Origin of the sequence: Thalassovita taeanensis (genome assembly GCF_900110775.1) — a bacterium.
In the GTDB taxonomy this organism is placed as follows: Bacteria; Pseudomonadota; Alphaproteobacteria; order Rhodobacterales; family Rhodobacteraceae; genus Litorimicrobium; species Litorimicrobium taeanense.
This window is the reverse complement of the sequence record NZ_FOEP01000016.1, coordinates 1-56,692: the sequence shown is the minus strand read 5'-3', so window position 1 is coordinate 56,692 and position 56,692 is coordinate 1. Positions and strand designations below refer to the sequence as shown.

The 56,692-nt window shown below is 60.0% G+C and carries 57 protein-coding genes and 1 tRNA gene (1 of these 58 cut by a window edge); 33 read left to right on the top strand and 25 right to left on the bottom strand.

The features are described 5' to 3' along the window. The 7 genes from BSF79_RS16875 to BSF79_RS16845 all read right to left on the bottom strand — a co-directional run. Positions 1–209: the 5' portion of an ABC transporter substrate-binding protein gene (locus BSF79_RS16875; protein WP_090271005.1), read on the bottom strand. Its footprint begins 1,333 nt before the window's first position; the window shows 209 of its 1,542 coding nt (coding positions 1–209); it begins with the start codon at positions 207–209; its stop codon lies off the left edge, out of view. A 283-nt stretch (positions 210–492) separates the two neighbouring features. Then, on the bottom strand, positions 493–1,311 hold the full coding sequence (locus BSF79_RS16870) for a metallophosphoesterase (protein ID WP_090271004.1): 819 nt from the start codon (positions 1,309–1,311) through the stop codon (positions 493–495). A 69-nt stretch (positions 1,312–1,380) separates the two neighbouring features. Then, the gene (locus BSF79_RS16865; RefSeq protein ID WP_090271003.1) at positions 1,381–2,238 is read right to left on the bottom strand and encodes a carbohydrate ABC transporter permease; all 858 of its coding nucleotides are present in this window, start codon (positions 2,236–2,238) and stop codon (positions 1,381–1,383) included. Then, positions 2,225–3,112 carry a carbohydrate ABC transporter permease gene (locus BSF79_RS16860; RefSeq protein ID WP_217650093.1) on the bottom strand — a complete coding sequence of 296 codons (888 nt, stop codon included), beginning with the start codon at positions 3,110–3,112 and terminating at the stop codon, positions 2,225–2,227. The genes BSF79_RS16865 and BSF79_RS16860 overlap by 14 nt, the downstream gene beginning before the upstream one ends. Further along, positions 3,112–4,311 (bottom strand): ABC transporter ATP-binding protein, encoded by a 1,200-nt coding sequence (locus BSF79_RS16855; protein ID WP_090271002.1) that lies wholly within the window; start codon positions 4,309–4,311, stop codon positions 3,112–3,114. The genes BSF79_RS16860 and BSF79_RS16855 overlap by 1 nt, the downstream gene beginning before the upstream one ends. A 60-nt stretch (positions 4,312–4,371) precedes the next feature. Beyond that, on the bottom strand, positions 4,372–5,646 hold the full coding sequence (locus BSF79_RS16850; RefSeq protein WP_175545364.1) for an ABC transporter substrate-binding protein: 1,275 nt from the start codon (positions 5,644–5,646) through the stop codon (positions 4,372–4,374). 306 nt (positions 5,647–5,952) lie between these two features. Continuing rightward, on the bottom strand, positions 5,953–7,203 hold the full coding sequence (locus BSF79_RS16845) for an Hsp70 family protein (RefSeq protein WP_090271000.1): 1,251 nt from the start codon (positions 7,201–7,203) through the stop codon (positions 5,953–5,955). 252 nt (positions 7,204–7,455) lie between these two features. On the opposite strand from BSF79_RS16845, the gene BSF79_RS16840 reads away from it, so the two are divergent. The 3 genes from BSF79_RS16840 to BSF79_RS16830 all read left to right on the top strand — a co-directional run bounded on the left by BSF79_RS16840 (position 7,456) and on the right by BSF79_RS16830 (position 11,222). Next, entirely contained in the window at positions 7,456–9,189 is a 1,734-nt protein-coding gene (locus tag BSF79_RS16840) for an SLC13 family permease (RefSeq protein ID WP_342741892.1), read from the top strand. 178 nt (positions 9,190–9,367) lie between these two features. Beyond that, positions 9,368–10,594, top strand: coding sequence for a glutathionylspermidine synthase family protein (locus BSF79_RS16835; protein WP_090270998.1), 1,227 nt, complete (start codon positions 9,368–9,370; stop codon positions 10,592–10,594). Between the two features lie 46 nt (positions 10,595–10,640). Further along, on the top strand, positions 10,641–11,222 hold the full coding sequence (locus BSF79_RS16830) for a DUF1190 domain-containing protein (protein WP_090270997.1): 582 nt from the start codon (positions 10,641–10,643) through the stop codon (positions 11,220–11,222). Between the two features lie 338 nt (positions 11,223–11,560). Here the strand turns inward: BSF79_RS16830 and BSF79_RS16825 are convergent, their stop codons facing one another. Then, entirely contained in the window at positions 11,561–11,923 is a 363-nt protein-coding gene (locus BSF79_RS16825) for a hypothetical protein (RefSeq protein WP_090270996.1), read from the bottom strand. A 396-nt stretch (positions 11,924–12,319) separates the two neighbouring features. Between BSF79_RS16825 and BSF79_RS16820 the strand changes: the two genes are divergently transcribed. The 10 genes from BSF79_RS16820 (at position 12,320) to BSF79_RS16770 (ending at position 19,422) form a co-directional block, all read left to right on the top strand. Continuing rightward, positions 12,320–13,645, top strand: coding sequence for a tyrosine-type recombinase/integrase (locus BSF79_RS16820; RefSeq protein ID WP_090270995.1), 1,326 nt, complete (start codon positions 12,320–12,322; stop codon positions 13,643–13,645). Beyond that, positions 13,645–13,956: a hypothetical protein gene (locus BSF79_RS16815; RefSeq protein WP_090270994.1), complete on the top strand. Its 312-nt coding sequence runs from the start codon at positions 13,645–13,647 to the stop codon at positions 13,954–13,956. Before BSF79_RS16820 ends, BSF79_RS16815 begins: the two co-directional genes overlap by 1 nt. 103 nt (positions 13,957–14,059) lie before the next feature. Beyond that, positions 14,060–14,368: a helix-turn-helix transcriptional regulator gene (locus tag BSF79_RS16810; RefSeq protein WP_090270993.1), complete on the top strand. Its 309-nt coding sequence runs from the start codon at positions 14,060–14,062 to the stop codon at positions 14,366–14,368. A gap of 105 nt (positions 14,369–14,473) precedes the next feature. Next, positions 14,474–14,953, top strand: a complete 480-nt coding sequence (locus BSF79_RS16805; protein WP_090270992.1) for a hypothetical protein — start codon at positions 14,474–14,476, stop codon at positions 14,951–14,953. Next, positions 14,950–16,449, top strand: coding sequence for a helicase RepA family protein (locus BSF79_RS16800; RefSeq protein ID WP_090270991.1), 1,500 nt, complete (start codon positions 14,950–14,952; stop codon positions 16,447–16,449). The genes BSF79_RS16805 and BSF79_RS16800 overlap by 4 nt, the downstream gene beginning before the upstream one ends. A gap of 329 nt (positions 16,450–16,778) precedes the next feature. Next, positions 16,779–17,324 (top strand): hypothetical protein, encoded by a 546-nt coding sequence (locus BSF79_RS16795; protein WP_139246477.1) that lies wholly within the window; start codon positions 16,779–16,781, stop codon positions 17,322–17,324. A gap of 447 nt (positions 17,325–17,771) precedes the next feature. Continuing rightward, the gene (locus BSF79_RS19855; protein WP_175545363.1) at positions 17,772–17,921 is read left to right on the top strand and encodes a hypothetical protein; all 150 of its coding nucleotides are present in this window, start codon (positions 17,772–17,774) and stop codon (positions 17,919–17,921) included. Positions 17,922–17,929: 8 nt separating this feature from the next. Continuing rightward, on the top strand, positions 17,930–18,271 hold the full coding sequence (locus BSF79_RS16780; RefSeq protein ID WP_139246476.1) for a hypothetical protein: 342 nt from the start codon (positions 17,930–17,932) through the stop codon (positions 18,269–18,271). Positions 18,272–18,275: 4 nt separating this feature from the next. Next, complete coding sequence (locus tag BSF79_RS16775) at positions 18,276–18,986, top strand: hypothetical protein (RefSeq protein WP_139246475.1); 711 nt, start codon at positions 18,276–18,278, stop codon at positions 18,984–18,986. Between the two features lies 1 nt (position 18,987). Further along, positions 18,988–19,422: a hypothetical protein gene (locus BSF79_RS16770; RefSeq protein WP_090270985.1), complete on the top strand. Its 435-nt coding sequence runs from the start codon at positions 18,988–18,990 to the stop codon at positions 19,420–19,422. Between the two features lie 64 nt (positions 19,423–19,486). Here the strand turns inward: BSF79_RS16770 and BSF79_RS16765 are convergent, their stop codons facing one another. Continuing rightward, positions 19,487–19,933 (bottom strand): hypothetical protein, encoded by a 447-nt coding sequence (locus tag BSF79_RS16765; RefSeq protein WP_090270984.1) that lies wholly within the window; start codon positions 19,931–19,933, stop codon positions 19,487–19,489. 69 nt (positions 19,934–20,002) lie between these two features. Between BSF79_RS16765 and BSF79_RS20015 the strand changes: the two genes are divergently transcribed. Beyond that, on the top strand, positions 20,003–20,353 hold the full coding sequence (locus BSF79_RS20015; protein WP_139246474.1) for a hypothetical protein: 351 nt from the start codon (positions 20,003–20,005) through the stop codon (positions 20,351–20,353). A 115-nt stretch (positions 20,354–20,468) separates the two neighbouring features. On the opposite strand, the gene BSF79_RS16755 is transcribed toward BSF79_RS20015, so the two are convergent. From BSF79_RS16755 to BSF79_RS16735, 5 genes are all read right to left on the bottom strand, one after another. Continuing rightward, a tRNA-Glu gene (locus tag BSF79_RS16755) sits at positions 20,469–20,543 on the bottom strand. Positions 20,544–20,631: 88 nt separating this feature from the next. Then, positions 20,632–22,377 (bottom strand): single-stranded-DNA-specific exonuclease RecJ, encoded by a 1,746-nt coding sequence (gene recJ, locus BSF79_RS16750; protein WP_090270982.1) that lies wholly within the window; start codon positions 22,375–22,377, stop codon positions 20,632–20,634. A gap of 78 nt (positions 22,378–22,455) precedes the next feature. Then, the gene (locus BSF79_RS16745; RefSeq protein WP_090270981.1) at positions 22,456–23,154 is read right to left on the bottom strand and encodes a ceramidase domain-containing protein; all 699 of its coding nucleotides are present in this window, start codon (positions 23,152–23,154) and stop codon (positions 22,456–22,458) included. A 10-nt stretch (positions 23,155–23,164) separates the two neighbouring features. Then, the gene (locus BSF79_RS16740; protein ID WP_090270980.1) at positions 23,165–24,451 is read right to left on the bottom strand and encodes a homoserine dehydrogenase; all 1,287 of its coding nucleotides are present in this window, start codon (positions 24,449–24,451) and stop codon (positions 23,165–23,167) included. 135 nt (positions 24,452–24,586) lie between these two features. Continuing rightward, on the bottom strand, positions 24,587–24,844 hold the full coding sequence (locus BSF79_RS16735) for a hypothetical protein (RefSeq protein ID WP_139246473.1): 258 nt from the start codon (positions 24,842–24,844) through the stop codon (positions 24,587–24,589). Positions 24,845–24,947: 103 nt separating this feature from the next. On the opposite strand from BSF79_RS16735, the gene BSF79_RS16730 reads away from it, so the two are divergent. Next, the gene (locus BSF79_RS16730; RefSeq protein ID WP_090270978.1) at positions 24,948–25,535 is read left to right on the top strand and encodes a TetR/AcrR family transcriptional regulator; all 588 of its coding nucleotides are present in this window, start codon (positions 24,948–24,950) and stop codon (positions 25,533–25,535) included. A 142-nt stretch (positions 25,536–25,677) separates the two neighbouring features. Further along, positions 25,678–26,154, top strand: a complete 477-nt coding sequence (locus BSF79_RS16725) for a hypothetical protein (RefSeq protein ID WP_090271045.1) — start codon at positions 25,678–25,680, stop codon at positions 26,152–26,154. 89 nt (positions 26,155–26,243) lie between these two features. Here the strand turns inward: BSF79_RS16725 and BSF79_RS16720 are convergent, their stop codons facing one another. From BSF79_RS16720 to BSF79_RS16710, 3 genes are read right to left on the bottom strand one after another with little or no spacing between them, the layout of a single operon-like run. Beyond that, complete coding sequence (locus BSF79_RS16720; RefSeq protein WP_090270977.1) at positions 26,244–26,810, bottom strand: TadE/TadG family type IV pilus assembly protein; 567 nt, start codon at positions 26,808–26,810, stop codon at positions 26,244–26,246. A gap of 5 nt (positions 26,811–26,815) precedes the next feature. Beyond that, entirely contained in the window at positions 26,816–27,349 is a 534-nt protein-coding gene (locus tag BSF79_RS16715; RefSeq protein ID WP_090270976.1) for a TadE/TadG family type IV pilus assembly protein, read from the bottom strand. Further along, a complete protein-coding gene (locus BSF79_RS16710) occupies positions 27,346–28,938 on the bottom strand; it encodes a pilus assembly protein TadG-related protein (RefSeq protein WP_245776439.1) in 1,593 nt (530 codons plus the stop codon). Before BSF79_RS16710 ends, BSF79_RS16715 begins: the two co-directional genes overlap by 4 nt. A gap of 519 nt (positions 28,939–29,457) precedes the next feature. Between BSF79_RS16710 and BSF79_RS16705 the strand changes: the two genes are divergently transcribed. The 10 genes from BSF79_RS16705 to ribD all read left to right on the top strand — a co-directional run bounded on the left by BSF79_RS16705 (position 29,458) and on the right by ribD (position 41,659). Next, the gene (locus tag BSF79_RS16705) at positions 29,458–30,711 is read left to right on the top strand and encodes a sarcosine oxidase subunit beta family protein (RefSeq protein WP_090270974.1); all 1,254 of its coding nucleotides are present in this window, start codon (positions 29,458–29,460) and stop codon (positions 30,709–30,711) included. Positions 30,712–30,787: 76 nt separating this feature from the next. After that, complete coding sequence (locus tag BSF79_RS16700; protein WP_090270973.1) at positions 30,788–31,060, top strand: sarcosine oxidase subunit delta; 273 nt, start codon at positions 30,788–30,790, stop codon at positions 31,058–31,060. Further along, a complete protein-coding gene (locus BSF79_RS16695) occupies positions 31,057–33,987 on the top strand; it encodes a sarcosine oxidase subunit alpha family protein (RefSeq protein WP_090270972.1) in 2,931 nt (976 codons plus the stop codon). The genes BSF79_RS16700 and BSF79_RS16695 overlap by 4 nt, the downstream gene beginning before the upstream one ends. Then, positions 33,980–34,528, top strand: a complete 549-nt coding sequence (locus BSF79_RS16690; RefSeq protein WP_090270971.1) for a sarcosine oxidase subunit gamma — start codon at positions 33,980–33,982, stop codon at positions 34,526–34,528. The genes BSF79_RS16695 and BSF79_RS16690 overlap by 8 nt, the downstream gene beginning before the upstream one ends. Positions 34,529–34,760: 232 nt before the next feature. Further along, positions 34,761–35,069, top strand: coding sequence for a hypothetical protein (locus BSF79_RS16680; protein ID WP_090270969.1), 309 nt, complete (start codon positions 34,761–34,763; stop codon positions 35,067–35,069). 148 nt (positions 35,070–35,217) lie between these two features. Then, on the top strand, positions 35,218–37,200 hold the full coding sequence (gene dnaG / locus BSF79_RS16675; protein ID WP_090270968.1) for a DNA primase: 1,983 nt from the start codon (positions 35,218–35,220) through the stop codon (positions 37,198–37,200). Between the two features lie 135 nt (positions 37,201–37,335). Then, the gene (rpoD, locus tag BSF79_RS16670; protein WP_090270967.1) at positions 37,336–39,318 is read left to right on the top strand and encodes an RNA polymerase sigma factor RpoD; all 1,983 of its coding nucleotides are present in this window, start codon (positions 37,336–37,338) and stop codon (positions 39,316–39,318) included. A 171-nt stretch (positions 39,319–39,489) separates the two neighbouring features. Continuing rightward, complete coding sequence (locus tag BSF79_RS16665) at positions 39,490–39,933, top strand: hypothetical protein (RefSeq protein ID WP_090270966.1); 444 nt, start codon at positions 39,490–39,492, stop codon at positions 39,931–39,933. A gap of 158 nt (positions 39,934–40,091) precedes the next feature. Beyond that, a complete protein-coding gene (gene nrdR / locus BSF79_RS16660; protein ID WP_090270965.1) occupies positions 40,092–40,559 on the top strand; it encodes a transcriptional regulator NrdR in 468 nt (155 codons plus the stop codon). Next, positions 40,556–41,659: a bifunctional diaminohydroxyphosphoribosylaminopyrimidine deaminase/5-amino-6-(5-phosphoribosylamino)uracil reductase RibD gene (ribD, locus tag BSF79_RS16655; protein ID WP_090270964.1), complete on the top strand. Its 1,104-nt coding sequence runs from the start codon at positions 40,556–40,558 to the stop codon at positions 41,657–41,659. Before nrdR ends, ribD begins: the two co-directional genes overlap by 4 nt. A 74-nt stretch (positions 41,660–41,733) precedes the next feature. Here the strand turns inward: ribD and BSF79_RS16650 are convergent, their stop codons facing one another. The 3 genes from BSF79_RS16650 to BSF79_RS16640 form a co-directional block, all read right to left on the bottom strand. Further along, the gene (locus BSF79_RS16650) at positions 41,734–43,755 is read right to left on the bottom strand and encodes a capsular polysaccharide biosynthesis protein (protein ID WP_090270963.1); all 2,022 of its coding nucleotides are present in this window, start codon (positions 43,753–43,755) and stop codon (positions 41,734–41,736) included. 5 nt (positions 43,756–43,760) lie between these two features. Continuing rightward, positions 43,761–44,903: a polysaccharide biosynthesis/export family protein gene (locus BSF79_RS16645; RefSeq protein ID WP_090270962.1), complete on the bottom strand. Its 1,143-nt coding sequence runs from the start codon at positions 44,901–44,903 to the stop codon at positions 43,761–43,763. 97 nt (positions 44,904–45,000) lie between these two features. Then, positions 45,001–46,296, bottom strand: coding sequence for a capsule biosynthesis protein (locus tag BSF79_RS16640; protein ID WP_090270961.1), 1,296 nt, complete (start codon positions 46,294–46,296; stop codon positions 45,001–45,003). Between the two features lie 175 nt (positions 46,297–46,471). On the opposite strand from BSF79_RS16640, the gene BSF79_RS16635 reads away from it, so the two are divergent. The 5 genes from BSF79_RS16635 (at position 46,472) to nusB (ending at position 50,450) form a co-directional block, all read left to right on the top strand. Continuing rightward, positions 46,472–47,065 carry a riboflavin synthase gene (locus BSF79_RS16635; protein WP_090270960.1) on the top strand — a complete coding sequence of 198 codons (594 nt, stop codon included), beginning with the start codon at positions 46,472–46,474 and terminating at the stop codon, positions 47,063–47,065. Between the two features lie 154 nt (positions 47,066–47,219). Then, positions 47,220–48,185, top strand: coding sequence for an MBL fold metallo-hydrolase (locus tag BSF79_RS16630; protein ID WP_090270959.1), 966 nt, complete (start codon positions 47,220–47,222; stop codon positions 48,183–48,185). Between the two features lie 92 nt (positions 48,186–48,277). After that, positions 48,278–49,414 (top strand): 3,4-dihydroxy-2-butanone-4-phosphate synthase, encoded by a 1,137-nt coding sequence (gene ribB / locus BSF79_RS16625; RefSeq protein ID WP_090270958.1) that lies wholly within the window; start codon positions 48,278–48,280, stop codon positions 49,412–49,414. Beyond that, complete coding sequence (locus BSF79_RS16620; protein WP_090270957.1) at positions 49,414–49,965, top strand: 6,7-dimethyl-8-ribityllumazine synthase; 552 nt, start codon at positions 49,414–49,416, stop codon at positions 49,963–49,965. Before ribB ends, BSF79_RS16620 begins: the two co-directional genes overlap by 1 nt. Then, on the top strand, positions 49,962–50,450 hold the full coding sequence (nusB, locus tag BSF79_RS16615) for a transcription antitermination factor NusB (protein ID WP_090270956.1): 489 nt from the start codon (positions 49,962–49,964) through the stop codon (positions 50,448–50,450). Before BSF79_RS16620 ends, nusB begins: the two co-directional genes overlap by 4 nt. Before the next feature lie 22 nt (positions 50,451–50,472). On the opposite strand, the gene BSF79_RS16610 is transcribed toward nusB, so the two are convergent. Both BSF79_RS16610 and BSF79_RS16605 read right to left on the bottom strand, forming a co-directional pair. Then, on the bottom strand, positions 50,473–51,168 hold the full coding sequence (locus BSF79_RS16610) for an anti-sigma factor (protein ID WP_090270955.1): 696 nt from the start codon (positions 51,166–51,168) through the stop codon (positions 50,473–50,475). Beyond that, entirely contained in the window at positions 51,165–51,707 is a 543-nt protein-coding gene (locus BSF79_RS16605; protein ID WP_090270954.1) for a sigma-70 family RNA polymerase sigma factor, read from the bottom strand. The genes BSF79_RS16610 and BSF79_RS16605 overlap by 4 nt, the downstream gene beginning before the upstream one ends. Positions 51,708–52,126: 419 nt before the next feature. On the opposite strand from BSF79_RS16605, the gene BSF79_RS19845 reads away from it, so the two are divergent. Next, a complete protein-coding gene (locus BSF79_RS19845) occupies positions 52,127–52,279 on the top strand; it encodes a hypothetical protein (RefSeq protein WP_175545361.1) in 153 nt (50 codons plus the stop codon). Between the two features lie 82 nt (positions 52,280–52,361). Continuing rightward, complete coding sequence (locus BSF79_RS16600; protein WP_090270953.1) at positions 52,362–52,694, top strand: hypothetical protein; 333 nt, start codon at positions 52,362–52,364, stop codon at positions 52,692–52,694. A 190-nt stretch (positions 52,695–52,884) separates the two neighbouring features. Here the strand turns inward: BSF79_RS16600 and BSF79_RS16595 are convergent, their stop codons facing one another. From BSF79_RS16595 to BSF79_RS16585, 3 genes are all read right to left on the bottom strand, one after another. Further along, positions 52,885–54,429, bottom strand: coding sequence for an alanine/glycine:cation symporter family protein (locus tag BSF79_RS16595; RefSeq protein WP_090270952.1), 1,545 nt, complete (start codon positions 54,427–54,429; stop codon positions 52,885–52,887). Between the two features lie 14 nt (positions 54,430–54,443). Beyond that, positions 54,444–54,881 (bottom strand): universal stress protein, encoded by a 438-nt coding sequence (locus BSF79_RS16590; RefSeq protein WP_090271044.1) that lies wholly within the window; start codon positions 54,879–54,881, stop codon positions 54,444–54,446. Between the two features lie 1,212 nt (positions 54,882–56,093). Next, the gene (locus BSF79_RS16585; protein WP_090270951.1) at positions 56,094–56,336 is read right to left on the bottom strand and encodes a helix-turn-helix domain-containing protein; all 243 of its coding nucleotides are present in this window, start codon (positions 56,334–56,336) and stop codon (positions 56,094–56,096) included. Between the last annotated feature and the right edge of the window lie 356 nt (positions 56,337–56,692).

The following is a 56,692-nucleotide window of genomic DNA, read 5'->3' as shown; positions in this document are numbered from 1 at the left end:
TTGGGCACCAGCTTGCCGCCGTGGCGATAATCGACCTTCAGCAGCGTGTCATAGATCGAGAAAATGATCCGCTGGCTGACATTGGAATTCTCAAGGATCGGATCCAGGGTATCGGGGACCCTTTGAACCGCGACGGTCATATCAGCCGCCTGAACGGCAGGCACAGCAAGGCCGACCAACAGCAGAGCTGTTGCTAGTGTATTTTTCATGAGCTTGAATTTCCTTGGGACGATGAAGAGGAAGGGTGCAGCGGAAACTTGTCCTCATCAGGCTAGCGGGCTCTCGTGACAAGACCATGACCGTCGGCCTGCCTGTCCCATCAAAAAGGTCCTTTCCTTGCCGCGCCTAAACGGCGCCGAGAGAGCAGCCTTAAGGCTCAAGTGGGCATGGCGAGGTGGGCTGACCAATGTGTTGTGCCACTTTCGCCACTGTAATTTTTGCCCTGCTGCTCTCTGCGCTTGGGAAACCGGCTTTTCACTGCCACAGAGAGTTTTATTCACGCCAGCCGAACAGGTCTTGGGCCATGACCAGATGCCGGTCGAGGAAGTTTTCCATATGAACCACGGTGCTCTCGCTGTCTGCTAGGACGACCGCCAACTGGCCGGGGCCTTCGCGTCGGCGCACGGGGTTCGGAACGGGGCCGGAAAGTGTTTCCAGTGTGGGCTCGATGCTGTAATGCCCCCCGGCCAATGTGCAAAACGGTATGCCGCGATAGGTGCCCGAGGTTGTCATGTGAACATGCCCCGAGATCACCTGCCGGATGTCGGGATGGCGCGCCACAACCTCGGCGAAGGCCGCATTTTCGCGCAGGATGATGAAATCGGTCTGCACGTGGAATTTCGTGATATTGTGATGCAGAACGATGATGACCGGGCGGTCCACGGCCTCGTCCAGACGCGCCGCCAGCCACTCCAGCTGGCCTTGATCGATAAGGCCGGCGCCACCGGCATCCGGGTCGTGGCTGTCCAGAACAATCACCCGGTGATCGTTGCTGTCGATCACGTGGTTCACGTTGCCGGTGTCATCGGCCAGATCAGGAAAAACCTCCAGAAAGGTGGCGCGATCGTCGTGATTGCCCAGCGTCAGATAGGTTTTGGGTTTGAGCCCCGACAGGGTCTGCTGGAACCGCTGATAAGCGGCCTTTTCACCATGATCCGCCAGATCCCCCGCAAGGATGACAAAATCGGCATCGGCATGATTTTTGTTCACATAGTCAATGGACTGCTGGAACCTTTCGGTCGTGCAGAGCGCATGGGACAGCGTCCCCTCTGGCACAATATGCAGGTCGGAAAGCACGATGAATTTCAGCATGGGTCAGGGTCCAATATTATAGGATGAGCGAGAGTTGTAAGGTAGTTTCAGGGGCCAGACAGGGACAGATCATCCCTTGACCCCGGTCATGGTAATGCCGCGAATGAACAGGCGGCGCGCGAACAGGAAGGCGATGACCATCGGTGCTGTCACCACGGTGGCTGACGCGAATGTGCGGCCATAATCCGTGTCGAAATCCGATTGGTATTGCATCATCGACAGCGTCGCCGTCATCTTGTCCTGACTGGTGACGACAATCAGCGGCCAATACAGATCGTTCCAATGCGTCACGAAGCTGAACACCGAAAAAGCGGCGATCGCGGGCACAGCGGACGGCAAAATCAGGCGCAGGATGATCTCGATCTCGGAAAACCCATCGACGCGCGCCGCATCAATGATGCTGTCGGGAAAGCTGCGAAAGAATTGGCGGAACAGAAAGATCGCAAAGACCGATATGAAGAACGGGAACATCATTGCCAGATACGTATCCAGCAGGCTGGCCTGTACGATCCCCACGTAGATCGGGATCGAGGTCACGTTGATCGGGATCGTCAAAGACGCAATCACCGTGCCAAACAGGATTGTGCTGCCCCGAAACTTCAACTTGGCCAAGGCATAGGCGGCTGGAACGGCGGTGATCAGTTGCACGATCAAGATACCGACGCACACGATGAAGCTGTTCATCAGGAACATCAGATAAGGCTGATCGAACAGCACCTCGTAATAGTTTTCGAACCCTTTGAACGTGCGCGGGATGATCGAAAAGTCGGTATCATACACTTCGTCCGTGGGTTTCAGGCTGGAGGAGATCATCCAGACAAACGGAAACACCATCACCCAGGCCCCAAGGACCAGAAACAGCGTGCTGATCAGGTGACCAAACGAGCGGGGCGCAAAGCTGCGCAGGGTGGCTTTAATACTGGACATTGCGATCCACAAACAGCGCCTGGATCAGCGCAAAGACAAAGATGATGCCAAGGAAAACCAGCGAAAGCGCCGCCGAATATCCCATGTTGAAATACTCGAACCCCTCGAGGAACGTCAGATACAGAAAGACTTCGCTGGATCTGTCCGGCCCGCCTTGGGTCAGAATGGCGACGGTATCAAACAGCTTGAACGCCGTGATCGAACTGGTGACGGCGACGAACATCGACGTTGGCCCAAGCATGGGCCAGGTTACACGCAAGAACTTGTCCACCGGGTGGTCGGCCCCGTCGATGGCGGCGGCCTCGTACAAATTGACCGGAATTGCGGTAAGCCCCGCCAGAAACAGCACCATGTTGAAGCCAATCACGCTCCAAAGCGAAATCAGCGCCATGGACACCAGCACCAGATTTTCCGACCCCAGCCAGTTGAACGGACCCGCGCCAAGCGCTGCGGCCCAAAGGTTGATCACGCCTTGGTTGCTGTCCATCAACGCCGCCCAAACCAACGCCATCGCGGCCAGCGTGGACGTGACGGGCAGGAAATACAGAACCTCAAGGATCGAACGGAATTTTTTGCGTTCCTGAATGGCGATTGCAAGGATCAGGCTGATGATAAACGCGCCTGGCAAAAACAGCCCCGCATAGATCAGCGTGTTGCGCAGCGCGTTGCCAAAGGCCTCGTCCTCCAGCATCTGAGCGTAGTTTTGCAGCCCCACGAATTCATAGTAATCGCTGACCAGCGAATAGTCGGTAAAACTGATGCCGAACACCGTCACAATGGGCAGGATATAGATCAGCAAGATCAACAAAGTGGCGGGCAGAACCAGCAGATAAGCCAGCCGCGCCTGCGCGCGCTCCTTGGAGACGACGCGCATCACGACACCTCGCTCGTCGTGCGCATCATGCGTGGGGTTATATGCAACCGCCGTCCGCCCGCATCAAACACCAGCAATTGTGTTGGGTCGATTGTGACGTTCAGGCGCCGCGCCTTCGCCAGTTGATCGGTCAGCCCATAGTCTTTGGCTTTTTGCGCCCGAATACGCAGATCAATCTCGGGTTCAGCGTCAAGACGCCCGTGGATCAGAACTTCGGGACCCAGATCCTCGACCATGTGCTTATCGAATGGCAGGGTGATCACGACTGCGCCCGGTGGGTGCGATGACAGCCCCGACACGCCTTGCAGTGACAGCGCTTCGGGCCGCAACCCAATTTGCAAATCAGCATCTGCGCCCTCAAGGATCAGGCCCAGATTGGTGTCGCCCAGATGCAGACCTGTGGCGCGCGACTGGACCGGAAAAATATTGATCTGCGGCGAGCCGATGAAGCGGGCAACATCCACGGAGGCCGGATTTGTGTACAGAGAGTTCGGGGCGGCGACCTGCAAGATACTGCCTCCCTGCATCAACGCCACGCGGTCTGACATTGTCATCGCTTCGGTCTGATCGTGGGTCACATAGACAAACGTCAGCCCGGAACTGGCGTGCAACTCCGAGATTTCCCGGCGCACTTCGACACGCAGCTTGGCATCAAGGTTCGACAGCGGTTCGTCCATCAGGAAAATGCCCGGATTGCGTACCAGCGCGCGCCCCAGTGCAACGCGTTGGCGCTGCCCCCCTGACAGTTGCGCAGGCTTGCGCGCCAGCAGGTGGTCGATGCGCAACTGCTTGGCCACAGTGTCAATCTGGGCATCAATGTTGGGTTTGTGACGCCGGGCCGCAGGGGCCACACGGCGCACAAGCGGCAGCCGGGCATACATCGGCACCTGCGCCATGATAAGCGGCATCGCCATGTTTTCTGCCACGCTCATATGCGGATAAAGCGCATAGTCCTGAAACACCATCGCGATGTTTCGCTGCTTGGGGGCCAGATGCGTGACCGTCTGCCCCTGCATCAGAATTTCACCACTGCTCGGGGCCTCAAGGCCTGAAATTATCCGCAGCAGCGTTGATTTTCCGCATCCCGACTGGCCAACAAGCGACAGAAACTCGCCGTCTTCCACATCCAGCGTTATCGCCTTGAGAACCTCGGTGTCACCGAAGGACTTGCCAATATTTCTGAGGGTCAGTCTAGACATTTTGTACCTGTTCAAAAAAGAGCGGCAGGCGAGGGCAATCCCCCGCCTGCCAAAGCGCGATCAGCGCTTCATCAGTTTTTCTGCGATCTCGACCAGTTTGTCCGCACCCTCTTCAGGGGTGATTTTGCCGTCCATCACAGCGCGGATCGTGGACGCCTGATCACGCCAGATCTTTTCGGACTGTGTGCCAGGATAGCCCGACCATGGCCCCGCACGATCATATTGCTTGATCGGTGTCGCGTAATATGGGTGTGCGGCATAAAATGCGCCCATGTACTCGGTCTCGAGCGTACGCTTGTTCGTGGGCAGATAGCCGGTGATCTCGGCGGTGACTTGCTGACCACGCGGGCCGGTCAGGAACTTGATGTATTCCCACGCGGCAGCCTGTTTTTCCGGATCAGAGGCCGTGATGATCGCCGCGTTGCCACCTGTGGGCAGCTTGCCGTCGGCATCGTTCCACACGGTGAAGGGCGCAGAGCGAAGCTCAAACGCATCGCCGACACGCTCGGCCGCGCTGCGTGCGCCAGCGGGGGACAGACCCCACATGCCCATGCGGCCTTCGGTGAACGCGGTGAACTGGGTTTCGCGGTCCTGATCGGTGCGCGCGCCGCCCTCAACCACCAGACGGCGGGCCATTTTCATGGCTTCGACGTGATGGTTGTTCTCGTTGAATGCAATCGCCTGACCGTCGTCCGACATCATCCGGCCGCCTTGTTGCAGGATCAGGGTCTGAAAACCCCAGTCATCGCCGTTGATCAGCCACATGAACATCGGGTCGATATCGTCACCCAAAGCATCGATTTTCTGCGCCGCATCAAAGAACCCGTCCCAATCGGTCGGGAAGTTGTCGGGGTCCAGACCCGCCGCGCGGAAAAGATCGGCGTTATAGTACCACTGGATCACGGACGCGTTGAACGGCATGCCATATTGCACGCCGTCGACGCGGCCCAGCTCAAGCATTTGATCGGTGTAGTTCTTGCCTTTGAAATCAGCACCTTCGGCAGCGATCAACTCGTTCAGGTTGAGGATCTGGCCGCGCTCGGCCAGCGCACGCGCCAAGGACGGCAGCTGGTTATAGGCTTCGAACGCGCAATCGGGCAGGGTCTTGGTGGCCGAGCCGCGGAAGAGCCGCAGATGCGTGTCGCCATAGTTCTTGGCGGGGGCTGCATAAACGACTTCGATTTCGTCTTGCATCGCGTTGAATTCGGCCATCAGCGGTTCGTGCTGACGGGTCAGGTGACCGGCATTCGTCAGGCAGGTGATGGTTACCTTTGCCTCGGCAGCCATGACAGAACAGGCCAGAGCCAGAGCTGCCGCAGTTATTTTATATAGCATCATGTTTCTCCAACAAATATTGCTAGCGTGAGTTCCGAAACATGTGCGAATTGGATGCGACAGCATCGTAACAGTCGCCGCAGAATAGCGAGATGTCACAAAACTATATTATGGCGTTGAACCCCCGATGATGAGATGGCCACGCGCTGCACAGATTCTTCGCGCAAAGACCGGTGGTTTTACGGTCTTTGCGCAAGGCCTGAGAAATCTGCTCCGGATCAGCGCACTGCAGATGGCAGTTGGTTTTTACGGCTGCCGCCGCGCAGTATGCGCAAATCGGATGCCGGTCAGTCCCCAGTCGGTGCGCTAGCGTCGCCCGGACGCAAGTGCCAGCCCATCGGTAACCGCGGTGAACACTTCGGTGAAGGAATGTCGGGCGTTGGGGAATTGCTCTTTCATCGTGTTTGACACCATCGACATCAAGCTCGACCCGCCAACATAGATGACCCGGTCGACCTGTGCCGTATCAAGGCTGGCAAGTTGCAGCGTCTCTTGCACCCCGGTGCGCAACGCTTGGGCGTGCTCGGCAAGAATTCGGGTAAGGGCATCGGTCGGCAATGGGGCCGAAAGGTTCCGCTCGATCTGGTCCAGCGCAATAACGGACTGCTCCTTGCCGGTATTGGCCGCGATCTTGCCGCGCTCAACAGCAAAGGCCAACTCATGCCCAAGCTCGTCTTCCAATACGGTGACAAGCCGGTTCAGCTTCTCCGGTTCATAGGCCAGCCGCGCCAACTCCTCGGCCATGCGACGATGCTGAGCGGTATAGAGGAAGGGGATCTTCTCCCACGTGGCAAGATCGTTGAAGATCGCGCTGGGGACGGGCGACTCGCCCGGACCGATCGCCTTGCGCAATTGCGTGCCTTTGCCCAGCAGCGGCATCACCCGATCAATGTTGATTGCGCGGTCGAAATCGGTGCCACCGATGCGGATACCGTGATTGGCCAGGATCGTGACGCCCGCATTGCCCGACCGGAACAGCGAAAAGTCCGAGGTGCCGCCGCCGATATCGACGATCAACCCGATCTCACCCGACTGCTCCAGCGCGCCGCTGGCAATGGCGGCGGCTTCGGGTTCGGGCAAAAAATCAACCTCTTTGAAACCGGCCGCCAGATAACAGGCACGCAGATCGGCCTCGGCCTGTTCTTCACGCGGGTCATCAACGCCATGAAAGACCACCGGGCGGCCCGAAATGACCCGGTCGAAGGTCAGGCCGGTCTCGACCTCGGCCCGGATTTTGATCTGGCTCAGGAAGCGGGCGATGATGTCCACGAATGTCACACGCTCGTTCAGGATGTGGCGTTTCTCATGCATCAACGTTGTGCCCAGCACGCGCTTGAGCGCCCGCATGAACCGCCCATCAATGCCGTTCAGCAAGGCCTGATTGGCCGACTCTCCGATCAGGGTCTTGCGCGTGTCGTAGTCGAAAAAGAATGTCGTCGGCAGCGTGGTCTGGCCGGGGGCCATCTCGATCAGCCGAGGCTTGCCATCGCACAAATACCCCGCCGCTGAGTTGGAGGTGCCGAAGTCGATACCCAATACTTGGCTATGCGCCGCCATCTCAGACCTCTCCCGATATTATACGAAAGGCGCGTCTTTATGGACCCAAGGCACGGTCGTCAAGCGGCAACCGGAACCACCGGAACCTATGAGGCCCCATAAAGAAGGCGGGAAATACCTCTCGGCAACACACCTGCGACCGAGAGGATATGAAGCGCCCTGCGGAAAGTCCATATTCCAGCGCCACGGGAACTCCGCTAAGGTGCTGCTATGCAGAGTGAATTGACGCAAATTTTTGTCCTTCTGGGTGCCGTGTTCGTCCTTCTTGTCTGGGGCCGCATCCGATACGATCTGATCGCCTTCGGCGCCTTGATCATCGCGGCCACGCTTGGGCTGGTGCCGACCCATGATGTTTTTTCCGGGTTCGGGCATTCCGCTGTGGCCATCATCGCACTGGTCTTGATCGTCAGCCGGGGGTTGTCGTCATCCGGCGCGGTCGAGCTTGTTGCGTCGCGGCTGATCGACCCGGACCGGCCGCTTCCCTTACATATTGCTGTCGTGGCAGCTTTGGCCGCCGGATTGTCTGCGATCATCAACAATGTCGCCGCGTTGGCGCTTCTGATGCCGCTGGACCTTGAAGCCGCGAAAAAGGCCAAACGCGCGGCGGGGCAAACCCTGATGCCGCTTTCGTTTGCGACAATTCTTGGCGGTATGATCACGCTGATCGGAACACCGCCGAATATTGTGATCTCGGAATATCGTCAGGGCGTTATGGGCGCGCCGTTCGGCATGTTTGATTTTGCACCTGTCGGGCTGACCGTCGCCATCGCCGGGATTGCCTTCGTTTCCCTTTTCGGCTGGCGGCTTTTGCCATCGCGGACGTCGCTGTTGGACACCGAAAGAGAGGTCAGCAAAGGCCGATACGTCGCCGAACTTCGTATCGGAGAGCAGACACTGGCAGAGGACATGGTGGTCGAGGATCTTTATCCCAAAGCGAACGATGTCGACGTCCATATTCTGGGTCTGGTCCGTCGCGGCAAACGCATCCGCGGCCTCGCAAGACGAGAAGAGCTGCGCGCGGGTGACTTTCTGGTCGTCGAAGGCGAACCCAAATCGATCGAGGCCTTCATGGGGCAGGCGGGGCTTGATTTTGCAGGCTCGGAAAAACACGAAGGTGGCGTTGTGGCGCCGGGCCTGACCTTGGCAGAAGCCATCGTTCCAGACGGCGCGCGGATACAGGGCCGCACGTCGCGCAGCCTGAACCTGTTGCAGCACCGCTCCGTCACGCTTTTGGGTGTCGCGCGAAGCGGAAAGAGCTTTCAAGACCGGGTGCGTCTTCTTCCCATCCGTGCCGGCGACGTCCTTCTTTTGCTGGGAACGCCCGCCCGCGTGGCCGAAGCTATCGAGTGGCTTGGCGTGCTGCCGCTTGAAGGGCGGCAAACCGAAGTTGTCCAACGCAGCAAAGCGGGCCTGTCCATCGGGGTGTTTATGCTCGCGGTCGCTCTGGCTGTGCTTGGGCTTGTTCCATTGTCCGTGGCGCTCGGCGGCGCCGTGATCGGCTACGTCGCGCTGGGTCTTGTCAGTGGCCGCGAGGTATACGCATCGGTGGAATGGAAAGTCATCGTCCTGCTTGCCAGCCTGATCCCTCTGGCCGAGGCGTTCGAGCATTTCGGCGGGGCCGACTTGATCGCCAACCAGATCGTGAGCTTGACGGTCGACTACCCGGCATGGGTCTCGCTGGTTGCGCTGATGGTTGTGACGATGACGCTGTCAGACTTTTTGAACAATGTGGCGACGACGTTGATCGCTGCGCCAATCTCGATGTCAATCGCATCCGCGACCGGAACAAACCCCGACACCTACCTGATGACGGTTGCGGTGGCGGCGTCATGCGCCTTCCTCACCCCGATTGGACACAAGAACAACACCATCATTCTGGGTCCCGGTGGTTACCGCTTTGGCGATTATTGGCGTATCGGGCTTCCTCTGGAAATCCTCGTTGTCTGCGTCGCGGTCCCGACAATCCTCTTCGTCTGGCCGCTCTAGGGCTGTTCAACCCATGGCCTTCGCGGCCCCAAACCGGTCCGTTGCGGCGTGTTTCGCGTGAACTGCCTGCTGGGCGGAAACACTGCTGTCGTCGCTTTCGCCCAGCAAGCCGAAAACCAAGTCTGGTTTCCGCCCTCCAAACCGCCTAAATGATCCTCAAGATCCGAGGAGGAGCCAGATGCAGAAAATTGCCTTGCCCGAAAGGCCTCATTGGCGCGACCATGCCAAGGAGGTTGGCTTTACCTTCGCCGATATGCACGGCGCGCCCTATTGGGATGAAACCTCGGCCTATGCCTTCACGCTGGACCAGATCGAGACAGACCTCGAAGATCCCGCAACCGAGCTGCACGCCATGTGCCGCGAGGCGGTCGACCTGATCATCAAGAGCGAACCCCTGATGGAGCGCCTCGCGATCCCCGAGGCGCATCGCGATCTTGTCGCCGAAAGCTGGCGCCGCGGTGACCCCGAGATATATGGCCGCTTCGATTTTGCCTATGATGGTCACGGCCCGGCCAAGCTGTTGGAATATAACGCCGATACCCCGACCTCACTTTATGAAAGCGCCGCCTTTCAGTGGCAATGGTTCGAAGATCAGCTCGCCGCTGGCGTGCTTGCCGAGGGGAGCGATCAGTTCAACGGCATCCACGAGGCGCTCGTCGCGCGGTTTGGCGAGGTTTTCGAGCCCGAAAGCGATCTGCATTTTACCGCCGTTGGTGGCAGCCCCGAGGACTACGCAACTGTCGAGGCCATGGGCTGGGCTGCCCGCGAAGCCGGGCTTGGGGCGCATTACTGCGACCTCGACAAGATCGCGCTCAGCAAAGATGGCCAGTTTCTCGATGATGAAGACCGGGTCATGGGCGTCCTCTTCAAGCTTTACCCGTGGGAAGACCTGCTGCGTGATGACTACGCCGACCATATCGCCGGATCACGCTGCCTGTTTCTGGAACCGGCATGGAAGGCGCTCTTGTCCAACAAGGGGATCTTGCCGGTGCTCTGGCAGATGTTTGAGGGGCACCCCAACCTTTTGCCCGCGTTTTTCGAACACGACATCGGCGAAGCCATCGCCGGGCGCGGGGCCGCTGCCACGGATGTGGCCGGGGCGTTCGAGCGGGCCAGGGCGCAGCTTGCAGCAGGCCATGTGCGCAAACCGATCCTGTCGCGCGAAGGCGCATCGGTCACGATCATCAAAGATGGCGAAATCATCGAAGAAGCGCACAATACCGACTACGCTGAACATCCCCGCATCCTTCAGGCCTATGCGCCGCTGCCGCAGTTTGATGGCTTTCGCCCGGTCATTGGGGCGTGGATCGTGGGCGAGACCTGCGCAGGCATCGGCATGCGCGAAGATCGCTCTCGCATCACTCAGGATCTATCAAGGTTCAAACCGCACTATATTGTCGCATGACCTGCGCATATAAAGTTACACCCATTGACCAAGAGTTAGGATTGTCATGACCAAACGTTCCAGCCGGATCACCATCGCGATCGTTGGCGCCGCCGCTTTCACCCTTGCTGGATGCCGTGACGAACAGGTGGACGCACAAGCCTTTCCCGATCTGCAAAGCTGCACCAACGCGGCAACGCCCGGTGGGCTGTTCTCTGTCCAAGATTGTGAAGCCGCGTTCACCGAAGCCGAGGTTTTGCACGTCGAGGCCGCCCCCCGCTATGACAGCATTGCCGTCTGCGAAGAGCAGCACGGCGAAGGTGCCTGCGGTTCGGAAGCAACCGCAACACAAGGCGGGTCGGGCAGCATCTTCATGCCGCTCATGGCGGGCTACCTCATCGGGAATATGCTCGGCGGGCGCTCGGGCATGTCCGCGAGCCAACCGCTTTATAAAACCTCGGACGGGCGGTTTACCAATGCGGCACGCTCAAGCAGCTACTCCAGCAATGCCGGTGCCGCAAAGCTCAGCACGTCGCAATTCACCCGCCCCACGTCAACGCTCGGCAAGGCTCCTATGACCCGCGCCACAGCCATGTCACGCGGCGGCTTTGGCAAGTTCGGCAGCGGTCGCTCGGGCTTCGGCGGCTAGCCCCGGTTTACGTGCACCGACGCAGATGGGGCGTTTTTTACGTCCAGCCCTTGCCTTCGTCAAAGCCAACGCGAGGTTTGGCGAACCTATAGCCGTTCCACATAAACTTTGCCGCACCTACGACCTTTGGAAATTTGTAATCCATTGTCAGAAACTAGTTCATGTCGGCACATTCGGCGCACCAAATATGGTAAGCATCTCGTGCTTGGTTTAGGTTTAGTGGCTTGTCTTTGCCCTGAAATACGCCGGTCATCTTCGTAAGTTCGGCATAGCGCGGGTGCTGAATGCCGGACAGAAAATCTAGCACGTATTCTCTGGGCTTCTTTGGCCCCCAGCGATTATGCGAGACTGCGGCGCGATTGGGTCGGCGACCTCGTGGATTGGACCATCGAAGAAACGACCAGACGCGCTTGCCATGCCCGGCAGACCCCATGTTTCAAGGTCAACTTCTCTGTGCATATGAAACTTGAGTTCCCCGGAAATACCGGCATTCCAAGAAGAATCGCGTCACGTTTCTGCGTTTCGTTCTTGATCGTGCGAGGAACATTTGTGGTGACCATGTCGTGCACCATGATCTCTTGCTCGATACCACCCCAGTTGATCGTGTCCTTCCTTGGTCGGCAGACATGCTTCTTGATGGCAGAAAACTCCAAAATATTCGTGTCTATGAACACGTCGGCGACCGAGACAACTTTCGCCAATGCAACACTTTCTTATCTATGGTGTATCGCGCGAACCATCGCGCTTACGCACCGCGCATTGTGCAATGCTCAGAAATTAAGAAAGGCGGGAGTAGAAACTTTGATCACGTCTTTGCGAGCGTTCGCCGGGGGTTTTCAGGGCCGTTCTTCGCTCTTGGACCCATTGCACATTGCTTAGGCAGAGCGTGATGGCTGAAACTTTATTAGCAAAACCAATAGCTCTCGCAAGAAGAGTGGCAGCCCGTAGGGCTTCCGATAGTATGTCTGTCACCGTCTAGGGTTGTCTGAAATAACGATTGTTTCCAAATGCTTGCGGGATTGTGTCGTCTATCACTGTCTTGCCTTGTCTGTCTGAATCTGTCAAATTTCTGTAGTAGAAATTGAGTAGGACAGCACATGGCACGGGGTTCCGATCTTCTGGACGACAAGACGGTAAAGGCAAAAACGGCACCGGGGCACTACCGCGACGGTAGGGGGCTTTTTCTGCAAGTGTCGAAATGGGGCACGAAATCTTGGGTCTTCCGCTACACGAGTCGCGGCAAAGCGCGTGGCATGGGGCTTGGGTCGTATGAAGACGTTTCGTTGAAAGCCGCCCGTAACGAAGTTGACAAGCTTCGCGTCGCCGTAAGGGAAGGCCGCGACCCTGTTGAAGAACGCCGCGCATTGAACGCCGCGCCCGAAGTGCCGAACGTTACGACCTTCGCCGACGCCCTAGACGAATATATGAAGTCGGGAAAAATCCAGAAATTCCGCAGCGAAAAACACCGCAAGCAGTGGCGGGCAAGCTTGGACTTGCACGTTTGCCCGAAGATAGGTGCAAAGGATGTGGGCACCATCACGATTGACGACGTGAAAGGCGTTCTAAAACCCGTTTGGGCGACGAAGACCGATACGGCCCGACGTGTTCGCCAGCGATGCTCCAAGGTCTTTGATTGGGCGATTGACGAAGGTTGCCGCAAACACGACAACCCGGCTTCTATATCCGCGCTGGCAACGTGGATTGAAAACCAAGGCGAAGCCGAAACGCAAAATAGACCCGCAATTCAACAAGACGATTTGCCCACATGGTTTGCAGCCCTTGGCAAGCGGGAAGGCATGGCAGCACGGGCGTTAGAATTTGTCACATATTGCGCCAGCCGCAGCGGTGAAGTTCGGGGGGCAACATGGGGCGAAATCGACTTTCAGTCTAAGGTTTTCACAATCCCCGCAGCCCGAATGAAGGTCAAAAAGAACGGCGAACACCGGGTTCCGCTATCCGACGCCGCCGTTGCGTTGTTGAAGTCGCTTCCAAACTTCGAAGCCGATCACAGCAATCCAAACGCACTTATCTTCCCGGCCCCAAGAGGCGGCGAAATGTCCGACGCCACAATGTCGGCTGTTATGAAACGGATGCACGAAGCCAAGGTCAAGAAAGACGCAAAGGGTTGGATAGACGTTCGCCTGTCGATACCAGAAAACCCCGACGAAGAACCGCAGCCGCGCCCTGCTGTTCCGCATGGATTGCGTTCCACCTTCAAGGATTGGGCGGCAAAGCGCGGGTTCGACAATATTCAAAGTGAACTGGCCTTGGCGCATAATGTGGGCAACGAAGTCGAACGCCGTTATCGCCGCGACGACCTTGTTGAAGAACGTCGGGCAATGATGAATGCATTTGCCGCCTTCTGTCGCGGTGAAGAAGCCGAAGCGTCGAAAGTCGTTCCGCTGCGGGCAGGGGTTGCGTAATGCCGCGTTGGACCCCCGCACAAGTCGTCGTTGAAGACGTTCCCGAAGAAATCCTTAACCAACCACCGAACCAAGGTGGACGGCCCGAAGGTGCAAAGGACAAGGTTAAGACAGGCAAACGGAATAGATCGCGCCAAACCGAAAAAGCGAAGACCGTCACGAAAGCCGCAGAATGGCATGTTGCTTCCGCCGAAATGAATATCGAAGTCACGTTTCAAAAGTTTTTCGAAGAATATGCAGGCGGTCCCGCAGGTGATCGTCGCTATTTCAAATCGCAATTGATCGCGAAAATAGACGAAATTACGTCGTAAAATCAATCGTATAGGTTTTTTCTTCAACTTCGACTAGCTGCATTTCAACGGCTAGGTTCCTCACAAGTCAAGCAGACCCGCTTAGACATGTGAGGATAGCACCATGACAGCCCTGACCAATTCGACCGCCATTCCTGCGGAACCCCCCAAATTCAGCCCTGCGGCACTTGTGCCAAACGCCTTGCTGCGAACGCCCGACGTTTGCGCGGTAACAGGTATGGCCCGCCCAACGCTCTATGAGGCTATGGCGAAGGGCATCTTTCCGCGTCCGATCAAGCTTGGCGAAAAGTCGTCGGCTTGGGGCGCAGCGGAAGTGAACATGTGGTGTGCTTACCGTCTTGCTGGGAAAACGGAAGACCAACTGAAAACTTTAGTCATTGAGTTGACCGAAGCCCGCAAGCATTGCGCGTAGTGGCAGCCGAAACGGCTTCCGAAATATCCGCTAAATAATTGAAGTAAAACGGGAAATGTAATTCCCGAAATTGCTACTAAAAACGTATTACAGACAGGCCCGAAGATGCAAAACTATTCCCCCGACCATTGGCCGAACATTCCCGACGAAATCAAGGCTTGGCCGCAGTTCGTTCTTTGGCGCGAAGATCAAAAGCCCATGAAGTCGAAACCCGACAAGGTGCCGCTTGATTGGCGAACAGGGCAATTTGGAACTGCCCACAGTCCTGCCAATTGGTTGGCGTTCGATCAGGCTTGCAGCATGGCCCTGCAAAGGGGTGTGGGCATCGGTTTCGTGCTGACACCACATGACCCCTTCGCCTGTATCGACCTTGACGGCTGCATTGCCCCCGATGGCACATTAACGCCGCAGGCTCGTGAAATCGTTGAAGGCTTTCAGGGTTGGGTTGAATGCAGTCATAGCGGCAACGGGCTGCATATCTGGATCAAGGGCACCGTGCCCGACGGCGGTAAGCGCGGCAACGGTATCGAAGCCTATTCGGCAAAACGGTTCATTGCCATGTCAGGCCGGGGGTTTGCGTTATGACCGCGCTTCCCGATCATGGCTACCTTTCGTCCTTTATTGCCCATTATGGCGTTTCAGCCGCGACCAGTGGCGCAGCCGAAGCAGGCCGGGCGCAGTCGTTTTCGCGACCGCAAACGCGAAGCGACGAAGAAGTTCGTGCCGCATGTCGTTCTGCATCAAACGGCGCTAATTTCATCGCTCTTGAAGCGGGGAAGCACAAAGGGGTTTCCGCCGATCATGCCGACTTCGACCATTCCGGCGCGGATCAGGCTTTCACAAACTATGTTTACTTTCATAGCGGGAATTATGAGCAAACAAAGCGGATCGTGTTGGCTTCGAAACTTGGGCAACGCGAAAAGATGCAAAACCGCCCCGACTATCTCGAACGAACGTTAGACCGTGCCGCAGATCAGGAATTTGCCTTAGTCGATTACCCGAACTTGCAGGACAAGGTGGTCGTGCCAAACTCGCAACGATTTAAGTTACTGTCGGGTTCGGCCATTGACGCACTTGTTCCGATTGGTTGGCGCGTCAAATCGGTCTTCGTTGCCGAAGGGTTGGGGTCAATCGTCGGGCCAAGCAAATCGGGCAAATCTTTTCTCGCAACTTGCTTGGGCTGCGCCATTGCAGAAGGTCAGGGGTGGTTCGGTTTCAAGACAAAACCCGCGCCCGTGGTGTATGTCAGTTTGGAAGGCAACGCCGGGTTTCAGCAACGGGCGAAGGCTTGGACGACATATCATGGCCGACCTATGCCGGAAAACTTCGCCGCAATCCTGCAACCGTTTTTGCTTACTTCCGAACAGGACATTCAAGACTTGGCGGCTGTATGCCCACAGGGTTGCGTCGTCATTATCGACACTCTGAGCCGGGCAACGCCGGGGTTGGACGAAAACAGCGGCAAAGATATGGGCGTAATCGTCGCTGCGGCATCGCGCCTGCAACTGTTGATTGGCGGTCTTGTGATCCTTGTTCATCATACGGGCAAAGACGTTGAAAAAGGGTCACGCGGGCATTCAAGCCTTCCCGCTGCGCTTGACGGTTCGCTTGTCGTTAGTCGCGACGGCGATTGTCGTGCATTCACGCTGGATAAGGTCAAGGACGGCGAAGACGGCGCGAAGTTTGGCTTCCGTTTGCAAACCGTAAAAATTGGGATTGATGAAGACGGCGACGAAATCACAAGTTGCGTCGTTATCCCCGACGAAAGCGGTTCCATAAGTAAGGCCGACCGCCTGACCCCAAGTCAGAAATTTGCGTTCACCACCTTTATGAAAGCGTTCTCTGAAATCGAAAGACCCGACTTTAGCGGGCTTCGAATTGGCGTTCCGTTGGCGACTTGGCGCGACGTATTCTATCGCGAAGATACCGCCGATAACGCCGAAGCCAAAAGAAAGCGTTTCCAACGCGCCCGAAGTGATCTTGTTCGGATTGGCAAACTGACGGTCGAAGACGACGTTTACTATTCCGGCCCTTCGTTCCCAAGCGTCGCCGATCAACTTGGCGGGGGTGAAAATGAATAGCGGGACACGGGACAGGACAGGGACAAAGCGGGACATGTCCCATTGCTGCATTCCCTCTCTTAGCGGGACGGACAGGACATCCCCCTTTAGGGGGTGTCCCTTGTCCCTCAGGGTGCAGTCGGCTGTTTGGTTTGAATGGTTCGATAGTCAAATTCCCAAAGTCACCGAAACTTATAACGAACCAGCAAGCCCCAAAACTGTGGGCACCAATCGAAAGCAAAGCCTAGCTTAAAACGCTGGCAGCGATTTGGACTGCCAGAGTTTCCAATAAAACAAGGTCGAAATGGCGTTCGAAAAAATCTACTACAAACCTACTAAGGATAGTCGAAATGTCTAACATGAACGAAATGAGTATCGAAGCGGTTTACGCAACCCATGATCGCGATTGGCTTGAAAATCAGTTTTGTTTTGTGATCGTCAACCAATCCGAAAATGTAAGGTCAAGTGTCACGTCCAGCGAACTTTTCGAAGCGGTCATTGGTGCAAGACTTAGGGCTGTCGAAGCTGACTTGCGCAAAGCTGCGCCTTATCGGGTCGTTTCCGTTTCGGAACTATCATCGAACTTGCTTGATCGCGTTCCGTCGGCTTGGCCGAAGACAATCGACTTGCTTCGCTATCATCGCAACGACATTTTTTCGGCTGCGGATTTCATTCAAGTGAAAGACGAAATCGGATGCAAAGTAGCGTACAGCGACGCGCCCATAACGACCTTCGTGAATTACCTCAATCAAATGGACTATCAAGCAAGGTGCAATCCAAGACTGTATCAAAGCGAGATTGGCCGAATGATGAAAGTCGAAGCATTGCTTCGCGTTGCCCAACTTGTGCCGTTCGAATTGAACACCAATAAATTCGAAGCGCGGTTCGGGCTATGAATCCGCGTGTCATAAATGCGTTCCGCAATCCAAGCGCCCTAACCGAAGCCGATTACGTCGAACTTGTCGCCCTTTGGAAAAAGGATGCAAAAGCCGCAAATGCAAGGCGGGGTCGCACCGAACGCACAGGTGGAGCCGACGGTAGCGAACTGGCCCGCAACGAAGCCTATCGCCGTCACCGTGCGGAACTTCGGGCACTCAAAACGGCTTGGGGATAGGCGCAGAAACTTTCTTTTGTCCGCATTTGTCTGTCGTTGTCTGGTCCAAATTTGACCCCTTGCCAGCTTGGAATTGCCCGCCCTAAGTGGCCCTTAGCCCCGCCTTAAACGTTCAATTCTGCATGGTAATTCGATGGAAAACCCTAGCCTTGTTTGGCCCAAGACACCGACACCCACCCCCCCGCAAAAGCGTATCAAGCTTGCGTCGGTTTTGGATTGCCGGGGCGAAATGACGAAGCTCTACCGCGAAGCCCGTAACGGCAAACTGAAAATCGAAGATGCATCGCGCCTGACCCATATCCTTATGCTTATCGGCAAGACCTTTGAAGCGACCGACCTAGAAGAACGGTTGTCGAAGCTTGAAGGTTTGACCGAATAACCGCCGCGTTGAAAGCCCGTGTAGCCCGCTTGGAAGCCCGCCACAAAGCCGCAGCCGACAAGCCGAAAGGCGTCATAGGGGGCTTGCCCAAAACATATATCGAAGATGTTGACGGCGTTCTTTACCTGCGCCGCCCCGAAACGCCAACCGGGCAACCCTTCGCCGAATACGCCCGCAAGCAACAGCAAGAATTGCAAGCCGAACTGTTGTGCCTGTTTGCCAACACGACCGACGAAGCCCCGCCCAATGTGGGCATTGTGAACAACCCCGCGCCCCTGAAACCGGGTGAGAAGTCGAAAAATTTCATTCACCTTGCCGACGGCACCGAAATCAAACTCCAAAGGAACTAACCAAATGGCCCTAGTGAATACCGAAACAGCCCGCCGCCTTATGTCCGCACTTGGCACCGATTCAGGCCGCAAAGCCTTTCTTGGCGACGGGACGAGATATGACGCCGTGCCAGCGACGAAGATTATGAAGCTGCATCATTCCGTTGACGACGCGGTAAAACGGGTAAATGCCCTTGAATGGGATAAGACCCGCACCCCGCCGCAACAACACCAAGCTGGCCGCAAGATTGCCGAAGCGACCGTTGCGGAAATCAACAAGACCCGTGACGAACTGAAAGCATGGGTCGCCAAAGAAACCGCCGACGCGATGGAAGCTATCGAAACCGCATTGTCGCCCGACATTGGAACGGCGGCGCAAGTCGTTCGTTCCGAAATTCGTGCGTTCATTCTGTCGAAGCGGGGCGACCCTGAATTTGTTGGGGAACTTCGCGGCTTGGTCGAAACTGACATTCGGTTCGCAACGGCATTGTTTGAAGCCCCCGCCGCGCTGTCCGGTATGTCTTCCGAACGCTTGAACACGTTGCGCCTGTATGCCGCCGCAGCCCATGCGCCCGAAGCGTCGGAACGGGTTCGCATTGCATCCGAGGTCGCCGCCCTTGACGGTAAACTTGCCAGCGTCGCCGCCGAAGTGCCGCGTTCATTCTTCGACGGCGGGATTGAAAAAGGCATGGCGACCCGCGTAGAAATCGACACCCCTTTGGCGACGGGTGAATAACATGCCCACATTAGCCGAAACCCAATTGAAAGAATTGACCGCATGGCTTGCCGCGTCTTCGCAAGATGAACGAACCCCATTGGGGAACGACTTCATTCGGCACGACGATTACGGGCAGCTTGTGACGGTCGCCCTAGACGACCCTGCGCCCGACCTGTCTGCGGCTATTGCCTTGGGCTGTCTGCCATTGCTGGTAGCCCATGACGTGCCCGCAGCGACCTTCACAGCGATTGAGGGGCAGGCCAAGCTAGACGAACGGGCGCAGCACATCACATGGCTGTCAGGGGCCGCGATTTCCGACCCGCTGCGGGGCTTCCCGGCCTGTCATGTGGTTCGCGTCGCCGACGGGCAGACCTTGCGCCAAGCGGCTGCGGCAAGAGGCATTGACCCCGACGCCGACCGCTTGATTGTGGGCATCCCCGCAGCCTGTTTCTAACGATCTTCCTTGGGGCACTTGGAAGCTAACTGCCCCGGTTGCTGCGAAGCGCCGGGGCTTTTTTTTAGCCGAAGTAAACGTCCTTAGGTTCGAACTTTTCGTCAAGACGGTTCGCTTCCGCAGGCGCATCACTTTCAATTGCCTTGTAAACGTCATCACTCCAACGCCCGCTAATCCGCGCATATTCAATAGTTCTAATAAGTTCGATGCGGTTCCGCTTATAGCCGCCGAACTTATCTTCCAACTTACAGAACGCGAGTTCGTCAAGTTTCTTGTTCAAGTCGCAGTCATTCATGTAGGCATAAACTTCATCCATGAAATCCGCAGAAACCGCGTAAACATCTTTGAACAAGTCTTCACCGTATTTCTCACGGGTGATTTCTTCGTGGTAAACAGGCGCAATGCGGTTTTCGTAAGCAAATGCTAACGCCGCATCAAAGTGTTTTGGCGACTGAACGTAACCAATCAAAAAATTCTGTCGTTTAAGTTCGTAAATTGCTCGAATATCCATTTTTAGTTCCTTCAAATTGTTGTTGTGAATTATCGCCGTTGCTCTTGAGTAAGATGGTAGGCGAAGCCAATGAAATCAAGCGACAAACTCCCAAAATTGCGCACGTCCAACCTTCATTACCGGTTGACTGTGGGAATGCTATTCTTCAACGACGTAGAAGTTGTTTTCGTTCTGCGGGCAGTTTTCCCGAAGAAGGTAAGCGCAACGCTTCAAAGAGCCGTCGTGCGTTCCTGCGCTTTGTTCGGAGTGACCGCAGCGGTCGCAGGTTACTTCGACGCCTTCAACAGAACCGCCATAATCGCCGTCAACATCAATGTAATCGGTAGTCGTAGTAACTTTTGCCATGATTTGCCCCGCTGTTTCGCCGATTATGCAGCGCAGCCGCCGGGTAGGGCAAGCGAAGTGTTCACGAATGCGTGATCGCGTCGCAGGAGTTCGACAGGCTCAAACCGACCATTTTTTACTGTAGTAGTTTTGTAGTAGGATTTCGGCGTTTAGATATTCCGCAGCAAAATCAACGACTTGTAAAGCAAAGTGGCAGCCCGTAGGGGAATCGAACCCCTCTTTCCAGGTTGAAAACCTGGCGTCCTAACCGATAGACGAACGGGCCAAGCGTTGGCGTGAGGCGGGTTCTAGGCAAAGCTTGGGAATTGCGCAAGTAGAAAATGACACCAAAGTGCAGGAAAATTTCCGCGCGCTCACGAGGCCGCTTCTGCAGCGTCTTCCAGCCGCAATTGTACCGATTGCCGACCGCCCCAGCTGTTGATCTCCAACCGTCCGGCCAGATGAAACCGTGCGCCGCCATGCGACTCAAGCCGTGGCCCCAGCGCAGTGTCAAATGCCCCGAAACAGATCGCATCGATCCGTGCGCCCAAGCCGTCGCCAAAGCTGATTTTCAGATGCGAGTCGCCGACCCGTTTGGCAAAGCGAATTTCCACATCCGGAAAGGCAAAGCGCGGGGCAGGGGCCCCGGCGCCGAATGGCCCTGCCTTCTCGATCTGTTCGATCAGATCCACCTGCGCCGCGCCCGGCATCAACACACCGTCCAGCCGCAGATCCGCAGGCCCGCCTTCGCCCGCGCCCTGTTTCGCCAGCAACTCGGTCAGCCGCGCCATCGCCGGTTCCAGCTTCTCGCGTTCCACCGACAGCCCAGCGGCCATCTTGTGACCGCCGCCCTTGATCAGCAAACCTTCGCTGGCCAGCCGCTGAATGCTCGCGCCCAGATCCACCCCCGACACCGACCGGCCCGAGCCTTTGCCCTCGTCACCATCCAGCCCGATCACCACCGCAGGCCGCCCTGTGGCCTCCTTCAACCGGCTGGCGACAATCCCCACCACACCGGGGTGCCAGCCCTCGCCAGCCGCCCAGACCAGCGGCGCGTCCAGCCCGCGCTCTTCGGCCTGTGCCATCGCGGCGGCGCGCACGGCCGCCTCGATCTCACGCCGCTCGGTGTTCAGCATGTCCAGCCGTTCGGCCATCGCCTTGGCCTCGGCCATATTGTCCGTCGCCAGCAGACGCGCGCCCAGATCGGCCTGCCCAATTCGCCCGCCCGCATTCACCCGCGGCCCCAGCAGAAACCCAAGGTGATAGGCATTCGGCGCCTGATCCATCCGCGACACATCCGACAGCGCCACCAGCCCCGGCCGCGCCCGACGCGCCATCACCTTCAGCCCCTGACGCACCAGCGCCCGGTTGACCCCGATCAGCGGCGCCACATCAGCCACCGTCGCCAGCGCCACCAGATCCAGCATCGCCATCAGATCCGGCCCCTGCGCCCCGGCCTCGCGCATCTGGCGATTGGCCTCGACCAGCATCAAAAACACCACCGCCGCCGCACACAGATGCGCCAGATCGCCGCTTTCATCCTGCCGGTTCGGGTTCACCACTGCCAAGGCAGGCGGCAAGGATTCGCCGCCAAGGTGGTGATCCAACACCACCACATCCGCGCCGACAGCCGCCGCAATCGGCCCGTGGCTCAAGGTGCCGCAATCGACACAGACGATCAGATCGTGATCGCGCGCCAAGGCCGCCATCGCAGGCTCATTCGGGCCGTAACCCTCGTCGATCCGGTCCGGCACATACAGCGTCGCCTGCCGCCCCATCTGCCGCAGCCAATCCAGCAACAACGCGGCCGAGGTGCCGCCATCCACATCATAGTCCGCGAACACCGCAATCTTCTGCCGCCCGCGCACCGCCTCCAGAAACCGCGCGGCAGCAGGCTCCATATCCCTCAGGGATCGCGGGTCCGGCAACAGATCGCGCAACTGCGGCTCAAGAAACGCCGCCGCCTGATCCGCCGCCACGCCGCGCCGTGCCAAGGCCTGACACAGCGGCGTGGGCAGACCGGTCTGCTGCGCCATGGCCTCGGCCTGGCGCTCGACCTCGGGACCCGGCCCGACCCAGCGCCGCCCGGTCAGTGATGCCTCAACCCCCAGATATGCCATGCCGCACCCCTTGTTTCTTTCTGATCCAAATACTCCTGCCGAAGGCATCCCGCCCCCGCAGCCCGCACATCCCCTGCGTCAGGCGCGCTCAGGGCCACGCCGATCTGCCATGCCGCGCACCAGCGCCTGCAACAGCAACCCGATCATCACTGCATTCAGCAAATGCCAGATGAAATGCGTGCCCAACGGGAACCCGGCGCATACCCTCATATCCACGGTGCGGAACGCCAAAGACACCATAAAGGCCAGCGTCGCTCCGGTGATCCAACCGCGCATCGCCAACTGCCTGCGCCAGCTGACGGCGGTAAACACCAGCAGCGCCACCAGCGCGGGCGCATATTGCTGCGACCCGTTCAGCGGGTCCGGGATCGCCTCGGCCACCGGGGCCGCGCCCTCGCCGCTGGCCAGAAATACCACCGTTGCAACCGCCGCAACCACGACCGCAATTACCGTCAGGCGCCCCGGCGCCACCCCGCCCAGAAAATGGACCGCCGCCAGCACATACAGCGCGACAAAACTCCAGATCGGGATCGTATCGGCGTATTCGCTCCAGCCATTTGCGAAGGTGTGGAACAGGAATGACCCCACCCCGATCATCGCCGCCAGCGCGATCAACACCCACAGCATCGGGGCCGATACACCCATCCGCCGCGCGGTCCGCCACGCCACAAGCGCCGCGACCACAAAGGCCAGGTTGCTCAGCGCATTGACCGGCTCGGCCCAGAACCCCGGCGCCAGCCGCTCGCAGTAGATATCAACCGGAGCCAGCAGCGACATTCACCCGTCCTCAGACCATTTCGATCCGCAACGCCACCGGCGCCTCGGTCATTACATCGGTTTTCGCCATCGCCGCCAAGGCCACATCCAGTTCGGCGCGCGTGGTCTTGTGGGTTACAATCAAAACCGGCGCGCTGTCATTGACATGATCATACTGCCGCATCCGGTGGATCGACACGCCTGCCTCGCCCAGAACGGTGGCAATTTTGGCCAGCGCGCCGGGTTTGTCCTGCAATGCCATCCGCAGATAATAAGGCGCCGGCAGGGTCGAGCGCGCCGAGGGCGCCACCTTCAGCGTCGCCGCAGGCTGCCCGAACATGCACAGCCGGAACCCGCGCGCGATATCACAGACATCGCCCATCACCGCACTGGCGGTGGGGCCTTCGCCCGCGCCCGCGCCGCGCAATACAATCTGGCCCACGGCGTCGCCCTCAAGCACCACCATGTTGGTGCCGCCCTCAAGCTGCCCCAGCGGGCTGTCCGCCGGCACAAGGCAGGGCGACATCCGCTGCTCCAGCCCCCGGCCGGTCATCTGCGCCACACCCAGCAGCTTGATCCGATATCCCATATCGGCGGCCTGTCGGATGTCCTCGATCTTGATCCGGCCAATGCCTTCCAACTCGACCCCGTCAAAATCCACCTGCGTGCCAAAGGCGATCGCCGACAACAGCGACAGCTTGTGCCCGGCATCAATCCCGCCCACATCCAGCTCGGGATCGGCCTCAAGATAGCCAAGCCCGTTGGCCTCGTCGAACACCTGCTCATAGCTCAGGCCGGCGCTTTCCATCCGCGTCAGGATATAGTTGCAAGAGCCGTTCATCACCCCCATCACGCGGGTGATCTGATTGCCCGCCAACCCCTCGGTCAGCGCCTTGATCACCGGAATGCCGCCCGCCACAGCCGCCTCGAACCGGATCACCCGGCCCGCCGCCTCGGCACTTTCGGCCAGCGCCTGACCGTGCATCGCCAACATGGCCTTGTTGGCTGTGACAACATCCTTGCCCGCCGCCAGCGCCGCTTCGGTCGCGGCCTTGGCCGGGCCGTCCGACCCACCCATCAGTTCGATAAAGACATCGACATCGTCGCGCCGCGCCAACACGACAGGATCGTCTTCCCAGTCATAGCCCGACAACGCCACGCCCCGGTCCTTGCCGCGCGACCGCGCCGACACGGCGCTGATCACAATCTCGCGCCCGGTCCGCGCCGTCAAAAGCGCTGCCTGCTGACGGATAATTTTCACCACACCGACACCAACGGTGCCCAATCCGGCAATGCCTAGGCGCAAGGGTTGGGTCATTCGGGCCTCCTGAAACGTCTTTTGTGATCTTTGTGTGGCGATGTATCGGGTCTGTCCGGCCCATGCAACGCGGCAATTGCCACCGTGTCACGCAGCGGTGCAAATCGCAGATCCTCCGCCGCTTTGGCAGGCAGGCTAGGGCCCAACCTGACGCCGCAACAGCGCCGCGCGGGCACGCAAAGCTGCCGCGCGCGCATTCAGCGCGGGGCTGGTGTCCTCGGTGATGCGAATATCGGCGCTGGCCTCCAGAACCGGCTCCAGCGGAACCAGCACCGGAAACGGCGCAGCGCGCGCGCTGGCTTCGGCGCCGCGGTCGCCCAGATCGGGAAACGGGGTGCAGGCGGCGCATCCAAGCGCCAGAAAAAAGGCCCAAAACAGGGCAGGGGCGCGCATTTCGCTCTCCGGGTCGCTGTGCCTGATCTGTTTTGCCCTGAAACCGGCGCCAAGCGCAAGCGGGGGCTTTGATCTGAACAACCGTTTAGATATAGACGCGCCCATGGCACGCACCGCAGGCTCACATTCAGATATCACCGGTCCCCGCGTTATGGAGGCCGCGCTGCGCCTGTTCGCGCGCCACGGCTTTGCCGCCGTTTCCATGCGTCAGATCGCGGCCGAGGTCGGCGTGCAGGCCGGCGCGCTGTATAATTACATCCCCGACAAGCAAAGCCTGCTGTTCGACCTGATGCGCGGCCATATGGAGGCGCTTCTGGCCGCCCGCGCCGAACGCCCCAAAGGCGGCAGCGCACTGGCCCGGCTCGAGGATTTCACCCGCTTCCATATCCGCTATCACCTGGCGCGGCCCGACGCGGTCTTTGTCTCTTATATGGAGCTGCGCAGCCTCAGCCCCGAAAACTTCGCCGTCGTCGAAGGCCTGCGCCGCCAATACGAGGATGAACTCGAATCCATCCTCAGGGCAGGCGAGGCCGAGGGCAGCCTGTCCGCCGCCGATCCCCGGATTGCCGCCATGGCGGTGATTGCGATGCTGACCGGGGTCACGACATGGTACCGCGCCGCCGGGCGCCTGACCGTTGATCAGGTCGAAGGCATCTATTGGGATATGGTGCGCAAATCTGTGTCAGTCTGACCGCGCCTGTTCGCCGGGGGCCACATGCGCCCCGCCGGTGATAAAACCCCGGTGAACGTCGCAAACCACGACACCCACCGGCAATTGCCCCTCGCCATACCGGCCTATCCGCGCTATGGCCGCGCAAACGGAGGGCAAAGTGATGAGCGATGACATTCTGGCACAGGTCCGCGCCTCGGCGCCGCGGCGGTGGATCGGCGTGGGGATTTTGGCGTCGCTGGGCGGGCTTTTGCTCTATGTCGCGGTGACCACCCCGCCGCAAACGCTGGGGCTTCAGGTCTTTGTGGTCACGCTGGGCGGTCTGGCGCTGGCGCTGGCCGAAAAGATGCGTCGCGCCACGCTTACCGAAATTTCCCTGACCGAAACCGAGCTGCGCGACAGCGACGGCACCGTGATTGCCCGCGTCGATCAGATCACCCGCGTCAACCGTGGCACCTTCGCGCTCAAGCCCTCCAACGGGTTCACGCTGCAACTGAAAGCCTCGCAGGGGCGGCGGCGCTGGATGCCGGGCGTGTGGTGGCGCATGGGCCGCCGCGTCGGTGTCGGCGGTGTGACCGCAGGATCGCAGACCAAAGTGATGGCCGAACTGCTGCAAGCGATGATCGCCGCGCGCGACTGACCCACAAACCAATCCAATCAGACCAAACGAAAATGACCGGGCAATCGCCGGTCATCCCTGTTTCAATGGGCCTTCCACGCCGGTCGGATTTACGAGGTTTCTTCCGGGATATCCTCGTACCATGGCAACAACGGCGCAAAACGCGGGCTGGTGAAGATGAAATTATAGATGTCGGACTGATCCAGACCCACCTCGAACAGCGGCGAGTATGTGCTCCACGTCTCAACCAATATCACGCGCTCGTTGTCGGGCATGATCGGCAGCTTGCTGTCAAGCGCGGCAACCTCGGCATTGCTCAGCCCGGCAATACCGCGCCCCGCTGTCCAGTCGCGCTTGAATGTGTTGTCCTCTTCATCCCACATCACCACGGTGACCCGCAGCTTGGTGTCCGAATCCGGCTTGGCCAGAAACACGAACAGGGACTTGAGCCCGTCGATATAGGCGTCGTCGATCGCATCCGTTTCGCGCGACAGCACGTCGCCCACCACATAGGCCGCCTTGTTGTTGATGCTGGTCTGACGATAGGCATCGAAATAGACATAGGTCGCCAGAAACGCCCAGAACAGAATGGGCAGCATGATCACCGTCTCGACGGCAACCGTGCCGTCACTGTCCGTCACAAAGGCGCGTAGTCTTTTATTCAACCGTTTAAACATATCACTCACCTTGGTTCTTGCACGAATGCAGAGGCTGCAACCAGCGCGACCTGACCATTGTCGTCTTTTTGCACGACGTTGCCCAGCCCGACGGTCGGGAACAGGGTGCCGATCTTGGCACAGACCCGGATGATCATCAGCTCGTTGTCCAGACCATTTTCGAACCGGCGCACCGGCTGCACTTCTTCTGACAGGTCGGTGCAATCCGCTTGCGCACTCGGTTCAACCCAGTTGACCGGGTCCGCGTGAAACATCTCGACCCGCAGGTTGTTGGTGCAATCGCGAATGATCGGCGCGCGGTCACAGACTGCCTGCTTGATGGCATCATGCTGCGGCGCGCTGCCGGTGCCCAGACGGATATCGCGCACTGCCAGATCCACCGCGCGTTCCAACATCGACCCGCGGATCGTGATGGCCGACAGTTCGAAGGTCGAGGCCAGCAGGGTGAAGAAAATCGGGAACAGCAGCACAAATTCGATGCTGGCATTGCCCTGCTCCGTGCGGAAAAATCGGCGGAGGCGTGAAAACAACGGTCTCATTGCGTCAACCTCAGCTTGCGGATCGAGGCGGCGATGGACTCAAACGCATCGTTGATTTCCAGTCCGCTCGCATCGAAATAATGGCTGTCCGAACTTGCGCAGTCCTTCAGAAGCTTTCGACCGTTGTTTGGGGCTTCGAACCCGATGGCGAAGATGATCACGCCGTTATCCTTGGCCTGATTGCAGATGTGTTTGGTCTGCTGGTTCTTGGCTGCGGATTCTTTCTTGGTGAATGCCGCGTTGTACCACTCGGCCCAGGCGTTGTTATTGAAGTAATAGTTGTCGTTCGCGTTCGATGCCAACGATATGCGGTTCCATAGCTGTGGGAATTCCAGTCGGACGGATGCACCTGGTTCATCGACGGTGCTGCAGGTTGTCGTCCCCTTATTCTTACCCCCGCCGTAATAATAATAACCCCCACTGTAACTGGTGGTGCATTCTTCATGGGTTCCGTTGCCGTAAGGATGGTCATGCCACTGTCCGTCAAGCGGGCTTGGCCAGAAATAGGTGGTGGAATTGTCGTGGGTGCCGCTGTTGTTCGCCACCGAATACCTCTGGGCCTCTTCGTTGTAATAGACGTCTGAGTCGCCGTCCCGCAACGATGGGTTCAGCATATACTGATCGGTGTTCTGTCCGTCGGTCATCAGCACAATCACCTTCAGCGTGGTGCCATCGGTATAGTTGACGGGACGCCCGGAAAAGGCCGCGTCGATCTCGCCCTCCGAGGTCAGCTCCGTCACCACCGACTGTGTGCCAGGATCCAGCAAGGTCAGCCCCCATTTCATCCCGATGTCGATCGAGGTGTTGCCACCGGCCTCCAACCCATTGATGAAGCCATGCAATGTGTTGGCGCTGCGTGACAGCGGCAGAATCTCTTTGTTCGCGCCCACAGGGCAGACCGGCATGCCCAACTCGCCTTCGGAATAGGTGAACGGGTCAAAATGCGCCGTGCGTTCAAAAAGCGCGACCCGCGACATCGAAGCCGAACTGAAGTCATCGCCATTGAAGTTGATGCAGTAGGAGTAGTCATGCTCCTGCGTCACGTTGAATTTGCTCAAAAGCGCCTTGCCCGCACTGACCTGCGTTGCATAGGGGACCACCGAAACCGACACCTTGCCATCTTCCGAGGCGGCCATAACCGTATCCACGAAATCACGCGCTGCAGGCTTCAGTCGCGCCAGCCGAGAGTTGCTGCTCATCGAGCCGGACACGTCCAGCACCAGTGAGATCTCCACGCCGTCGATCCGCTCTTCTGCCGTGCCGGCGGCTGCCGCCGACAGGGTGCTGATGCCCGACAGCTTCAGGAAAAAGGTTTTCAGCGTCGACTCGGCCGTCGCACTGACCGAACGAAATCCCACACCTTCATCCACCGTGACGTCGGTCAGGTACTGACCGATCCCGGCCTTGTCGAAATAATCCTCCACCACCGCTTTCGCGGGCAGGGTCTGATCCAGGTCCGCCGCCGCCAGAACCGCGCGGTCCAGAGTGTTCTGCAACTTGGTGCGGTCGCGTTCATAGCGCATCAGGTCAATCCCGACGCCGCCAGCAAGCACCATCATCAAGAACAGGAAAAGGCTGAAGGCGACCATGGCCCCCTCGTCATCCCGCCCGAAGTGACGCAACCGTGCCAGCGCACGGTGACCAAAACGCTGGGGAAGTCGTAAAGGGGCCCTGCGGTTTTTACTTTGCTTCTGCTTCATTTTTCACACCTCATTGCGCACTGCGATTCGTTAAAGCCGAACACTGGATACATTTCGCGCTTGGTACTTGATGCCCGCCATTCGTGGCTGAAATAGGGCAGCCTGAGGGCAAAGCGTTGGCTATTGTATTCCCTTTTACTGGAATGGTTCGGGCTTTCAGGCTCTGTTTCGGGGCGCGCCACAATGCCCTGTGCGCATCGGGCGTGCCCGGCGCCTTTGCGCGAAAAACCCCATGCGCCCGTTAACACTTGTGGCAATGCGCGGCACCGGCGCCCGGCACCCCATGCTGCCGCCGGGATCGGTCGTTTCCTGACCTGCCAGTGTCGAAAAGAGCGGGCGCATCCGCTCTGCCCATTGCTAGTGTGGCCCGAAGTTGGTTCACTCGGGGCCAGAATGACAGGGGGTCCTATGCGTTTTTCCGGCCTGCGTGTGCTGAAAGAAGGGTTGACCGGCAATACCGGATGGACGCCGCACTGGCGCGATCCCGAGCCGAAATCCGACTATGACGTGATCATCATCGGCGGCGGCGGGCACGGGCTGTCCACCGCCTATTATCTGGCGCGCAACCACGGGATCACCAACGTGGCGGTGCTGGAAAAGGGCTATGTCGGCGGCGGCAATGTCGGGCGCAACACCACCATCGTGCGCGCCAATTATTTCCTGCCCGGCAACTCGGAATTCTACTCTCATTCCCTGAAGCTGTGGGAGGGGCTGGAACACGACCTGAACTATAACGTCATGCATTCGCAGCGCGGGCTGATCAACCTGTTCCACTCTGATGGCCAGCGCGATGCCTTCGCCCGGCGCGGCAACGCGATGATCAATCAGGGCGACGACGCCGTGCTGCTGGACCGCGAGGGCGTGCGCAAACATCTGCCCTATCTGGATTTCGATAATACCCGCTTCCCGGTCTATGGTGGCCTGCTGCACCCGCGCGGCGGCACCGCGCGCCATGATGCGGTGGCCTGGGGCTACGCCCGCGGCGCCGATACCCGCGGCGTTGACCTGATTCAGAATTGCGAAGTCACCGGCATCGACATCGAAAACGGCACCGTCAAAGGCGTGCAAACGACCCGAGGCACGATCCGCGCCAAAAAGGTCGCGATGGTCGTCGCGGGGCGTTCCGGGCAGGTGGCGGCGATGGCCGGAATGCGCCTGCCGATCGAAAGCCACATCCTGCAAGCCTTCGTGACCGAAGGCATCAAGCCGGTGATCAACCACGTGGTCAGCTTCGGCATGGGGCACTTCTATATCAGCCAGTCCGACAAGGGCGGGCTGGTGTTCGGCGGCGACCTGGATTTCTATGCCTCCTATGCCCAACGCGGCAACCTGCCGATGATGGAACATGTGATGGAGGCGGGCATGACCCTGATGCCGATGATCGGCAAAGCCAAGGTGCTGCGCAGCTGGGGCGGGGTGATGGATATGTCGCCCGATGGCTCGCCGGTGATCGACAAGACCGATATCGGCGGGTTGTTCCTGAACTGCGGCTGGAACTATGGCGGTTTCAAAGCGGTGCCTGCGTCGGGCTGGGCCACCGCCCACCTGATCGCCACCGGCACCCCGCATGACACTGCCGCAGGCTTTCGCCTTGACCGTTTCCGCACCGGGCGCGGTCTGATGGACGAAGAAGGCACCGGTTCGCAACACAATCTGCATTGAGGCGCGTGGCGATGTCGGGATTTGAGTATTTGGATCAGAAAGAAACAGCAGGGTGCGCCCTGCGGGAAGGGGCGGCATGAGGATCATCTGTCCACATTGCGGCGCGCGCGACCGGCGCGAGTTCACCTATCAGGGCGACGCGGTGGCGCTGGAGCGGCCCGCGCCCGACGCGGGCGGTGCGGCCTGGGATGATTATCTGCACAACCGCGAGAACCCCGCCGGGGTGACGCGCGACCTGTGGTATCACGAGCAGGGCTGCGGCGCCTGGCTGGTGGTGACGCGCAATACCGTGACGCATGCGGTGCTGACCACCGATCTGGCCGCAACTGTGCGGGAGGGGCTGGCATGAGGCTTGATGGCAAGGGTCAGATCGACCGCAACAGTCCGGTCAGTTTCAGCTTCGATGGGCGGCGGTATCAGGGCTTCGCCGGGGATACGCTGGCCTCGGCGCTGTTGGCGCATGATGTCCGGCTGGTGGCGCGCTCGTTCAAGTATCATCGCCCGCGCGGGGTTTTGACCGCAGGCAGTGAAGAGCCGAACGCGCTGGTCACGGTCGGGCAGGGGGCGGCGCAGGACCCCAACATCCGTGCCACCACGCTGGAGCTTTTTGACGGGTTGGAGGCGCGCAGCCAGAACCGCTGGCCCTCGCTCGAGTGGGACCTGCTGGCGCTGAACGATCTTGGTGCGCCGTTTCTGGGGGCGGGGTTTTACTACAAGACCTTCATGTGGCCGCGTGCCTTCTGGGAAAAGCTGTATGAGCCGGTGATCCGCCGTGCTGCGGGCCTTGGCGCGCTCAGCGGGCAGCACAATGCTGATACCTATGAGCGCGCTCATGCGCATTGTGATCTGTTGGTGATTGGCGCCGGGCCTGCGGGTCTGATGGCGGCCAAGCTGGCGGCGGACAGCGGCGCCGATGTGATCTTGTGCGACGAGGATACCCGCACCGGCGGGCGGCTGAATGCCGATACGCAGGAGATCGACGGTCTGCCCGGCGCGCTCTGGGCCGAGGAGATCACGGCCGAGCTGGCGGCGATGGAGAATGTGCGGATCATGACCCGCACCACCGTCACCGGCGCCTATGATGGCGGCACATATGGCGCGCTGGAGCGGCTGCCGCACGCCGTCGCCAGCCGCAAAGGCGCGCCCAAGGAAACCTTCTGGCGCATTGTCGCCGGACAGGCGGTGCTGGCCGCAGGCGCGCTGGAGCGCCCGGTGGCATTTCGCAACAATGATCGCCCCGGCATCATGATGGCCAGCGCCGTGCGCGCCTATGTCAACCGCTGGGCGGTCAGTCCGGGCCGCGCCGTGACCCTGTTTGGCAATACCGACAGCATTCACCGCACCGCCGCCGATCTGATCGATGCGGGCGTGCATGTCGCCGCCCTGATTGATGCCCGCCCCGATGCCACCTGTGATCTTGATTTACGGTTCTATCCCGGCGGGCAGGTCTGCGACAGCGCGGGCCGCAAGGGGCTGGAGGCGATCAGCATCGCCACCCCCAGCGGCATCGACAAGATCCAGACCGATTGTCTGGCCATGTCGGGCGGCTGGAACCCCTCGGTGCACCTGACCTGCCACATGAACGGCAGACCGGTGTGGAACCCTGAAATCGCGGCATTTGTCCCCCAGCCGGGCATGGTGCCGGGGCTGACCGCTGCGGGCGCCTGCAATGGCCAGTTTTCCACCCACCAATGCCTGACCGACGGCCTGACCGCCGCCACCACAGCACTTCAGGCGTTGGGCCGCCGGGCGGCCGCCCTCAAATCCCCCCGCGCCGAGGATACGCCCTATGCCATCACCCCGCTCTGGTCGGTGCCGGGCAAAGGCCGCGCCTGGCTGGATTTCCAGAACGACGTGACGGTCAAAGACGTCAAGCAAGCCGCGACCGAGAATTTCCGCAGCGTCGAGCATATGAAACGCTATACCACCCAAGGCATGGCCACCGATCAGGGCAAAAGCTCCAACACCGCCGCCCTTGCGGTGCTGGCCGATGCCACCGGGCGCAGCATTCCGGGCACCGGCACCACGACCTTCCGCCCGCCCTATGTCCCCACCGCCATTGCCGCGATGGGGGCGCACGCACAGGGCACAGGCTTTGCCCCGCAACGCTTCACCACCTCGCACCGGGCCAGCCTCGACGCAGGCGCTCCGATGATCGAGGCCGGGCTGTGGTACCGCCCCAGCGTCTTTCCCGCCCCCGGCGAAACCCACTGGCGCCAAAGCTGCGACCGCGAGGTCGGCATGGTCCGCAACGCCGTCGGCGTCTGCGACGTCTCGACCCTGGGCAAGATCGACATTCAGGGACCGGACGCGGCGAAACTGCTCGACTTCGTCTATACCAACCGCTTCTCCAGCCTCAAACCGGGCCGCTGCCGCTATGGGCTGATGCTGCGCGAAGACGGCCACGTCATGGATGACGGCACCACGGCGCGGCTGGGCGAACATCACTATGTGATGACCACCACCACCGCCGCCGCCGCTCAGGTCATGCGACACCTGGAATTTACCCACCAAGCGCTGCACCCCGAATGGGATGTCTCGCTGATCTCGGTCACGGAACAATGGGCGCAATTCGCCGTTGCCGGGCCAAAATCCCGCGACCTGCTGAATGGCCTGCTGGACAAGCCGCTGAGCAACGACAACTTCCCCTTCATGGCCTGCGGGCCCGCCAGCATCAAAGGCACCAAGGCGCGGCTGTTCCGCATCTCGTTTTCGGGCGAACAGGCCTATGAAATCGCCGTGCCCGCCCGCTTTGGCGACAGCCTGTTCCGGCAACTGGTGGCGCGCGCCGAAACGCTGGACGGCGGAGCGTATGGGATGGAGGCGCTGAACGTGCTGCGCATCGAAAAGGGCTTCCTCACCCACGCCGAACTGCATGGACGCACCACCGCTTTCGATCTGGGGATGGCGCGGATGATCTCCGACGCCAAGGATTGCATCGGCAAAACCGCCGCGCAACGCCCCGGCCTGACCGATCCCGACCGCGAACAACTTGTCGGGTTGAAACCCGTGGGCGCGATCAAGCAGCTGACCGCGGGCGCCCACCTCTTCACCGCAGGCGATGCACCTACCCGCGAAAACGCCCAAGGCTATGTCACCTCGGTCGCCTTCTCGCCGACACTGGGGCACTTCATGGGGCTGGCCTTCGTGCAACGCGGCCCCGCCCGACTGGGCGAGGTGATCACACTGGTGGACCACCTGCGCGGCATCACCACACGGGTCGAAATCTGCGACCCGGTGTTTTTCGACCAAGACGGAGGACGCGCCCGTGGCTGACCTGACCGCGAAAACCCCCTGCGCCGGGCTGCTGCCGCTCAGCATCGGCACGCTGACCCTGACAGAAGTAGACCCCGGCCACATGACCGCCGTCGCGCCGCTCAAAGGCCAAACCTCTGCCCTGTCCGAGGCGCTGAAAACCGCCCATGGCATGGCACTGCCCGCGCCCAATCGCGCAACCGGCAAAGACGGCGCCCGCACGATCTGGTTTGGCCATGCCCACAGCCTGCTGATCGGCCCCGCGCCGGACCCTTCGCTGGCGCAATATGCGGCGCTGACCGACCAATCCGACGCTTGGGCCGTTGTCCGACTGGAAGGGCCGGGGGCCGCCGACGTGCTGGCGCGCCTGACCCCGCTCGACCTGCGCGCACCGCAGTTCAAACGCGGCCACACCGCGCGCACTGACCTGATGCACATGATGGCCTCGATCACCCGCACCGGGCCGCAGGCGTTTCAGATCATGGTCTTCCGCTCGATGGCGCACACCCTCGTGCACGACCTGAAAACTGCGATCGAGGCGGTTACAGCGCGCGCCGGATGATCCGGGCTGATGTTTCTTTCTGACTGAAATACTCAAACGCCACATGCCGCACCGACGCGCCCGCCAGTGGGCCGCGCGTCGGTGGCCACGGTCGATTTTTGAGTATTTGGATCAGAAAGAAACACAGGCGCGCAGTATCCCGCCCGCGCAGCGCGCCGCGATCCGGGGCGAACTTGCACAAGGTTGAATAGGCTGGCATCAAGGCGGAAATCGTTTTGACTCGAGGTGCTCCATGATCCGTTTTCTGACCGTTGCCGCGCTGGTTCTCGCAGGTCCGGCTTTTGCCGAAACCGATGCCGAGAAACAGGACCGCTGTGCGCTTCAGTCCGATATCGTCGCTCAGGCGGTCGATCTGCGCAGCAGGCACAAGTCGGAAATGCGCGCGACCAAAACGATCCAGAAAGCCGAAGGTATCGCAGGGACCAAGTATCAGGCCAACGTCGATGTGCTGGTGAACTGGGTGTATTCGCTGCCGGACGATCAGGTGAACGAAGGTGTCGCCCGCAGCTTCACCGACGCCTGTCTGGCCTATTCGCAATAGGCGCGGTTCCTGATCTCTGGGGCGGGTCGGCTGTCGGTCGGTCTTTCTGCATGCTATGTGCATGTGATGTGCATGTCTTGTGCGTGCTGCGTTTTAACCGCTGCCAAGCCCATGGCATTGGCCGGTTCCTCGGACTATATTCACCTTCATGAGTCTCCCACCCGGTTTCCTTGATGAATTGCGCACCCGCACCAGCCTGTCTCAGGTGGTGGGGCGCAAGGTCATGTGGGATCCGCGCAAATCCAATCAGGGCAAGGGCGACATGTGGGCGCCATGCCCGTTCCATCAGGAAAAAAGCGCGTCTTTTCATGTAGATGACCGCAAGGGGTATTATTATTGCTTCGGCTGCCACGCCAAGGGCGACGCCATCAGCTTTGTGCGCGAAACCGAAAATGTCGATTTTATGGAGGCGGTCGAGATTCTCGCGCGTGAGGCCGGCCTGCCGATGCCCGCCCGTGATCCGCAGGCCCAGCAAAAATCCGACCGCCGCACGCAGCTGGCCGAGGTCATGGATCTCGCTGTCCAGTTCTTCCGCCTTCAGCTCAGGACAGGCGCCGCCCAGGCGGCGCGATCCTATCTTGACCGGCGCGGGCTTGCCCCTGCTACGCTTGAGCGGTTTGAAATCGGGTTTGCGCCGGATGCCTGGCAGGGGCTGTGGGATCACCTGACCGCCAAGGGTGTGCCCGAGGATCTGATCCTCGGGGCCGGTCTGGCCAAGGCCTCGACCAAGGGCAAACGCCCGTATGATACCTTTCGCAACCGCATCATCTATCCGATCCGCGACCCACGCGGGCGCTGCATCGCCTTTGGCGGCCGGGCGATGGACCCAAACGACAACGCCAAATACCTCAACTCGCCCGAGACCGAACTGTTCGACAAGGGGCGCAGCCTTTACAACCACGGCCCCGCACGCGAGGCGGCAGGCAAGGGCCAGCCGCTGATCGTCGCCGAAGGCTATATGGATGTGATCGCCCTGTCCGAGGCCGGGTTCGGTGCCACGGTCGCCCCGCTTGGCACCGCTGTGACCGAAACGCAGCTGCAGCTGCTGTGGCGCATCGCGCCTGAGCCGATTATCGCGCTGGATGGCGATACCGCCGGCCTGCGCGCTGCGATGCGGGTGATTGATACTGCCCTGCCACTGCTGGAAGCCGGGCAATCGCTGCGCTTCGCCATCCTGCCCGAGGGCAAGGACCCCGACGACCTGATCCGCGCAGGTGGGGCAGGGGCGATGCAGACCCTGCTGGATCAGGCGATCCCGATGGTCAGCCTGCTGTGGCAGCGCGAAACCGAAGGCCGCGTGTTTGACAGCCCCGAACGCAAGGCCGCGCTGGACAAGGCGTTGCGCGAAAAGATCAAGCTGATCAAGGACCCCTCTATTCGCGGCCACTATGGCGAGGCGATCAAGGAGATGCGCTGGGACCTGTTCGGACAGTCGCGCAAACGCGCCGCGTTCAACCCGGGCTTTGCGCCGGGTGGCAAAGGCAAATGGCAACGCCCCGGCACCCCCGCCCCGGCACAGGCCAGCACCAAATCCTCGATGCTGGTGGCCTCGGGGGACGGTGTGCAGAACCACCTGCGCGAATCCGTGATCCTGGCCACTCTGGTTCTGACCCCCAGCCTGATCGCTGAATTCGAAAGTCAGCTTGAGCGGATGGTCTGCCATGCCCCTGATCTGGCACATCTGCGCGACATCCTGTTGCGCTATGCGGGGCCGGGTGCCAATGCGGATGGCAATCTGGCGCATAAGATTTCCGATGCGATGGGCCCTGACGGGGTTGAAAGCCTGCTGGCGCTGCCCCATGTCGCCATTGCACCCTCGATCCGTCGGCCCGGCGACGCAGAGATCGCGCGCATGACCGTGGCCGAGGAACTGGCCAAGCTGCAAGCCGCCCGTGGCTGGATCGAGGAGGTAGATGAGGCCGCCGAAGAAATGTTCAGCGATGTGCTGGACGAGTCGCTGACATGGCGTGTCGCCCATGCCGCCGAGGTGCACAACAAAGCGATTCGCAGTCAGCAGGAAGATAAGGCAGAATATGACGTGGCTCCCAACGGCGTCCGAATCAAGCGCGACGAGCGCAGCGTTCTTGACGCCCTGACCAGCAAAATCAACTTCGCCAAACGCACAAGATAGGCGTTTTAGTGAGGAATTAGGAAAGAAATCCGGTTAGACGGGTGTCCGAATCACTCAATCACGCTATTGATTCGGGTTAACGAATCACCCGCCGACCAAGCCAGCCGCAAGACCACACCTGCGCAGGAGACGTACATGGCCGCCAAAGATACCGACGACAGCAAGCCAGAAGATCAGGAAAACGACGGCAGCCTCGACATGAGCCAAGCCGCCGTCAAAAAGATGATCGCCGAGGCGCGAGAGCGGGGCTACATCACCTACGATCAGCTCAATCAGGTGCTGCCGCCCGATCAGGTGTCCTCGGAACAGATCGAAGACGTGATGTCGATGCTCTCGGAAATGGGCATCAACATCATCGAGGATGACGAGGTCGAGGAGGAAGAAAGCAAATCCACCGCGATCGTCGATGCCTCTGCGAACCGCGATGTGGCGTTGTCCTCGGGCACCGGCGAAAAACTTGACCGCACCGATGACCCGGTCCGCATGTACCTGCGCGAGATGGGCAGCGTCGAACTGCTGAGCCGCGAAGGCGAGATTGCCATCGCCAAGCGGATCGAGGCCGGCCGCAACACCATGATCGCGGGCCTGTGCGAAAGCCCGCTGACCTTTCAGGCGATCACGATCTGGCGCGACGAACTTCTGTCCGAAGACATCCTGCTGCGCGATGTGATCGACCTCGAAGCGACCTTCGGCACCCACATGGAAGAAGAGGGCGCCAACGAACCCGTGGTCGAAGTGGCCAACGCCACCACCGCCCCCAAAGCCACCTCGGACGAGCAGGAATATGACGCCGACGGCAATCCGATCAATAACGATGATGACGACGACGACGAAGACGAACAGGCCAACATGTCGCTTGCCGCGATGGAGGCTGCGCTGAAGCAGCGCGTTCTCGACACGCTGAACCACATCGCCGCCGATTTTGCGCGCCTGTCCGAAATGCAGGACAGCCGGATTTCCGCCACGTTGAACGAGGATGACAGCTTCTCCTCCGTAGAAGAAGTTACCTATCAGACCCTGCGTTCGGAAATCGTGCTGCTGGTGAATGAACTTCACCTGCACAACAACCGGATCGAGGCCCTGATCGATCAGCTCTACGGCATCAACCGCCGTGTGATGCAGATCGACAGCGCGATGGTCAAACTCGCCGATCAGGCCCGGATCAACCGGCGCGAATTCGTCGATGCCTATCGTGGTTGCGAACTTGACCCGACATGGCTGGAGCGGATGGGCGAAAAGCCCGGTCGCGGCTGGCAGATGTTCATCGAACGCTCGACCGACAAGGTCGAAGAGCTGCGCAACGACATGGCGCAGGTCGGTCAATACGTCGGTCTGGACATCAGCGAATTCCGCCGCATCGTTGCTCAGGTGCAGAAGGGCGAAAAAGAAGCCCGCCAAGCCAAGAAAGAGATGGTCGAAGCCAACCTGCGCCTCGTGATCTCGATCGCCAAGAAATACACCAACCGCGGGCTGCAGTTCCTTGACCTCATTCAGGAAGGCAACATTGGCCTGATGAAGGCCGTGGATAAATTCGAATACCGTCGCGGGTATAAGTTTTCGACCTACGCCACCTGGTGGATCCGTCAGGCGATCACCCGCTCGATCGCCGATCAGGCCCGCACCATCCGTATCCCGGTGCACATGATCGAAACGATCAACAAGCTGGTCCGCACCGGTCGCCAGATGCTGCACGAAATCGGTCGCGAACCCACGCCCGAAGAGCTGGCCGAAAAGCTGCAAATGCCGCTCGAAAAAGTGCGCAAGGTGATGAAGATCGCCAAAGAGCCGATCTCCCTCGAAACCCCGATCGGCGACGAAGAAGACAGCCAGCTGGGCGATTTCATCGAGGACAAGAATGCCGTGCTGCCGCTCGACAGCGCCATTCAGGAAAACCTCAAGGAAACCACGACCCGCGTCCTCGCCTCGCTCACCCCGCGAGAAGAGCGCGTGTTGCGGATGCGGTTTGGCATCGGCATGAACACCGACCACACCCTCGAAGAGGTTGGTCAGCAGTTCAGCGTGACCCGCGAACGGATCCGTCAGATCGAGGCCAAGGCCCTGCGCAAACTGAAACACCCCAGCCGCTCGCGCAAACTGCGCAGCTTTCTGGATCAGTAAAGCACCGACGGAATACCGACGCGATACCGACGTTATACCGACACGCAAAAGGCACCCTTCGGGGGGCCTTTTCGCGTTCTGCCGCATTCACGAAATTGCGTTCACATGCCCCTTTCGCTGGCGCGAACAAACTCCTACTTTTGAATGTATCCGCATCACCGGAGGTTCTCCATGCGTCTCGCTCCTTTGTCCCTCGCCCTGATCGCAAGCCTTGCGACCGCCCTTCCGGCACAGGCCTATATTGCCGAGAACCGGCTCGTGGTCACGCCGCTCTCGGTCCCCGGTTCGTTCGAGGTGATTTCGCGCCCCGGCACCGGGCCACGCGAATTCTGGTGCGCTGCCGCCAGCTATGCTCAGACCCAGCTTGGCAGGCCGACCACATCGCGCATCTTCATTGAATCCGGCCTTGGCCCGGCCCAAACGGAACCCGGCAAATCCGCCGTCGTCTATACCGTCGCCCCCACGCCCGCCTTGGCACAGGGGCCGCGCCCCGGTGAAGGTGGCAATTACTTTGTGTCCATGCGCAAACCGGGCTTCAACCTGTCTGTGTCACATGCGCGCAGCTTTTGTTCTGATCGTGATTTCGATGCCGGGGACTCCGATTGGTTTCCGTGACGCTACAGCGCCTTGGCGCATGACAGACCGGACCGGTTTTCGCCCATTTAGCGGCGGCACTTTCCGTCTACCCAAACTCTAGAGGCTGCCCTATAGTACCTGTGGATAAGTTGGGGGCGCACCCCACAGACTGAGGCGGAAACAAGAGGGGACCGGCGATGCGTTGCCCGTTTTGCGGAAATATTGATACGCAGGTGAAGGATTCTCGCCCGGCCGAGGATCACGTTTCGATCCGGCGGCGGCGGTTTTGCCCCGCCTGCGGCGGACGGTTCACGACCTACGAACGCGTGCAGCTACGCGATCTGGTGGTGATTAAATCAAACGGTCGGCGCGAAGAGTTCGACCGCGACAAGCTGGAACGCTCGGTTCGGATCAGCCTGCAAAAACGCCCTGTCGAACCCGAGCGTATGGATCAGATGATCTCGGGCATCGTCCGGCGGCTCGAAAGCCTGGGCGAAACCGATATTCCCTCAAAAACCATTGGCGAGATCGTGATGGAGGCGCTCGCGCGCATCGACACCGTCGCCTATGTGAGATTTGCCAGCGTTTACAAAAACTTCCAAGCCGCAGACGATTTCGATAAATTCGTCTCCGAGCTGCGCCCAGATGCCGCGCGCGAAGAGTGAGCGATACGGATAAACGCTTCCTTGCGCTGGCCCTGTCGCTGGGGCGGCGCGGGCAGGGCAACACTTGGCCCAACCCGGCTGTCGGCTGCGTGATCGTGCGCGATGGTCGTATTGTCGGGCGCGGCTGGACCGCCCCCGGCGGCAGGCCGCATGCCGAACCTCAGGCTCTGGCGCAGGCCGGGCCACTGGCGCGCGGCGCCACGGCCTATGTCAGTCTCGAACCCTGCGCCCATCATGGCCAGACACCGCCCTGCGCCGAAGCGCTGATTGCCGCCGGTATTACCCGCGTCGTGGCACCGCTGGCCGACACCGATCCGCGCGTTTCGGGGCGCGGCTTTGAAATACTCCGCGCCGCGGGGGTTGAGGTCAGCACCGGCCTGCTGGCCGAACAGGCCGCCCATGATCACGCCGGGTTCTTCCTGCGCGCCGGGCAGCAGACGCGGCCATGGTTGACCCTGAAACTCGCCAGCAGTTTCGATGGCCGCATCGCCACGGCCACCGGCGAAAGCCAATGGATCACCGCCCCCCCGGCCCGTCGCATGGTGCACGCCTTGCGCGCGCGCCACGATGCGGTGATGGTCGGCGCAGGCACCGCCCGCGTTGATGATCCGTCCCTGACCGTCCGCGATATGGGCGTGACCCGTCAGCCGCTGCGCATTGTCATCTCGCGTCGGCTTGACCTGCCTCTGTCGGGGCAGCTTGCCCGCACCGCCAACGAGGTGCCGGTCTGGATTTGCCACGGCCCCAATACCGATCCAAGCCTGACCAGCGCCTGGACCGGGCTGGGCGCGCGCCTGATCCCCTGCGCCCTCAACGGTCGGCAAGTCGACCCCACCTCGGCCCTGCATGAGCTTGGCCGCCTCGGCCTGACCCGCATCTTCTGCGAGGGTGGCAGCACCCTTGCCGCCTCTCTGCTCCACGCCGATTTGGTGGACGAGCTGATCGGCTTCACCGCAGGCCTTGCCATCGGCGCCGAAGGCCTGCCCGCAATCGGGGCTCTGGGCTTGGCTCACCTGCCCGAAGCCCCACGCTTTGCCCTGTCCGAAACCCGCGCTCTTGGCCCCGACATCATGCACCGCTGGCTTCGCGTGCCCGCCTGACGCGTGAACCGCTTCAATCGGCTCCCAGTTTCTTTCTGATAAAAATACTCAAACCGCCGTCGCAGCCCGCGTACTCAGCGCCACAGATGCGCCCAGCCCGCAAATATCCCCTGCACCTTCGCCAACACCCGCGCCGCGCGCCCCATTGTCGGCACCGTGCCCGCGGCCAGCCGGTCCACGATCACCTCCACCGGGCAGGCCAGCCCTGTCACCGGATCGCGGTAGCGCGGATAGTCGATCAACACCGCATGCACCAACCCGTCCAGCGCTACATGCGCCTGCCGTCGCGCGGGCACTCGGCCCAGATCGCGAGTCAGGCCCCAACCGGCGTAAAACGGCGTGCCCAGTACCACCACCTTCACCCCGCGCAACAGCGCCTCGAACCCCAGAAGCGAGGTCATGGTCCAAACCTCCTGCACCTGGTCCAGCACCGCCACCGGATCGGCCTGCTCCAGAACCGCATCCGCCAGCTCCAGCGCTGCATCGTGCGGCACCGCGCCGGGGCGCAGCCCGGCCTCGACATCCGGGTGCGGCTTATACAGGATCACCGCGTCCGGGTTGGCCGCCCGCGCCGCGCGCAGCAACCCCAGATTGGTACAGACATCGCCCGCCCCCAACCGGATCGAGGCATCGTCCTCCACCTGACCCGGCACCAGAATGCGCCGCCCCTCGGGCAGATCGGGCAGGGCGCCGCCCAGATTATACTTGCTCAGGCCCGCCCGGCAGACCTGCACCCGCAACGCCTGCGCTCGCAGCTCTTGATCGGGGCGCAGGCGTGCGCGTGCGGCAATCAATCGCTCCAACCGGCTTTCCCGCGTCGGATCGTAATAAATTCCCAGATCGTCACAGACCAGCGACAGCGGCGGTACCAGCTCGGCCCCCAATCCGCGCGAGCGCAGAAACCCGTCCTCGATCCGCACCGCAGCCTCCGGCGCCAGATCAGCCTTGCCGGCCCAGACCATCGCCCCGCGCGCATGACCCACTGCCGTCATCCGTGCCCGAAACCGCACCGGTTTCACGCCGCCGAAAAACCCGTTCAGCGCCCGGCGCTTCCACAGCCGCATCCCCGCCGCATCCCAGCCCAGCCGATCCTCGCGCCATGCCCGTGCCTGAGCCGCCGCCGCCTCGATCGCCTGCTCGGCGCTGCACAACCGGTCGCGATAGGGATCATACCAAAGCGGATACAGCAGCATCGCCCCGGCGAACAATTGCGCCCGCGTCAGGTTACGCTGCCGCCGTGCAACCGGGGTGAAATCTTCGCTCAGCCCCCAGCCTGCATAAAACGGCTGGCCAAAGACCTTTGGCCGGTGCCCGGCCAAGATCGCCTCGAACCCCATCTGTGATGACACGGTATACACCGCCACCGCCCCCTCCAGCAGCGCCCAGGGGCTGACTGCGCCGTCAAACAGCTCGACCTGCTTGCTTGCCACATCTGTGCCAAAATACCCCTGCCGATACCCCTGTGCGGTCTCGGGGTGGGTCTTGATCACAATCCGCGCGCCGGGGTTTTCCTCCTGCGCGTAATACAGCATCTCGCGGAAGGTGTTGCTGTCGGCCCGCCCCCGCGTGACCGAGGCATCGCCGCGCGTCTGATCCACTACCAGAACATACCCCGGAGCGGGCAGGGGGGCCGCCGGGTCATAGCCGTAATATTTGCTCAGGTCCGCCTCGCGCAGCCGCGCGATACAGCCGCGTGCGCGCGCCAACAATGCCGTATCATCCAACGGATGGGTCGCCAGCAGCTCTTCCAGATCCGAGGGGGCAGAACTGTCATAATGCATTCCCTTGCGGTCGATCACCAAGCCCAGCGGCGGCTCTCCGGCGCGGCCCGGCTGCATCGAGCGTAAAAATGCGTCCTCCACCCGGATGATCGCGGCACCGGTCTTATCCGCCACCGCCTCGCCCCGCGCGGCATAGGGGGAATGGCCCCAGACCGCGATCAGATCTTCGGCACCGGGTTTGCCCAGCCTCAGATCATATCCCGCCAGCTGAACAATCCGCCGCACCCGGCGTTGCTTCAGGAACCCCGCGTTGAAATAGAAAAGCCGCCGGGGCGTTGCTTCCCCGGCGGCTTCGTCAAATTCGCGTCCAGTCAAAGGGCTTATCCCCCGAGAGAGGTGACGCCCGAACTCACAGTCCCAACCGAGCTAAGCGTGCCGGTCAGTGCCGAAATCGTCTTGTTCCACTGGGTGAACGGCGCTTCGGTCACATAGAGCGTATCCTCGTCGCGCACGGCAAAGTCACGCGCCATGAACAGCCCGTTCGGCTCGGTCAGGTCCAGAACATAGACCATCCGCTGCGCCCCTTGCAGGTCATTGCGCCCCAGAACCTGATTGGCAATCTCAGCCGGTTCGTTGCGGAAAACAAAAACGCCGGTCGGATCGGCGGCGCTGGACACCAGACCGCCAACTTGGGCAATTGCCTCAACCGCTGAAACGGTCTGGCTTTCGAACCCGACACGCGATTGGGTGCCGGTGGCCCCCAGCGCGGTAAAGGTGCGGGTGTCGCCCTCGACCAGAATACGGTCACCGCCGCGCAGGGCGATGTCCAATTCGGGGTGTGCATAGAGATCCTGCAACCAGATCCGCCCGTGCTCGGTGCCGCGCGTCACGGTGATCTGAGCAATCTCGGGCTCGATCGTTACACCGCCTGCGCGGGCCAACATCGTGGCCAGCGTCCGGGTCGGACGCTCGATGGCGAAGACGCCTTGCGCGCCCACCGCACCAACCAGCGACACGGTCGAGCCATCCCCGGCCGAGCGGCGCACTTCGACCTGCGGGTCGGGTGTCTGGTCTTCCAGTTTGGAAGTGATGATCCGGCGCAGCGCTTCGGGCGTGTTGCCCGCAGCCCGCACCCGACCTGCATAGGGCACAAAGATGAACCCCGCGCCATCGACCTGCACCTCGGCCAAGGTGGTGGCCGAACTTGCAGCGCTGGCCAGCAGCCCGTCCTCGACGTTTTCCCACACCGTCAGGCTCAGGGTGTCGCCGGGGCGGATCACGTCCGACCCAAGCTGTGCCGCGCGGGTGAACTGGTCGGAAAACCCAAGCGCCGGAACAACAGCTGTGGCGCGCGTTACCCGATCATTGACCGACACGATGAAGGCATCACCCTCGTTCATGATCGATCCTGCGAAAATTTCTTTTTTGGTGGGGCCGGTCCGCGGCAGGCCACAAGAGGCAACCAGCGCGACGATAGCAAAAAGGGCGACGGACTTCGCCCGGCGGCTTGCAAAGGGTTTCACTGCTCGGTCTCCTCGACCTTGTTATTATTCTGCCTCAAGTCTTTTGACCAACTTAGCGGAATCCAGAACAAAAATCTAGCGCTACAGGTTGTGTTGTTCAGGTCACCAGGCGCAACTGTTGCCGTGGAGCCGCGGTTCCCGATTTTAGTGCCTCATATGGGTCTTCGGGCGAAAGCATCATGTCAACAACGTGGCGAAGCAACTGCCTGCGCCCGCGCGCAGAATAGAACCCACCGGGGATTTGGCTGGTTTCAAGCAGATAGCGGCGATAGTCGCGATAGGCTGACAGATCGGGCCGCTTGGCCCCGGCGAAAAACGCAGGCAAGGCCTGATCCGACACAAATTCCGGCTTGGCATAGACCGCATCGCCAAAGACCTTCAGCGGGATACCGCGCCACAGCACCTGCTGTGCGGCGGTGGAATTGACCGTGACCGCGCTGCGTGCCTCGTTCAGCAACCGCGCCAGCTTGCCACCGCGCACGAAATGCACCCGGTCGGCCACGCCCGCCTCTTTGGCGATGCGGGCGATTTCCTGGCGCAACGGCACCCGGCCATCCTCCAGTGGGTGCGCCTTGATCACCAGATGATGATGCCCCGGCGCGCCTTCGGCAAAGCCGCGAATGCTCAGTTCCAGGAACTCGGCCATCGTGTCAAAGGGCGAATGCTTCTGGAAGCTGCTGTCATGCTCAAGCTGCAACAACGCCAGATGATAGGGAAACCCGCCATGCTTGATCCGAAACGTCGCCAGACCGCGCTCGGCCATCAAGACCGGGGTCATCACCAGCCGACGCAGATACAGTTTGAATTCCTGCGTGACCGACAGATCCCGATGCGGCCGGAATTTGCGATACTGCCCGTTTCGGAACATCACGAACCAATGATACAGCGCGCCGTAAAACACATGCTGCCGCATGTCGCCCCAATGGCCCGGCGGGGCCGGAGGCGAGGATGTATCCGACAAGGCCAAAGCCCGACGCATCTGTTTCACACTGGTGTGCATCAGCCGCGAGTTGCCATTGGTCCCGCCGCGCTCGTAGGTGACCCAGAAGGGGCGCAAATACCCTTCCTCGAACACATGCACCATCAGGCCCGCGCGCTGCGCCCGTGCCACCGCCTCGGAATGAATGGCGCGGGTGTCGCCGTAGAGCACGATATCGGTCACACCCTTTTCGGCCACCAGCGCCTCGAAGGCATCGGGCCAGTCCTCGGGCCGTCCGCAATAGGGGATATAGCTGGAGGGATGAAACCAGAACGCCCGGTCGCCCGCGTTGAAGCCGACGCGCCAGACCTGCATGCCCGCCCGTCGCAGCATCTTTCCCAACTGGTGAAAGAATGGCCCATGCGGCCCCTGAAGGCACAAAAAAACGCGCGGTTGTTTGGTCGGGATACTCATACCAATATTACTCGTCATTGCTCGTCTCAAAAGTGTTTCCCTAGGGTTACTCTATGTCTCGGGCAATAATATGGCGAAATCCGAGCAGTCACCGGCTTGTCAGTCCGAAACCTAACGGCTACCTCAGAGCACGGAGTATCGCAAGTTTACTACGACGATCACCAGAGGGGCGACCATGTTTACAGGCATCATTACCGATATTGGCGAAGTTCGGCAGCTTGAACAGCGCGGCGACCTGCGCGCGCGCATCGGCACGCGCTATGACATGCACCGCGTTGATCTGGGCGCATCCATCGCCTGCGACGGGGTTTGCCTGACGGTGATCGCCAAGGGCGCCGATTGGTTTGATGTCGATGTCTCGGCGGAAACCGTGTCAAAAACCAACCTTGCCCAATGGGGCGCCGGGCATCGGGTGAACCTGGAACGCGCGCTGAAGGTCGGGGATGAGCTGGGCGGGCATATCGTGTCAGGCCATGTCGATGGCGTGGCCGAGGTGGTGGCAATGAAAGACGAAGGCGACAGCACCCGCGTCACCCTGCGCGCCCCCGCCGCGCTGGCGCGGTATATCGCGCCCAAAGGCTCGATCGCGCTGAATGGTACCTCGTTGACGGTGAATGAAGTCGAAGGCCGCGAGTTCGGTATCAACTTCATCCCGCATACCAAGGAAATGACGACCTGGGGCGATGTGGGCGTCGGGGACAACATCAACCTCGAGATCGACACGCTGGCGCGCTATGTCGCCCGGCTGCGCGAATTCGACCCGGTCTGATCGCGCCCCTGCGGCGGGGTCGGCCCTGCACCGGGTCTGTCGAAGGTGAGTATTTGGATCAGAAAGAAGCCAGGTGCGGCGAGACACATTCATGTATTGTGTTGCGTCCGGCTGGAACTGCTTTATCCTTGGGCGCGAACAGGGAGGGTCTAAAATGAGCATGTTCACCCCCAGCCGTCGTGAAATTCTGAGACTGGCCGCAATGGCCCCCGCCTTTGCGCTGCCGAGCATGGCGCGGGCTGATCTGGGCGCCCCGCAGGGGGAAAACCCCGCGCATTTCCGTTTCACGCTGGGCGAAGCCAAGCTGACGATTCTATCGGACGGGTATTTTCAGGTGCCTACCGGCGGCGTCGGAATAAATGCCGATCCGGCTGAGGTGCGCGCCTTTCTGGAGGCGCATTATCTGTCACCCGAACAGGGGTACTCTCATACCAACCACCTGCTGATCGAGTTGGACGAGGCCAAGGTGCTGGTGGATGTCGGTTCGGGCAACCGCTTCTTTGATACCACGGGGCGGCTTTTGGCTAATATGGCAGCGGCGGGGGTGGACCCGTCCACGATCACCCACGTGGTCATCACCCACGCCCATCCTGATCACATCTGGGGCATCCGCGATGATTTCGACGAGGCGATTTTTCCGGACGCGGAATATGTGTTGGGGGCTGCCGAGCACGCCTATTGGATGCAGGATGATCTGGTCAACAAGGTCGAGCCCGCCGATCAGCAATTCGTGCTGGGCGCGGTGAATTCCATCAATTGTGACGGCGTCGAATGGGTACTGGCCACTGACGGGCAGGAGGTCGCGCCGGGCATCCGCGTCATCGACACCCCCGGCCACACGCCGGGCCACATGAGCGTTTTGATCGAGAGTGATGGCCAGCAATTGATGGCGCTTGGCGATGCGATGACCCACGCGTGGTTGAGCTTCCGCCGCCCCGACTGGTTCAACGGTACCGACACGATTGGCGATCTGACCGTGGCCACCCGGAGGCGCCTGCTGGATATGGCTGCAACCGATCGGATCGCGGTGCTGGGCTATCACTTTCCCTTCCCCGGCGTCGGCCATGTCCTGCGCGAGGGAGAGGACTTCAGCTTCATCCCGGCACTCTGGCAGTTCTGAGCAACGTTTTCGGCAGCCAAGACGCCGCGTTGCCTCTGGCATTTCCACCCCGCCTGCGGTATCTGGCGGGGTGAAATCCGAGAGGGGATCCCATGTCCGACACAGCGCCTTTTGAAACGCCCGGTCCGGTTGAGGAAAACTGGCGCGACGCGATCAGCCCGATCGAAGAGATCATCGAGGATGCCCGCAACGGCCGGATGTTCATCCTTGTTGATCACGAAGACCGCGAAAACGAAGGCGATCTAGTGATCCCGGCCCAGATGGCCACGCCCGAGGCGATCAACTTCATGGCGATGCACGGGCGCGGGTTGATCTGCCTGACGCTGACCGGCGAACGCGTCGACGCGCTGGGTTTGCCCTTGATGGCGTCCTACAATTCCTCGCGGCATGAAACCGCGTTTACCGTGTCGATCGAGGCGCGCGAGGGCGTCAGCACCGGCATTTCCGCCCATGACCGCGCCCGCACCGTGGCTGTGGCGATCGACGCGGGTAAATCCTCGGCCGATATCGCAACGCCGGGGCATGTGTTCCCGCTGCGCGCCCGTGATGGCGGCGTGCTGGTCCGCGCTGGCCATACCGAGGCTGCGGTGGATGTGTCGCGCCTTGCCGGGCTCAACCCCTCGGGTGTGATTTGTGAGATCATGAACGAGGATGGCTCGATGTCGCGCTTGCCCGATCTGGTCGCTTTCGCCCAGAAACAGGGGCTGAAAATCGGCACGATTTCCGATCTGATCGCCTATCGCCGTCGTTATGACAATCTGGTCAAGGTCCGTTCGGAGCAGCAGATCGTTTCGGAATTCGGCGGGGACTGGACCCTGCGGATTTACACCGATGCGATCAAAGGCTCGGAACATATCGTGCTGATCAAGGGCGATGTCACGACAGACGTCCCGGTTCTGACCCGCGTCCACACGCTTGACCCGATGCTTGATCTGGTCGGCGCAGGCCCCACTGGTCGAGCGGCGGAATTCGCAGACGCGATGCGGATGATCGCCGCCGAGGGGCGCGGCGTGATCGTGCTGTTGCGCGACACTCATATGAAAATGGTGATGCAGGACGAGGCCAGCCCACAAACCCTGCGTCAGGCCGGGCTGGGCGCGCAAATCCTGTCCTCGCTGGGGCTGTCGAAACTGACCCTGCTGACCAATTCGCCCAAGCCCAATGTGGTTGGGCTGGATGCGTACGGGCTGGAAATTACCGGAACCCGCAAAATCACCGGAGAGATCTGATGGCTGGCCACGAAACCCACTATATCCTGCCGCGCCCCAGCTTTGACAAACCCGTCAAGCTGCTGATCGTTGTCTCGCCATATTATAAAGACATCGCCGACAATATGATCGCCGGTGCCCTGGCCGAAATCGAAGCCGCCGGTGCCACCCACGAACTGGTTGAGGTTCCCGGCGCACTGGAAATTCCCACCGCCATCGGTATTGCGGGCCGGATGAGTAACTTTGACGGCTATGTCGCCCTTGGCTGCGTCATCCGCGGCGAAACCACCCACTATGATACCGTCTGCAACGACAGCAGCCGCGCCTTGCAATTGCTGGGCCTTCAGGGCCTTTGCATTGGCAACGGCATTCTGACGGTGGAAAACCGAAAACAGGCCGAAGTCCGCGCAGATCCCGCCGATCAGAATAAAGGCGGCGGCGCAGCGGCCGCGGCCTTGCATCTGATCGCACTCAGCCGTAAGTGGGGCGGCCAGCGCAAGGGCGTGGGCTTCATGCCCGCAACCGAAGAGTACAAGCTGGCTGGCGAACTGAAGGACAACCCCACCGCATGAGCACCGACGACCAGCTGACCCCGCTTTCGGGCAACCAGAAGCGCAAGATGAAATCCGCCTCCCGGCTTTATGCCGTGCAGGCGCTGTTTCAGATGGAACACTCCGGCCTGACAGCCGAAGCGATCGCGTCCGAGTTCGTAGAATTCCGCTTTGGCGCTGCCTATGACGGCACCGAAATGCAGGATGGTGATCCTCAGCTGTTTCGCAAGGTGCTGAACGATGCGGTGAACTGGCAGGCGAAAATCGACCAGATGACCGACCGCGCGCTGGTGGCCAAATGGCCGATCGCCCGTATCGACCCGACCCTGCGCGCCCTGTTCCGCGCCGCCGGGGCCGAATTGGTCCAAAGCGAAACGCCGCCCAAAGTGGTCATCACTGAATATGTCGACGTCGCCCGCGCTTTCTTTCCCGATGGCAAAGAGCCAAGCTTCGTCAACGCCGTGCTGGATCACATGGCGCGCGAGGCTCGGCCCGAAGCGTTCTGATCCGACCGTCAGATCGCCGCCGCTATAACTCCGTCACCTGACCAACTGCCAATACTGCTCCGGTGGGGGCGCCGGTGAGCGATCCGCCCGGCGGTTCGTCGCTGATCGCCAGCACCAGCGTGGCCACGCCCGCGCGCAGTCCCTCGGGCAGCGTGACAACGGCTTTGGCCTCGCCCGGCAATACTCCCAACGACACCGGGGCGGCGTCGCCCGCAATCGCCCACAGTTCCAGTGCGCGGCCGTCTTGCGCTGCACCTGCGGTGCGCGTGATGCGAAGCTCGCCCGCCTCGGGCGCATAGAGCGCCAGCACCCGCAGGCTGGCATCCGCCGCTGCAATCTCGCTGACATAAACCGGCCCGCGGGCTCCGGTCTGAGGCCCCGGAACGGTCAGGTTTTGCGCCGCAAAGAACCCTGCCACCGCCAGCGAGGCGAAGCTGATGCCCTGCCAAATCCCGGCCCGCTGCCACAATGGCACCCGACGCGGCGGCGCGCCAAACAGTCGCTCCTGAACTCCGATCTTGACCGATTTCGGCGGTACCACCTCGGCGAACTCGTCGTTCAGCCCGGCGAAATACGCCTCCCAGCGTGCAACACTTTGTTGCGCGCCATGATCCGTCGCCAAGCGCCGCTCAAACGCGCGCGCGTCGTCGGGCGCCAGCAGGCGCAGCACATATTCCGCCGCCAGCAGATCGTCGTCTTTCTCACTCGCATCGGTCATGCGCTCATACACTCCCTCAGGCTGATCAGACTGCGCCGCAGCCAGGTCCGCATCGTATTCAGCGGCACATCAAACACCGCCGCCAGATCGGCATAGCTCTGCCCCTCAAGATATACCCCGCGCACCGCCCGGCCTTTGTCGGCCTCCAGCTGATCCAGACATCCCACGATCCGCGCCGCCTCTGACGCCGCAACAACGCTTTGCTCTGGCGTCGGGCCGCGATCGCTCAACCGCTCTGTCAGATCGCCAACATCTTCAGTCTCGCGCTGTCGGCGCAGCCGGTCAATCGCTGAGTTGCGCGCAATCGTGATCATCCATGTCATCGGGCTTGTCCCCGTGCTTAAATACCGATCCGCATAGCGCCAGATCTTGATATAGGCCTCCTGAACCACGTCTTCGGCTCCGGCCCTGTCCTTCAAGATACGCATCGTCACACCGAAAAGTTTCGCACTGGTCGCGTCGTATAGCTCCGAGAACGCCTTGCGGTCGCCAATCGACACTTTCGCGATCAGGGCTTCGATCTGTGCAAGCGATGTCATGCGGGCCTCCCTCAGACTGGTCTTTGACCTAAGCCTAGTTGAGCGTTGCGACAAGGCAATGTTTTTACGCGAAAAAAAAACAACCGGCGCTTTCATACACCTGTCAAACCAACACGACACACGCCGGACAAAAAAATCGCCACGGCCTGAAACTCTGTGTCATCCGCCCGCGTATCTGTTTGCGGGGAATATAAGACAGGACGCCGGAAAATGCTTTCTCTGCTCAAAACGATCGGTCTTTGCCTAAAATACGATGCGGCCCACGTTGGCCACAACGCTGCACGCGCAGCTGACCGCCCGCGCGTTAGCCGTGAAGAAATCACGAGTCTGTTCTCGGACGTGCTCGGACACCACGCTGCCGCGCGTGACTGACGTGGGGCTCATCACCACATATGCTGACTAAACCAAAGGTCCCACCAATGTCTGATCTCATGCGCAAAGCGCGCACAAATCGGTTGATCGCCCTGCGCGCGCTGGCCGCCCGCGACCGGAATATCTTCTCCGAGCAGTACCAAAACCGCCCCGGGCGCCCGCCGATGCCCGCTTTGCAGGCGCGTTCTGGCCCGCGTTAAGGCGGTTCTCCGCCCCGCGTCATGTCGCCGCTTGTAAATGAAGGGGCAGGGCATATCTTACATGCATGAAAGGATATGCATTATGCCCAAACTTATCCGCCTCTATATTACTCAGGTCTTAATTGGCTTTGGCATCTCTGCCGCATTTGTCGCCATGCTGCTGTGGTTCAACGTCGCCAATCTGTGGCATCTGGTGTCGCATTCTGATGCGGGCGTGCTGGCAGTGGTGATCTTGTGGTTTGCAAACGGGATCGTTTTCGCCGGAGTGCAATTCGCCATCGCCGTCATGCGGCTCAAGGATGATGACGACGATCAGACTGGCGGTCGCCGCGATCCGATCCGCATCGACATGACCCGCATGATCCCGGTCCACGCCGAAGCGCCTGCCAAACAGGGCACTCCGCGCCGTCGCTGATCCTTATTGCGAAATAGCTGCGCTGCCGAATGATCTGAGGCAGCGGGGCTTAGAACGAGAGCAAGGCACTTTCGATTTTATCGAGGGTGCCTTTTGTCCGAAAAAGGTCTAGCAAAACCCAATGACAACTGCTCGAACACATCACTTGTGTTGACGTAAGGCGGGGTCACCGCCTTACGTTGTTGTTTTGTCAGTGCTTGAACTTCTTGATCTCGCCTGACGCAAGGCGTGCGCTATAGGAGTGCATCTCCTTACGAACAATCGACATCAGGAAATAGAGCCCGGTGATGTTCACCACCGCCATCGCAAAGATCGCCGCATCCGAGAAGTCGATGACCGGACCAAGGCTGGCGGCAGCGCCGATAACCACAAAAACGCAGAAGATGACTTTGAAGATCAGCTCAGAGATTTTGCCTTCGCCAAAAAGATAGGTCCATGCTTTGAGCCCATAGTAAGACCACGAAATCATGGTTGAGAAGGCGAAGAGAACAACCGCAATCGCCAGCACATACGGGAACCAGCTGATCCCGGACGCAAAGGCCGCCGACGTCAAGGCGACACCGCTGTTGCCATCCACCGTTGCGATGGAACTTCCGTCAAGAACATACAGACCCGTCGCTGGGTCCGAGATCAACTGACCCGAGATCGTGATCACCAAAGCGGTCATCGTGCAGATCACAACCGTGTCGATCAGCGGCTCGAGCAGGGAAACGAACCCTTCGGTGATCGGCTCATTGGTGCGCACCGCCGAGTGGGCGATGGCCGCAGAGCCGACACCGGCCTCGTTTGAAAACGCGGCCCGTTTGAAGCCCTGGATCAGCGCGCCGACAAAGCCGCCCGCAATCCCCAGGCCGGTAAAGGCACCGGTAAAGATCTGACCAAAGGCCCAGCCAATCTTGTCATAGTTAACCAGCAGGATGATCAGCGCCGCGCCAACATACAGAATGCCCATAAACGGCACGACCTTTTCGGTCACATTGGCGATGGATTTGATCCCGCCAACGATCACCGCAAAGACAATAACCGCAAAGACGATACCGGTGATCCAACCGGGGTATTCACCGAAGATGCCAGAGATCTGCGCATGCGCCTGATTGGCCTGAAACATGTTCCCGCCGCCCAAGGCCCCAAGAATACAGAAAATCGCAAACAGCACCGACAGGACTTTCCCGCCGGGCAACCCGCGCTCTGCAAACCCCTTCGAGATATAGTACATTGGCCCCCCGGAAACGGACCCATCGGCGTATTCGTTGCGGTACTTCACACCCAAGGTACATTCGGTGAACTTGGAAGCCATGCCCAGCAAACCCGCCAGGATCATCCAGAAGGTTGCCCCCGGTCCGCCAATGCCGACGGCCACAGCAACACCAGCGATGTTGCCCAAGCCAACGGTTCCGGAAAGCGCGGTGGTCAGCGCCTGGAAATGGCTGACCTCGCCTGCGTCTTTGGGGTCAGAATAGTCGCCTCTGACCAGCGCGATGGCGTGGCTGAAGAAGCGCAGTTGGACGAAGGCGAAGTAAAACGTGAAGACCGTTGCCGCCACGACCAGCCACAAAACGATCCAGGGAAAGCTTGTTCCGGGTAGGGGGGCAAAGATCAGGCTTACAAAAGGACCGGTGAATTTAGCAAAGGCCGAGTTGACCTTTTCGTCCAGCGTCATCGCCTCTTGTGCGTAGGCCGGTAACGCGAACGCGATGCCCGGCGCAGCGAGGAGTGTTTTTGCTATCAGTTTCATGATTTCTACTTTCCCTAGGCGATGACTGTGACAGGCACGGTTGCGCTCATGACAAGGTTCGACGTCGCGCTGCCGAAGAAACGCTTGGCAAACCCGCCTTCCGAGGACCGGCAAACGATGATCTGCTGGCCACCTTGCTCTTCGCAAATGGCGTTGAGCGTGTCCGCCACATCGCCGTGGCGCACAACGCCTTGCACCTTCAATCCAGCGGCTGTCAGTTCGTTTACGGCGGGATCAATGATCCGCTCGCGCGCCGTCGAAATCTCTTCTTCTCGCCGCTTGTGCCGCATCGCGTTCTCTTCTGGTGTCTGGAAAGAATAAGGTGACCATTCGATCACGTAAGCGACCACCAGCTCGCAGTCGCCGATAAGCGCCGCAAGGTTGCTTGCAAAGGCAAGTGCCCTGTCCCCCGAACCTGTCCCGTCGAGGCCCACTATCAATTTCGTTGTCATTTTTTGTTCCTTTTTCCCTGTTGCTCCACCCGCGATCAGCGGGTGGCCCGAAAAGCCGGACATAATTTACCCCGTACGGTTCAAAAAAAGGGGGCTTCACGCATACAGCTTTCACACGAATAGGATAACCATTTTGGGTGGTCATGAAGCCTAAGTTTCGGGCTAATCCGGGCGTATTGCCTGAATCGCGCGGAAAATATGGGCTAAACGGCCGGGTCCTGGGGCTTTTCGGCATGTATTTGGGCGATTGCCCCGTGCTGAGGTGGCGTGCACTGACGTGACGTTGGACAGTCGGGAGCCCGCGCAAAAGCTGCGCTGGCTCTGACATCTGTGTCGATCACCGTGGATTTAGTGAAATCGGCGCCCGCGCTGCCATGTAACAAGCCATTGCGATGGCAATAAGACGCGACCAATAGTTGAAAATGAGGTGGTTTGTGTAAACCAACCTGCAAACCAAGGGGAACGATTTCTGATAATTAGTGGAGGCGAGTACCGGACTCGCTACCATTTCTCTAAGCCACTGAAAGGATTTGGCTATCAAGCGTGTGGTTTGCTTGCGTGTCCCACTTTGTGTCACACTAGAGCGAACTGCAAGCAGAATTAACTTGAACAGGAAGTCTATTCTAAACCCGACGGCATTACTGTTCATTTGACATGCATGGGCTAGCTCTATCCCGGCTCTGAGATGAATCCAGCCTATTAGATGCAGGGATTATCTATGGCCTTAATTCGGTCCTACCTACTGAGCCTCTAATCTCTCTCCATCTCTCGGGCTAACTCTCTGGGCGTCTCTATGCCTGCATTCACCGGCCTAGGGCTGACCTAAGCTAGCTCTATGGGCTTACCTAGGGCTGGCCCCTCTTTTTTAAGACAGATACAGGCTAAAACAGCCCAAATCCGGCTTTTCTTCTTAGGGAGGCACACAAGGGCAGGGTTAGCCCCGGGCTGATCCCCGGTCTGCAAAAGAGACAGATCAGCCGCGCCAGCCCACGCCTTGCCACAGGTCAGCCCTGAGGGCGGCGATGGGTGTACCCTGTGCCTAGCCTAGCTCCCCCCCTACCCCTTGCCCCGGCCTAGCTCTCAGGGCTGGCCCTCGTCGCTCTCAGAGCACATGCAGCGGCTCGTCGGCGATCTGCACCTAGGGCGGCCCTATGGGGGAAGCTGGCCGCGCGGATAGGGAAGATACCCCCCTTAAAAAATTTTATCGCAGCATTATGCCTTGAGTTCCGAAAGGTTACGGACCGCCTCTGCTGGGTCAAATCCAAGCGCTTCTCCAAGTCTGATCAGCTCAATAACGTCGATACGTCGCTGCCCGCTCTCGATGCGCGCTACGTGTGACTGGTATACACCCAAACGTTGGGCAACTTCGGCTTGGTTCAGTCCTGCGGCCAACCTGCATGTTTTGATATATGCAACGAGTGCGTCGTGCCTTTTATCACCTAGCGTCTTTGGCATTCACCGCATTCCACCCTTGTCAGATGGTGCAAGCACTTATATCCATAATTCAGTTATCTAAAAAATGGATATTGACGGGTGTCACATGTGGATCTTTGGACTGACGGTAGTTGCATTCTTCGTAGTGCGTCACGTAGTGCAGCGAGGGCGGACTTTTGTTTGCGCTGTAGACTACCTACGGATGATAGATGCGGGAGCTTCGGTGGCTGAAGCAAACGACCTTTCCAGCAATTTGTTCACCCCCAACTCAAACCCTGACTGTGACCTGAGCCCCTAAAACTCCTCCAAATTTGTGTAGAGTCCGCCCAACAAAAGGACGGACAAATGAAGGCACGATTTACGGATGAACAGATCAT

Bases quoted from the DNA above. Each gene is read 5' to 3' on its own strand.
- BSF79_RS16870 (WP_090271004.1), bottom strand. From the start codon at position 1,311: ATGCTGAAATTCATCGTGCTTTCCGACCTGCATATTGTGCCAGAGGGG.
- BSF79_RS16865 (WP_090271003.1), bottom strand. From the start codon at position 2,238: ATGTCCAGTATTAAAGCCACCCTGCGCAGCTTTGCGCCCCGCTCGTTT.
- BSF79_RS16860 (WP_217650093.1), bottom strand. From the start codon at position 3,112: ATGCGCGTCGTCTCCAAGGAGCGCGCGCAGGCGCGGCTGGCTTATCTG.
- BSF79_RS16855 (WP_090271002.1), bottom strand. From the start codon at position 4,311: ATGTCTAGACTGACCCTCAGAAATATTGGCAAGTCCTTCGGTGACACC.
- BSF79_RS16850 (WP_175545364.1), bottom strand. From the start codon at position 5,646: ATGCTATATAAAATAACTGCGGCAGCTCTGGCTCTGGCCTGTTCTGTC.
- BSF79_RS16845 (WP_090271000.1), bottom strand. From the start codon at position 7,203: ATGGCGGCGCATAGCCAAGTATTGGGTATCGACTTCGGCACCTCCAAC.
- BSF79_RS16835 (WP_090270998.1), top strand. From the start codon at position 9,368: ATGCAGAAAATTGCCTTGCCCGAAAGGCCTCATTGGCGCGACCATGCC.
- BSF79_RS16830 (WP_090270997.1), top strand. From the start codon at position 10,641: ATGACCAAACGTTCCAGCCGGATCACCATCGCGATCGTTGGCGCCGCC.
- BSF79_RS16820 (WP_090270995.1), top strand. From the start codon at position 12,320: ATGGCACGGGGTTCCGATCTTCTGGACGACAAGACGGTAAAGGCAAAA.
- BSF79_RS16815 (WP_090270994.1), top strand. From the start codon at position 13,645: ATGCCGCGTTGGACCCCCGCACAAGTCGTCGTTGAAGACGTTCCCGAA.
- BSF79_RS16810 (WP_090270993.1), top strand. From the start codon at position 14,060: ATGACAGCCCTGACCAATTCGACCGCCATTCCTGCGGAACCCCCCAAA.
- BSF79_RS16805 (WP_090270992.1), top strand. From the start codon at position 14,474: ATGCAAAACTATTCCCCCGACCATTGGCCGAACATTCCCGACGAAATC.
- BSF79_RS16800 (WP_090270991.1), top strand. From the start codon at position 14,950: ATGACCGCGCTTCCCGATCATGGCTACCTTTCGTCCTTTATTGCCCAT.
- BSF79_RS16795 (WP_139246477.1), top strand. From the start codon at position 16,779: ATGTCTAACATGAACGAAATGAGTATCGAAGCGGTTTACGCAACCCAT.
- BSF79_RS19855 (WP_175545363.1), top strand. From the start codon at position 17,772: ATGACGAAGCTCTACCGCGAAGCCCGTAACGGCAAACTGAAAATCGAA.
- BSF79_RS16775 (WP_139246475.1), top strand. From the start codon at position 18,276: ATGGCCCTAGTGAATACCGAAACAGCCCGCCGCCTTATGTCCGCACTT.
- BSF79_RS16770 (WP_090270985.1), top strand. From the start codon at position 18,988: ATGCCCACATTAGCCGAAACCCAATTGAAAGAATTGACCGCATGGCTT.
- BSF79_RS16765 (WP_090270984.1), bottom strand. From the start codon at position 19,933: ATGGATATTCGAGCAATTTACGAACTTAAACGACAGAATTTTTTGATT.
- BSF79_RS20015 (WP_139246474.1), top strand. From the start codon at position 20,003: ATGAAATCAAGCGACAAACTCCCAAAATTGCGCACGTCCAACCTTCAT.
- recJ (WP_090270982.1), bottom strand. From the start codon at position 22,377: ATGGCATATCTGGGGGTTGAGGCATCACTGACCGGGCGGCGCTGGGTC.
- BSF79_RS16745 (WP_090270981.1), bottom strand. From the start codon at position 23,154: ATGTCGCTGCTGGCTCCGGTTGATATCTACTGCGAGCGGCTGGCGCCG.
- BSF79_RS16740 (WP_090270980.1), bottom strand. From the start codon at position 24,451: ATGACCCAACCCTTGCGCCTAGGCATTGCCGGATTGGGCACCGTTGGT.
- BSF79_RS16735 (WP_139246473.1), bottom strand. From the start codon at position 24,844: ATGCGCGCCCCTGCCCTGTTTTGGGCCTTTTTTCTGGCGCTTGGATGC.
- BSF79_RS16730 (WP_090270978.1), top strand. From the start codon at position 24,948: ATGGCACGCACCGCAGGCTCACATTCAGATATCACCGGTCCCCGCGTT.
- BSF79_RS16725 (WP_090271045.1), top strand. From the start codon at position 25,678: ATGAGCGATGACATTCTGGCACAGGTCCGCGCCTCGGCGCCGCGGCGG.
- BSF79_RS16720 (WP_090270977.1), bottom strand. From the start codon at position 26,810: ATGTTTAAACGGTTGAATAAAAGACTACGCGCCTTTGTGACGGACAGT.
- BSF79_RS16715 (WP_090270976.1), bottom strand. From the start codon at position 27,349: ATGAGACCGTTGTTTTCACGCCTCCGCCGATTTTTCCGCACGGAGCAG.
- BSF79_RS16710 (WP_245776439.1), bottom strand. From the start codon at position 28,938: ATGGTCGCCTTCAGCCTTTTCCTGTTCTTGATGATGGTGCTTGCTGGC.
- BSF79_RS16705 (WP_090270974.1), top strand. From the start codon at position 29,458: ATGCGTTTTTCCGGCCTGCGTGTGCTGAAAGAAGGGTTGACCGGCAAT.
- BSF79_RS16700 (WP_090270973.1), top strand. From the start codon at position 30,788: ATGAGGATCATCTGTCCACATTGCGGCGCGCGCGACCGGCGCGAGTTC.
- BSF79_RS16695 (WP_090270972.1), top strand. From the start codon at position 31,057: ATGAGGCTTGATGGCAAGGGTCAGATCGACCGCAACAGTCCGGTCAGT.
- BSF79_RS16680 (WP_090270969.1), top strand. From the start codon at position 34,761: ATGATCCGTTTTCTGACCGTTGCCGCGCTGGTTCTCGCAGGTCCGGCT.
- dnaG (WP_090270968.1), top strand. From the start codon at position 35,218: ATGAGTCTCCCACCCGGTTTCCTTGATGAATTGCGCACCCGCACCAGC.
- rpoD (WP_090270967.1), top strand. From the start codon at position 37,336: ATGGCCGCCAAAGATACCGACGACAGCAAGCCAGAAGATCAGGAAAAC.
- BSF79_RS16665 (WP_090270966.1), top strand. From the start codon at position 39,490: ATGCGTCTCGCTCCTTTGTCCCTCGCCCTGATCGCAAGCCTTGCGACC.
- nrdR (WP_090270965.1), top strand. From the start codon at position 40,092: ATGCGTTGCCCGTTTTGCGGAAATATTGATACGCAGGTGAAGGATTCT.
- BSF79_RS16640 (WP_090270961.1), bottom strand. From the start codon at position 46,296: ATGAGTATCCCGACCAAACAACCGCGCGTTTTTTTGTGCCTTCAGGGG.
- BSF79_RS16635 (WP_090270960.1), top strand. From the start codon at position 46,472: ATGTTTACAGGCATCATTACCGATATTGGCGAAGTTCGGCAGCTTGAA.
- BSF79_RS16630 (WP_090270959.1), top strand. From the start codon at position 47,220: ATGAGCATGTTCACCCCCAGCCGTCGTGAAATTCTGAGACTGGCCGCA.
- ribB (WP_090270958.1), top strand. From the start codon at position 48,278: ATGTCCGACACAGCGCCTTTTGAAACGCCCGGTCCGGTTGAGGAAAAC.
- BSF79_RS16620 (WP_090270957.1), top strand. From the start codon at position 49,414: ATGGCTGGCCACGAAACCCACTATATCCTGCCGCGCCCCAGCTTTGAC.
- nusB (WP_090270956.1), top strand. From the start codon at position 49,962: ATGAGCACCGACGACCAGCTGACCCCGCTTTCGGGCAACCAGAAGCGC.
- BSF79_RS16610 (WP_090270955.1), bottom strand. From the start codon at position 51,168: ATGACCGATGCGAGTGAGAAAGACGACGATCTGCTGGCGGCGGAATAT.
- BSF79_RS16605 (WP_090270954.1), bottom strand. From the start codon at position 51,707: ATGACATCGCTTGCACAGATCGAAGCCCTGATCGCGAAAGTGTCGATT.
- BSF79_RS19845 (WP_175545361.1), top strand. From the start codon at position 52,127: ATGTCTGATCTCATGCGCAAAGCGCGCACAAATCGGTTGATCGCCCTG.
- BSF79_RS16600 (WP_090270953.1), top strand. From the start codon at position 52,362: ATGCCCAAACTTATCCGCCTCTATATTACTCAGGTCTTAATTGGCTTT.
- BSF79_RS16595 (WP_090270952.1), bottom strand. From the start codon at position 54,429: ATGAAACTGATAGCAAAAACACTCCTCGCTGCGCCGGGCATCGCGTTC.
- BSF79_RS16590 (WP_090271044.1), bottom strand. From the start codon at position 54,881: ATGACAACGAAATTGATAGTGGGCCTCGACGGGACAGGTTCGGGGGAC.
- BSF79_RS16585 (WP_090270951.1), bottom strand. From the start codon at position 56,336: ATGCCAAAGACGCTAGGTGATAAAAGGCACGACGCACTCGTTGCATAT.